This window comes from Streptomyces sp. NPDC051987, from assembly GCF_040680735.1.
In the GTDB taxonomy this organism is placed as follows: domain Bacteria; phylum Actinomycetota; class Actinomycetes; order Streptomycetales; family Streptomycetaceae; genus Streptomyces.
The window spans coordinates 57,672-111,368 of the sequence record NZ_JBFAXI010000020.1 but is presented as its reverse complement, the minus strand read 5'-3'; the positions used below and the strand labels follow the sequence as shown (position 1 = coordinate 111,368).

At 72.0% G+C, this 53,697-nt stretch carries 56 protein-coding genes and 1 pseudogene; 40 read left to right on the top strand and 17 right to left on the bottom strand.

The genetic code is table 11. The features are described 5' to 3' along the window. Positions 1 to 179 precede the first annotated feature (179 nt). Positions 180 to 593 (bottom strand): TIGR03618 family F420-dependent PPOX class oxidoreductase, encoded by a 414-nt coding sequence (locus tag AB0M11_RS14045; RefSeq protein ID WP_365704877.1) that lies wholly within the window; start codon positions 591 to 593, stop codon positions 180 to 182. A 113-nt stretch (positions 594 to 706) separates the two neighbouring features. On the opposite strand from AB0M11_RS14045, the gene clpB reads away from it, so the two are divergent. Both clpB and AB0M11_RS14035 read left to right on the top strand, forming a co-directional pair. After that, on the top strand, positions 707 to 3,340 hold the full coding sequence (gene clpB / locus AB0M11_RS14040; protein ID WP_365704875.1) for an ATP-dependent chaperone ClpB: 2,634 nt from the start codon (positions 707 to 709) through the stop codon (positions 3,338 to 3,340). 102 nt (positions 3,341 to 3,442) lie between these two features. Next, a complete protein-coding gene (locus tag AB0M11_RS14035; RefSeq protein ID WP_365704873.1) occupies positions 3,443 to 3,973 on the top strand; it encodes a YbjN domain-containing protein in 531 nt (176 codons plus the stop codon). A gap of 9 nt (positions 3,974 to 3,982) precedes the next feature. On the opposite strand, the gene AB0M11_RS14030 is transcribed toward AB0M11_RS14035, so the two are convergent. The 4 genes and pseudogenes from AB0M11_RS14030 to AB0M11_RS14015 all read right to left on the bottom strand — a co-directional run. After that, positions 3,983 to 5,041, bottom strand: coding sequence for a hypothetical protein (locus tag AB0M11_RS14030; RefSeq protein ID WP_365704896.1), 1,059 nt, complete (start codon positions 5,039 to 5,041; stop codon positions 3,983 to 3,985). A gap of 417 nt (positions 5,042 to 5,458) precedes the next feature. Then, positions 5,459 to 8,302, bottom strand: a complete 2,844-nt coding sequence (locus AB0M11_RS14025; protein WP_365704871.1) for a PKD domain-containing protein — start codon at positions 8,300 to 8,302, stop codon at positions 5,459 to 5,461. Beyond that, complete coding sequence (locus AB0M11_RS14020; protein ID WP_365704894.1) at positions 8,278 to 8,652, bottom strand: hypothetical protein; 375 nt, start codon at positions 8,650 to 8,652, stop codon at positions 8,278 to 8,280. Before AB0M11_RS14020 ends, AB0M11_RS14025 begins: the two co-directional genes overlap by 25 nt. A gap of 48 nt (positions 8,653 to 8,700) precedes the next feature. Beyond that, positions 8,701 to 8,874, bottom strand: a pseudogene (locus AB0M11_RS14015) (aminotransferase); the annotation flags it as partial. A 24-nt stretch (positions 8,875 to 8,898) separates the two neighbouring features. Between AB0M11_RS14015 and AB0M11_RS14010 the strand changes: the two are divergent. Then, positions 8,899 to 9,078 carry a hypothetical protein gene (locus AB0M11_RS14010; RefSeq protein WP_365704869.1) on the top strand — a complete coding sequence of 60 codons (180 nt, stop codon included), beginning with the start codon at positions 8,899 to 8,901 and terminating at the stop codon, positions 9,076 to 9,078. Between the two features lie 332 nt (positions 9,079 to 9,410). Here the strand turns inward: AB0M11_RS14010 and AB0M11_RS14005 are convergent, their stop codons facing one another. From AB0M11_RS14005 to AB0M11_RS13995, 3 genes are all read right to left on the bottom strand, one after another. Further along, positions 9,411 to 9,800: a hypothetical protein gene (locus tag AB0M11_RS14005; RefSeq protein WP_365704867.1), complete on the bottom strand. Its 390-nt coding sequence runs from the start codon at positions 9,798 to 9,800 to the stop codon at positions 9,411 to 9,413. 80 nt (positions 9,801 to 9,880) lie between these two features. Beyond that, positions 9,881 to 11,071: a pyridoxal phosphate-dependent aminotransferase gene (locus AB0M11_RS14000; protein ID WP_365704865.1), complete on the bottom strand. Its 1,191-nt coding sequence runs from the start codon at positions 11,069 to 11,071 to the stop codon at positions 9,881 to 9,883. A gap of 1,471 nt (positions 11,072 to 12,542) precedes the next feature. After that, positions 12,543 to 13,301 (bottom strand): GntR family transcriptional regulator, encoded by a 759-nt coding sequence (locus AB0M11_RS13995; RefSeq protein WP_365704863.1) that lies wholly within the window; start codon positions 13,299 to 13,301, stop codon positions 12,543 to 12,545. A 189-nt stretch (positions 13,302 to 13,490) separates the two neighbouring features. Between AB0M11_RS13995 and AB0M11_RS13990 the strand changes: the two genes are divergently transcribed. The 22 genes from AB0M11_RS13990 (at position 13,491) to AB0M11_RS13885 (ending at position 29,396) form a co-directional block, all read left to right on the top strand. After that, complete coding sequence (locus AB0M11_RS13990; RefSeq protein ID WP_365704861.1) at positions 13,491 to 13,820, top strand: hypothetical protein; 330 nt, start codon at positions 13,491 to 13,493, stop codon at positions 13,818 to 13,820. Positions 13,821 to 13,822: 2 nt separating this feature from the next. Further along, entirely contained in the window at positions 13,823 to 15,169 is a 1,347-nt protein-coding gene (locus tag AB0M11_RS13985) for an FtsK/SpoIIIE domain-containing protein (protein ID WP_365704859.1), read from the top strand. Between the two features lie 81 nt (positions 15,170 to 15,250). Beyond that, positions 15,251 to 15,472, top strand: coding sequence for a hypothetical protein (locus AB0M11_RS13980; protein WP_365704857.1), 222 nt, complete (start codon positions 15,251 to 15,253; stop codon positions 15,470 to 15,472). 1 nt (position 15,473) lies between these two features. Continuing rightward, complete coding sequence (locus AB0M11_RS13975; RefSeq protein ID WP_365704855.1) at positions 15,474 to 15,650, top strand: hypothetical protein; 177 nt, start codon at positions 15,474 to 15,476, stop codon at positions 15,648 to 15,650. 39 nt (positions 15,651 to 15,689) lie between these two features. Beyond that, on the top strand, positions 15,690 to 16,340 hold the full coding sequence (locus AB0M11_RS13970) for a DUF2637 domain-containing protein (protein ID WP_365704853.1): 651 nt from the start codon (positions 15,690 to 15,692) through the stop codon (positions 16,338 to 16,340). 19 nt (positions 16,341 to 16,359) lie between these two features. After that, entirely contained in the window at positions 16,360 to 16,539 is a 180-nt protein-coding gene (locus tag AB0M11_RS13965) for a hypothetical protein (RefSeq protein ID WP_365704851.1), read from the top strand. 3 nt (positions 16,540 to 16,542) lie between these two features. After that, entirely contained in the window at positions 16,543 to 16,731 is a 189-nt protein-coding gene (locus AB0M11_RS13960) for a mobile element transfer protein (protein ID WP_365704849.1), read from the top strand. Positions 16,732 to 16,745: 14 nt separating this feature from the next. Continuing rightward, the gene (locus AB0M11_RS13955; protein ID WP_365704847.1) at positions 16,746 to 17,063 is read left to right on the top strand and encodes a SpdD protein; all 318 of its coding nucleotides are present in this window, start codon (positions 16,746 to 16,748) and stop codon (positions 17,061 to 17,063) included. Positions 17,064 to 17,157: 94 nt separating this feature from the next. Further along, positions 17,158 to 17,340 (top strand): hypothetical protein, encoded by a 183-nt coding sequence (locus AB0M11_RS13950; protein ID WP_365704845.1) that lies wholly within the window; start codon positions 17,158 to 17,160, stop codon positions 17,338 to 17,340. Between the two features lie 5 nt (positions 17,341 to 17,345). Then, positions 17,346 to 17,516 (top strand): hypothetical protein, encoded by a 171-nt coding sequence (locus tag AB0M11_RS13945; protein WP_365704843.1) that lies wholly within the window; start codon positions 17,346 to 17,348, stop codon positions 17,514 to 17,516. After that, a complete protein-coding gene (locus AB0M11_RS13940) occupies positions 17,513 to 18,214 on the top strand; it encodes a DNA methylase (RefSeq protein WP_365704841.1) in 702 nt (233 codons plus the stop codon). The genes AB0M11_RS13945 and AB0M11_RS13940 overlap by 4 nt, the downstream gene beginning before the upstream one ends. After that, complete coding sequence (gene repSA, locus AB0M11_RS13935; RefSeq protein ID WP_365704839.1) at positions 18,211 to 19,644, top strand: replication initiator protein RepSA; 1,434 nt, start codon at positions 18,211 to 18,213, stop codon at positions 19,642 to 19,644. The genes AB0M11_RS13940 and repSA overlap by 4 nt, the downstream gene beginning before the upstream one ends. Then, complete coding sequence (locus AB0M11_RS13930) at positions 19,641 to 19,838, top strand: helix-turn-helix domain-containing protein (RefSeq protein ID WP_133025314.1); 198 nt, start codon at positions 19,641 to 19,643, stop codon at positions 19,836 to 19,838. Before repSA ends, AB0M11_RS13930 begins: the two co-directional genes overlap by 4 nt. Then, positions 19,838 to 21,100 carry a site-specific integrase gene (locus AB0M11_RS13925; RefSeq protein ID WP_365704837.1) on the top strand — a complete coding sequence of 421 codons (1,263 nt, stop codon included), beginning with the start codon at positions 19,838 to 19,840 and terminating at the stop codon, positions 21,098 to 21,100. The genes AB0M11_RS13930 and AB0M11_RS13925 overlap by 1 nt, the downstream gene beginning before the upstream one ends. A 191-nt stretch (positions 21,101 to 21,291) precedes the next feature. Further along, positions 21,292 to 21,594 carry a hypothetical protein gene (locus AB0M11_RS13920; RefSeq protein WP_365704834.1) on the top strand — a complete coding sequence of 101 codons (303 nt, stop codon included), beginning with the start codon at positions 21,292 to 21,294 and terminating at the stop codon, positions 21,592 to 21,594. Between the two features lie 329 nt (positions 21,595 to 21,923). After that, a complete protein-coding gene (locus tag AB0M11_RS13915) occupies positions 21,924 to 22,451 on the top strand; it encodes a DUF2617 family protein (protein WP_365704832.1) in 528 nt (175 codons plus the stop codon). A gap of 88 nt (positions 22,452 to 22,539) precedes the next feature. Beyond that, positions 22,540 to 24,180 (top strand): polyamine aminopropyltransferase, encoded by a 1,641-nt coding sequence (locus AB0M11_RS13910; protein WP_365704830.1) that lies wholly within the window; start codon positions 22,540 to 22,542, stop codon positions 24,178 to 24,180. 111 nt (positions 24,181 to 24,291) lie between these two features. After that, positions 24,292 to 25,011 carry an SRPBCC domain-containing protein gene (locus tag AB0M11_RS13905; RefSeq protein WP_365704828.1) on the top strand — a complete coding sequence of 240 codons (720 nt, stop codon included), beginning with the start codon at positions 24,292 to 24,294 and terminating at the stop codon, positions 25,009 to 25,011. A gap of 256 nt (positions 25,012 to 25,267) precedes the next feature. Continuing rightward, positions 25,268 to 26,056 carry an aldose 1-epimerase gene (locus AB0M11_RS13900; RefSeq protein WP_365704826.1) on the top strand — a complete coding sequence of 263 codons (789 nt, stop codon included), beginning with the start codon at positions 25,268 to 25,270 and terminating at the stop codon, positions 26,054 to 26,056. Between the two features lie 10 nt (positions 26,057 to 26,066). Beyond that, positions 26,067 to 26,615: an orotate phosphoribosyltransferase gene (gene pyrE, locus AB0M11_RS13895; protein WP_365704824.1), complete on the top strand. Its 549-nt coding sequence runs from the start codon at positions 26,067 to 26,069 to the stop codon at positions 26,613 to 26,615. Positions 26,616 to 26,813: 198 nt separating this feature from the next. Continuing rightward, positions 26,814 to 27,836: a class II fructose-bisphosphate aldolase gene (gene fbaA, locus AB0M11_RS13890; RefSeq protein WP_365704822.1), complete on the top strand. Its 1,023-nt coding sequence runs from the start codon at positions 26,814 to 26,816 to the stop codon at positions 27,834 to 27,836. Positions 27,837 to 27,920: 84 nt separating this feature from the next. Continuing rightward, positions 27,921 to 29,396, top strand: a complete 1,476-nt coding sequence (locus AB0M11_RS13885; protein WP_365704820.1) for an MFS transporter — start codon at positions 27,921 to 27,923, stop codon at positions 29,394 to 29,396. 191 nt (positions 29,397 to 29,587) lie between these two features. Here AB0M11_RS13885 and AB0M11_RS13880 read toward each other — a convergent pair whose 3' ends face one another. Genes AB0M11_RS13880 through AB0M11_RS13870 form a run of 3 tightly spaced genes read right to left on the bottom strand, consistent with a single transcriptional unit; the run spans position 29,588 to position 31,790 of the window. Beyond that, entirely contained in the window at positions 29,588 to 30,265 is a 678-nt protein-coding gene (locus AB0M11_RS13880; RefSeq protein WP_365704818.1) for a hypothetical protein, read from the bottom strand. After that, entirely contained in the window at positions 30,262 to 31,290 is a 1,029-nt protein-coding gene (locus AB0M11_RS13875) for a metallophosphoesterase (RefSeq protein ID WP_365704816.1), read from the bottom strand. Before AB0M11_RS13875 ends, AB0M11_RS13880 begins: the two co-directional genes overlap by 4 nt. Continuing rightward, positions 31,287 to 31,790, bottom strand: a complete 504-nt coding sequence (locus tag AB0M11_RS13870; protein ID WP_365704813.1) for a cupredoxin family copper-binding protein — start codon at positions 31,788 to 31,790, stop codon at positions 31,287 to 31,289. The genes AB0M11_RS13875 and AB0M11_RS13870 overlap by 4 nt, the downstream gene beginning before the upstream one ends. A gap of 138 nt (positions 31,791 to 31,928) precedes the next feature. On the opposite strand from AB0M11_RS13870, the gene AB0M11_RS13865 reads away from it, so the two are divergent. The 4 genes from AB0M11_RS13865 (at position 31,929) to AB0M11_RS13850 (ending at position 34,402) form a co-directional block, all read left to right on the top strand. Continuing rightward, positions 31,929 to 32,531 (top strand): sigma-70 family RNA polymerase sigma factor, encoded by a 603-nt coding sequence (locus AB0M11_RS13865; protein ID WP_365704812.1) that lies wholly within the window; start codon positions 31,929 to 31,931, stop codon positions 32,529 to 32,531. A gap of 25 nt (positions 32,532 to 32,556) precedes the next feature. Then, on the top strand, positions 32,557 to 33,345 hold the full coding sequence (locus tag AB0M11_RS13860; protein ID WP_365704810.1) for a zf-HC2 domain-containing protein: 789 nt from the start codon (positions 32,557 to 32,559) through the stop codon (positions 33,343 to 33,345). Between the two features lie 233 nt (positions 33,346 to 33,578). Beyond that, complete coding sequence (locus tag AB0M11_RS13855) at positions 33,579 to 34,007, top strand: ATP-binding protein (RefSeq protein WP_365704808.1); 429 nt, start codon at positions 33,579 to 33,581, stop codon at positions 34,005 to 34,007. Then, entirely contained in the window at positions 34,004 to 34,402 is a 399-nt protein-coding gene (locus AB0M11_RS13850) for a hypothetical protein (RefSeq protein ID WP_365704806.1), read from the top strand. The genes AB0M11_RS13855 and AB0M11_RS13850 overlap by 4 nt, the downstream gene beginning before the upstream one ends. Before the next feature lie 7 nt (positions 34,403 to 34,409). Here the strand turns inward: AB0M11_RS13850 and AB0M11_RS13845 are convergent, their stop codons facing one another. Then, on the bottom strand, positions 34,410 to 34,829 hold the full coding sequence (locus AB0M11_RS13845; protein ID WP_294005701.1) for a DUF3151 domain-containing protein: 420 nt from the start codon (positions 34,827 to 34,829) through the stop codon (positions 34,410 to 34,412). Positions 34,830 to 35,090: 261 nt separating this feature from the next. On the opposite strand from AB0M11_RS13845, the gene AB0M11_RS13840 reads away from it, so the two are divergent. From AB0M11_RS13840 to AB0M11_RS13815, 6 genes are all read left to right on the top strand, one after another. Beyond that, complete coding sequence (locus AB0M11_RS13840; protein WP_365704804.1) at positions 35,091 to 35,930, top strand: tryptophan 2,3-dioxygenase family protein; 840 nt, start codon at positions 35,091 to 35,093, stop codon at positions 35,928 to 35,930. Next, positions 35,923 to 37,191, top strand: coding sequence for a kynureninase (gene kynU / locus AB0M11_RS13835; RefSeq protein WP_365704802.1), 1,269 nt, complete (start codon positions 35,923 to 35,925; stop codon positions 37,189 to 37,191). Before AB0M11_RS13840 ends, kynU begins: the two co-directional genes overlap by 8 nt. 207 nt (positions 37,192 to 37,398) lie before the next feature. Then, entirely contained in the window at positions 37,399 to 38,289 is an 891-nt protein-coding gene (locus tag AB0M11_RS13830; RefSeq protein WP_365704800.1) for an alpha/beta hydrolase, read from the top strand. A gap of 109 nt (positions 38,290 to 38,398) precedes the next feature. Continuing rightward, positions 38,399 to 39,766, top strand: a complete 1,368-nt coding sequence (locus AB0M11_RS13825; protein ID WP_365704798.1) for a histidine kinase — start codon at positions 38,399 to 38,401, stop codon at positions 39,764 to 39,766. After that, a complete protein-coding gene (locus tag AB0M11_RS13820; RefSeq protein ID WP_365704796.1) occupies positions 39,763 to 40,437 on the top strand; it encodes a response regulator transcription factor in 675 nt (224 codons plus the stop codon). The genes AB0M11_RS13825 and AB0M11_RS13820 overlap by 4 nt, the downstream gene beginning before the upstream one ends. 274 nt (positions 40,438 to 40,711) lie before the next feature. Continuing rightward, positions 40,712 to 41,563: an MHYT domain-containing protein gene (locus AB0M11_RS13815; protein ID WP_365704794.1), complete on the top strand. Its 852-nt coding sequence runs from the start codon at positions 40,712 to 40,714 to the stop codon at positions 41,561 to 41,563. A gap of 31 nt (positions 41,564 to 41,594) precedes the next feature. On the opposite strand, the gene AB0M11_RS13810 is transcribed toward AB0M11_RS13815, so the two are convergent. Then, positions 41,595 to 42,962 (bottom strand): arylsulfotransferase family protein, encoded by a 1,368-nt coding sequence (locus tag AB0M11_RS13810; protein WP_365704792.1) that lies wholly within the window; start codon positions 42,960 to 42,962, stop codon positions 41,595 to 41,597. Positions 42,963 to 43,750: 788 nt separating this feature from the next. Here AB0M11_RS13810 and AB0M11_RS13805 point away from each other — a divergent pair. Beyond that, the gene (locus tag AB0M11_RS13805) at positions 43,751 to 44,956 is read left to right on the top strand and encodes a cytochrome P450 (RefSeq protein ID WP_365704790.1); all 1,206 of its coding nucleotides are present in this window, start codon (positions 43,751 to 43,753) and stop codon (positions 44,954 to 44,956) included. Positions 44,957 to 45,043: 87 nt separating this feature from the next. After that, positions 45,044 to 45,640 carry a Uma2 family endonuclease gene (locus AB0M11_RS13800; protein ID WP_365704788.1) on the top strand — a complete coding sequence of 199 codons (597 nt, stop codon included), beginning with the start codon at positions 45,044 to 45,046 and terminating at the stop codon, positions 45,638 to 45,640. 10 nt (positions 45,641 to 45,650) lie between these two features. On the opposite strand, the gene AB0M11_RS13795 is transcribed toward AB0M11_RS13800, so the two are convergent. Together AB0M11_RS13795 and AB0M11_RS13790 are read right to left on the bottom strand one after the other, a co-directional pair. Then, on the bottom strand, positions 45,651 to 47,231 hold the full coding sequence (locus tag AB0M11_RS13795) for an ABC transporter permease (RefSeq protein WP_365704786.1): 1,581 nt from the start codon (positions 47,229 to 47,231) through the stop codon (positions 45,651 to 45,653). Continuing rightward, positions 47,228 to 48,124 (bottom strand): ABC transporter ATP-binding protein, encoded by an 897-nt coding sequence (locus AB0M11_RS13790; RefSeq protein ID WP_365704783.1) that lies wholly within the window; start codon positions 48,122 to 48,124, stop codon positions 47,228 to 47,230. The genes AB0M11_RS13795 and AB0M11_RS13790 overlap by 4 nt, the downstream gene beginning before the upstream one ends. A gap of 75 nt (positions 48,125 to 48,199) precedes the next feature. Between AB0M11_RS13790 and AB0M11_RS13785 the strand changes: the two genes are divergently transcribed. Then, a complete protein-coding gene (locus tag AB0M11_RS13785) occupies positions 48,200 to 48,700 on the top strand; it encodes a MarR family transcriptional regulator (RefSeq protein WP_365704781.1) in 501 nt (166 codons plus the stop codon). Positions 48,701 to 48,807: 107 nt separating this feature from the next. Here the strand turns inward: AB0M11_RS13785 and AB0M11_RS13780 are convergent, their stop codons facing one another. Further along, positions 48,808 to 50,352, bottom strand: a complete 1,545-nt coding sequence (locus AB0M11_RS13780; RefSeq protein WP_365704779.1) for an APC family permease — start codon at positions 50,350 to 50,352, stop codon at positions 48,808 to 48,810. Positions 50,353 to 50,512: 160 nt separating this feature from the next. Here AB0M11_RS13780 and AB0M11_RS13775 point away from each other — a divergent pair, with 160 nt between their 5' ends. Together AB0M11_RS13775 and eutC are read left to right on the top strand one after the other, a co-directional pair. Beyond that, a complete protein-coding gene (locus AB0M11_RS13775; protein ID WP_365704777.1) occupies positions 50,513 to 51,895 on the top strand; it encodes an ethanolamine ammonia-lyase subunit EutB in 1,383 nt (460 codons plus the stop codon). Next, positions 51,892 to 52,791, top strand: a complete 900-nt coding sequence (gene eutC, locus AB0M11_RS13770; protein ID WP_365704775.1) for an ethanolamine ammonia-lyase subunit EutC — start codon at positions 51,892 to 51,894, stop codon at positions 52,789 to 52,791. Before AB0M11_RS13775 ends, eutC begins: the two co-directional genes overlap by 4 nt. Here the strand turns inward: eutC and AB0M11_RS13765 are convergent. Continuing rightward, positions 52,757 to 53,608, bottom strand: a complete 852-nt coding sequence (locus AB0M11_RS13765) for a diacylglycerol kinase family protein (RefSeq protein ID WP_365704773.1) — start codon at positions 53,606 to 53,608, stop codon at positions 52,757 to 52,759. The two genes, eutC and AB0M11_RS13765, sit on opposite strands and share 35 nt — an antisense overlap. Positions 53,609 to 53,697: the final 89 nt, after the last annotated feature.

Genomic DNA, 53,697 nt, shown 5'->3' with positions numbered 1-53,697 from the left:
CGTGACCTGAACACGGTGACGCCGCTGCAGTTTTCGGGGGACATTTCGCCGTATCGGCCGGTATCGGCCATATCCCACGCTGGCTGAAACCGGCCGCCGGAACGGGTCGGCCACCCGGCTGTCCCGCCCGCCCGCCGCCCCGCCCCTCACTCCGCCCGCCGCTCTCTTCGCCCCTGCCGTCACCCCCGGCCCAGCGCCCGCTCCACCGTGATCTCGACGACCACCCGGGACGGGTTCTCCGCGGGTGTCCGCCCGTACCGCTCGGCGTACCGCCGCTCCGCCTCCGCCACCCGCTCCGGCTCGCCGCTGACCCGTGCCCGCCCCTCCAGCGTCGCCCAGCGCCGGCCCGCCACCTGGCACACCGCCACCCGCGCCCCCTCGGGCCCCGCGGCCAGCACGTGGGACACCTTCACGCTCGACCGGTTGGTGATCACCCGGGCCAGTCCCGCCTCCGGGTCGTAGGTCACTCCCACGGGGACGACGTGCGGGCTGCCGTCGCGGCGCAGGGTGGTGAGGGTGCACAGGTGCCGTTCCTGCCAGAAGCGCAGGTAGGCCTCGTCCGGTGCGGCAGGGTTCACGCGGTAGGTGCTCATGGTCCGGAAGGTAGTCCCCGGAAGGACTCCCGATCGCACCTTGAGTGGAATAGACTCAACTTTGTGTACGTTGACTGAGTCAGCCGTACGACGCCGAGGAGGAGAACGCGAACGTGGACGCCGAGCTGACCAACAGGAGCCGGGACGCGATCAACGCGGCCAGCAGCCGGGCCGTGACCGAGGGGCACGCCGACCTCACCCCTGCCCACCTGCTGCTGGCTCTGCTGGCGGGGCAGGACAACGAGAACATCACCGACCTGCTCTCGGCGGTCGACGCCGACCAGGCCGCCGTACGCCAGGGCGCCGAGCGCGTGCTGGCCGCGCTGCCCAGCGTGACCGGTTCCACGGTCGCGCCCCCGCAGCCGAACCGCGACCTGCTCGCGGTCATCGCCGACGCCGGCGAACGCGCCAAGGACCTCGGCGACGACTACCTCTCCACCGAGCACCTGCTCATCGGCATCGCCGCGAAGGGCGGCGCGGCCGGTGAGGTGCTCGACCGGCAGGGCGCCTCCGCGAAGAAGCTGGCCGAGGCCTTCCAGAAGGCGCGCGGCGGTCGCCGGGTGACCACCGCCGACCCCGAGGGCCAGTACAAGGCGCTGGAGAAGTTCGGCACCGACTTCACCGCCGCCGCCCGGGACGGCAAGCTCGACCCGGTCATCGGCCGGGACACCGAGATCCGCCGGGTCGTGCAGGTCCTCTCCCGCCGCACGAAGAACAACCCCGTCCTCATCGGCGAGCCCGGCGTCGGCAAGACCGCCGTCGTGGAGGGGCTCGCGCAGCGGATCGTGAAGGGGGACGTGCCCGAGTCGCTGAAGGACAAGCGGCTGGTCTCGCTGGACCTGGGGGCCATGGTCGCCGGCGCCAAGTACCGGGGCGAGTTCGAGGAGCGGCTGAAGACCGTCCTCGCCGAGATCAAGGACTCCGACGGGCAGATCATCACCTTCATCGACGAGCTGCACACGGTCGTCGGCGCGGGCGCCGGCGGCGACTCGGCGATGGACGCCGGCAACATGCTCAAGCCGATGCTGGCCCGCGGCGAGCTGCGCATGGTCGGCGCCACCACCCTCGACGAGTACCGCGAGCGCATCGAGAAGGACCCGGCCCTGGAGCGCCGCTTCCAGCAGGTGCTGGTGGCGGAGCCCACGGTCGAGGACACCATCGCCATCCTCCGTGGTCTGAAGGGCCGTTACGAGGCCCACCACAAGGTGCAGATCGCGGACTCGGCACTGGTCGCCTCCGCGACCCTCTCCGACCGCTACATCACCTCCCGCTTCCTCCCCGACAAGGCCATCGACCTCGTCGACGAGGCGGCCTCCCGGCTCCGCATGGAGATCGACTCCTCACCGGTCGAGATCGACGAACTCCAGCGCTCCGTCGACCGGTTGAAGATGGAGGAGCTGGCGCTGGAGAAGGAGACCGACCCGGCCTCCCGGGAGCGTCTGGAGAAGCTGCGCCGCGACCTCGCCGACAAGGAGGAGGACCTGCGCGGCCTCAACGCCCGCTGGGAGCGCGAGAAGCAGTCCCTGAACCGGGTCGGCGAGCTGAAGGAGAAGCTCGACGCCCTGCGCGGCACCGCCGAACGCGCCCAGCGCGACGGCGACTTCGACACCGCCTCCAAGCTGCTCTACGGCGAGATCCCGCAGCTGGAGAAGGAGCTGGAGGCCGCGTCCGAGGCCGAGGAGGAGACGGCCAAGGACACCATGGTCAAGGACGAGGTCGGCTCCGACGACATCGCCGACGTGGTGGCCGCCTGGACCGGCATCCCGGCCGGGCGCCTGCTGGAGGGCGAGACCCAGAAGCTGCTCCGCATGGAGGACGAGCTGGGCCGCCGCCTGATCGGCCAGACCGAGGCCGTACGAGCGGTGTCGGACGCCGTGCGACGGTCCCGCGCCGGGATCGCCGACCCGGACCGCCCCACCGGCTCCTTCCTCTTCCTCGGTCCGACCGGCGTCGGCAAGACGGAGCTGGCGAAGGCGCTCGCCGACTTCCTCTTCGACGACGAGCGGGCGATGGTCCGCATCGACATGTCGGAGTACAGCGAGAAGCACAGCGTGGCCCGGCTGGTCGGCGCCCCGCCCGGCTACGTCGGCTACGAGGAGGGCGGCCAGCTCACCGAGGCGGTCCGCCGCAGGCCCTACACCGTGGTCCTGCTGGACGAGGTGGAGAAGGCCCACCCCGAGGTCTTCGACATCCTCCTCCAGGTGCTGGACGACGGCCGCCTCACCGACGGCCAGGGCCGCACGGTCGACTTCCGCAACACCATCCTGGTGCTGACGTCCAACCTGGGCAGCCAGTACCTGGTCGACCCGGCGCTCAGCCCTCAGGAGAAGAAGGAGCAGGTCCTGGAGACGGTCCGGCGGTCCTTCAAGCCGGAGTTCCTGAACCGCCTGGACGACCTGGTGGTCTTCTCGGCCCTGGAGAAGGACGAGCTGGCCCGGATCGCCCGGCTCCAGATCGACCGCCTCGCCAGGCGCCTCGCCGACCGCCGGCTCTCCCTGGAGATCACCCCCGAGGCCCTGGCCTGGCTCGCCGAGGAGGGCAACGACCCGGCGTACGGCGCCCGCCCGCTGCGCCGCCTGGTCCAGACGGCCATCGGCGACCGCCTCGCCCGGGAGATCCTCTCCGGCGAGGTCAAGGACGGCGACACGGTCCGCGTGGATGCCTTCGGGGAGGGGCTGATCGTAGGACCGGCGACGGCGGAGGAGGCTGTGGAAAACGCCGGTCAGGGGACTGGAAAAACGCTCTGAGCGGAATTCCGCCAACGGGAGATGAACCCGCCGGGGCGGGGGTTGCCACCCCCCTCCCCGGATGGGGGAGGATGGCGGGATCCGCATGAAGGGAAAAACACGGTGACCATCGACCCGTCCTCGATTCCGAACTTCGGGGGCCAGCCCGAGCCGCAGCCCCAAGGACCGGCGGGCCCCGTCGTCCCGGATCAGGATCTCGTGAAGCAGCTCCTCGACCAGATGGAGCTCAAGTACGTCGTCGACGACGAGGGTGACCTCGCGGCGCCGTGGGAGCAGTTCCGTACGTACTTCATGTTCCGCGGCGAGGACGAGCAGGCCGTCTTCTCGGTGCGGACGTTCTACGACCGCCCCCACAAGATCGACGAGAAGCCCGAGCTGCTGGAGTCCATCGACGACTGGAACCGGCGGACCCTGTGGCCCAAGGTCTACACCCACACCCACGACGACGGCACCGTCCGTCTCATCGGTGAGGCCCAGATGCTGATCGGCATGGGTGTCGACATCAACCACTTCGTCTCGTCCACGGTCAGCTGGGTGCGGGCCGCGATCGAGTTCGACAAGTGGCTGGTCGAGCAGCTCGGCCTGGAAGAGGCCGTCAACGAGGCCGAGAACCCCGAAGACGGCGACGAGTAAGCAGCAGACCTAGAGCGGTGTGCGCGCGTACACGACGAGGTACGTGCCGTAGCCGAACGAGAGCCCGGCCAGGGCCGTGACCACCACCGTCGCGTGCCAGGGCCGGGCTCTCGCCGTGCGCACCACCGCCCGCGCCAGCGGCAGGAGCAGCGGGAAGGCCGGGAGCAGGAACCGCGGCTTCGACTCGAAGAACCCCGAGCCGCCCAGCGCGATCAGCAGCAGTACGGCGGTGTAGGCGAGCAGCGGGAGCGGGGCCCGGTCCAGGGCCAGCAGGGCGAACAGGACCACCGCCGCCGCCACGATCACCAGGGCCATCGGGAAGACGAAGCGGTCGCCGCGCAGCAGCAGCCTGCGGACGAACACCAGCGAACCCCGGCCGAAGTCGAAGCGCGACCCCCACAGCCGCTGCACGCCGAAGTAGCCGTCCAGCGCGTCGCCGGTGCGGCGGCCGACCCACAGGACGTAGGCGGTCCAGCCCAGTGGCGCCACCGCCGCGCCCGTCCACAGCCTGTGGGTGGCCCGGCCCCGGGCGCGGTACAGCTCACGGGCCGCGGCGAGCAGCACGGCGGCCGCGACCGCGAAGCCGTTCGGGCGGGACAGTCCGGCCAGCGCGGCCAGGCTGCCGGCCCACCACCAGTTCCCGGCCAGGACGGCGTACAGCGACCAGGCCGCGAAGGCGGTCAGGACGGGCTCCGTGTACGCCATGGACAGCACCACGGAGTGCGGGAGCAGCCCCCAGAGCAGCACCAGGGCGGTGCCCACCGCACGGCCGTGCAGGCGCGCGCCCACGGCGTAGACACCGGCCGCGGCGACGGCCGCCGCGGTCCAGGACACCAGGAGTCCGGCGCCCGCCCCGCTGAGCGGGGTCACGGCCGTCAGGGTCCGGATCAGCGCCGGGTAGAGCGGGAAGAACGCCAGGTCGCTGTGGATGATGTCGGCCCCGAAGTACAGGGTGCGGCCGTAGCCGTGCGCCGCGATCCCCAGGTACCAGGCCGAGTCCCACGACCTCCCCAGCAGGGTCAGCGGATGCCGCCCGCTCGCCCAGGCGACCACCGCCAGCACGGTCATCCCGGTCAGCCGGGCCACCGCGAACAACCCCACGGCGACCCCGCCGGCGGCGACGAAGGACAGCCGGGTCCCGGGCCGCCCCGCGACCGGCTGCTGCGCGACGGACGGGGCGAGGGCGGTGGTGCTGAGGTGGCTCACATTCGCACAGTGCCGAAAGACGCGGAGAGCGGCGAGAAATGAACGCCCGATGGAGGGAGACGCCCAGGGCGTGCCCGACCCGACACGGCCACGCCGTCGATCACCGCCTTCCGGGCGAGGGAGTCGCCGGACGCCGGAGCTCCGACCTCCGGTGTGATCCGCGTCGGCGCCCTCATGCGCCTGGCACCTGACAGGCACGCCCCTGGCCCCTCCACCACCCCGGGGTGACCCGCCGCCCTGAGGGGAGGGGCGGTGGGCGCCGGGTGCGCCGGCGGCGGGTCAGCCGAAGTAGCCCTCGAGGTCGGCGATGACGTCGACCGAGCCGTTGGCGTTGTGGATATGGAGGTAGCCGCCCGAGTCGAGCGGGACCAAGGTCAGGACGGGGCGGGTCTCGCCGGTGGTCAGGTTGAGGTCGGAGACGTCCGGCAGGCTGCCGGCGCCGTAGGCGGTGAGATGGGTGCCGGTGGTCGGCCCGGTGCCGGTGAGGTTGACCAGTACCGCGTCGGCTCCGACCGGCACCCCGTCGACGCCGGCGACCTTCACCGCGAGGGTGCTGTTCGCGGCGAGGCGCTTGACGGGGGCGCCCGTGCCGTGACGGGTGTCCAGGAAACGGGTGGGGGCGGTCGGGACGAACGGGGCACCGGAGAGGGAGGTGCCGTCGCCCGCCGCCGAGTCGCCGGCGAATTCGTTGCTGTAGAGCCCCTGGAGGTCGGCGATCAGGTTGACGTACCCGGCACTGTTGTAGATCTTGACCTTGCCGCCGGTGCACACGGTCGGCACGACCAGGTTGGACACGGTCTGCCCGGCCCGGTAGTTGAGGTTCGACGTGCTCGGCGGCCGGGTGGATCCGCAGAAGACGGTGACCACGCCGCTGCTGGTACCGCCGGTCACGGTGACGTCGAGGACGGCACCGATCGTGGCGAACCCCCGCGCGTACTTCGGAAGGGTGACGGTCGTGATGCTGCCCGGCCCGACCTTGCCCTTGGCGGCGCCCGTGCCGTTCCGGGTGTCCAGCACCCGGGTGGGGGTGATCGTGGCCAGGCTGCTCATGCGCTCGTCGGTCGTACTGGGCGTGGTCGTGGAGTAGCCCTCCACGTCGGCGATGAGGTTCACATAGCCGTGCGCGTTGTAGAGGTCGACGTAGCCGTCCTTGCCCACCCGGACCGTGACCAGGTTGGGGTTGACCTGCCCGGCGAGGAAGTTGAGATCGGACGCGGTCGGGCGGCTGGTGCCGTCCGGGTAGACCGTCACCACGCTGGCGGCGGTGGCACCGGCATCGGTGACGTTCATGGTCACCGCGGTGACGCCGGTGCTCGGAATGCTGTCCACGCCGAGGATCTTCAGCCGGACCACCCCACCGGGGCCGACCTTTCGCTGGGCGGCGCCCGTGCCGTTCCGGGTGTCCAGTACCCGCCACGGACCCCCGGCGACGTAGGCCGTGCCGACCGTGGTCCTGGCCGTCGCGGTCGCGGTGCGTCCGCCGGAGTCGGTGACCTTCTGGGTGACCGTGTAGGTGCCGGCGGCGGCATAGGTGTGCTTGACAGTTCCGGACGAGCCGGTGACGGAGACGGCCGAGGACCCGTCCCCGAAGGTGATCCGGTCGCTGGTGACCGGGTAGGGGACGAAGTAGCTGGTGTCGAAGGTGCACGACGTTCTGTCGGGCGCGGAGGGGTTGGTCCCGCAGGCGATGCCTCCGGTCAGTGCCGGCACCGGGAGGATCGGGAACGAGGCATCCGCGGCGCCGAGTTTCGTGCCGTCGGCCCTGTCCACCACGACGCGGAGCGTGTCGTCGGCGCTGCCGGTCTCCTGCGTGTACGTGTGCGTGACCGAGCCGGTGGTCGACGTGGCGGTGCTGCCGTCACCGAAGTCGAAGGTGTAGCCGAGGTCCAGGGAGTCCGACCAGGGATTGCTCACCACGGCGGTGAACGTGACCGGTACACCGACGTAGATGTCCCTTGCCGGGGTGACCCCGGTCACCGCGAGCGGGTCCTGGAATTCCGTCGCCCCCCGGTCGTAGTGGCCCGCGCCGGAACCTGTGTCGGCCACCAGCGGGTCGTCGACCCGCGCCGCACCGTTGAAGTCGGCGGAGAGTTCACCGGGCGCGTCGGCGTTCGCCGAGTCGATGAGCGGTGAGTGCTCCGGCACCACCCAGGTGAGCGTCAGATCCGTCTGGTCCACATCATGGGCGCCCTGCCCGGTGCCCGTACCGAACGCCTGGCTGGTGCCGTAGGCCGTGCCCGCCCAGTCGTAGTCGGTGCCGGTCGACAGCGGATTGACCGCGTTGTAGTCCGCGGTGACCTGGGCTGCGGAGGCGGCGTCCACCGTGATCTCGGCCGGGGTGCCGGAGTCGGAGCACCTGGTCGTCCCCTGGACGTACGCGACGGTGTTCTCGACCGACCCGGAGCTGCCGTCGGTCAGGCTGACCGCATCGCCGCAGACTGTGGAGACGGTGTCGCCCGCGAGGGCGATGCCGGTCGTGCCCGCGGCCGAGACACCGCCGCCGACCTCGTCCGAAAAGATGTCGTCGGCGAGTGTGATGCGCTGCGCTCCGGCCGCACTGGCGAAGCCCCAGCCGGACGCGAACGGAACCGTGAGCCGGGTGAGTGATATGTCGGAGGAGGTTCCGTCGACAGCGATCGCCGCAGTGGTCGCGGTGCTCCTGACGGCAGCGCGGGTGTAGCTGATGTGCTGGGAGTTCGTCATGACGACCGCGGCGGCACGCGACGCGTAGGCGTCAAGCCCGACGATGCTGACGTACCGGGCCCCGGACAGGGTGATCGCGTCGGTGCCGGCGCCCCCGACGATGCCGCTGGAGCCGTTGCCGGCGCTCGCGACGAAGGTGATCGGCGCGTCGGAGCTGCCGGCCGAGGCGATGGTCACCGGGGCGTAATGCGTGGTGTTGGCGGCGACGTGGACGACATCCCCGGGCACCGCGGCGTCCGCGGCCGGCTGGATCTGGCAGAAGGGTTCCGCCTGGGAACCAGGGCCGGTGTCGCTGCACACGGCAGAGGCATCGTCGACGTACAGAGCGGTGCTCGTATCCGCGTGGGCGGGGCTGATGCCGAGGCCGCCGAGCAGGACGGCGAGGGCAGCGGAAGCTATGAATGGTCTCCTGCGTGGCACAGGCGCGTCTCCCCCCGGCCGCAAGCGTTCGAATCCGGCGCCGACGACCTGATCTGCGGTGACTCCTGATGGAGCCGAGAAGAGAGTAGAACCACGTCCTGGAGGGTGGACGGCCGGGGACGGCTGCTCGCCCGGGGAGGCCCTGACCGCCGGGTCCCCGCCGCGATCGGGCAAGGATCGGGAACGCGGCCCCCACCACGGCCGACCTGCGCGATCGCCGCACGACGCGGGCCGGCAAGGCCGCTGTGGCCGTCCTGCCGTCCTGTCAGCCCTTCGTAGTGGTAGCGGCAGCGTGTGATCAGGACGGCGTCCTCGGTGGCCTTGTAGATCAGCCGGTGCTCGTCGTTGATGCGGGGCGATGACCGGCGTCAGCTGCGCGCTGCGCCGTCAGTCAGGCCGGCCCCCGCCTCCCGGTGGTCGTAGAAGACCGCGTTGGGGATGGCGACGACCCCCGCCCGTTCCGGCAGGGACCGGCAGAAGGCGAACCCGTCGGTCTCGCCGAGGGGGCGGATGTCGGTGGTGACGAAGTACGTGCCGGCGGTGTCGTAGACCTCGAAGCCCGCCTCCGCCAGTACGGCATCCCGATCTACCTGGTCGTGGACCCCTACGCCCAGGAAGTCGTCCTCCACACCGAGCCGACCGCCACCGGTTACATCGCCGCACACACCCACAAGTACGGCACGGGCAAGCTCCCCATCCCCCTGGCCGACGGCCGCGTCTTCACCCTCGACCTCGACGAACTCCCGCGTCCGGAACCCGAGGCGGACGCACGCTGACGAAGGCCCCCGGCGCGGCCAGACCCGCGCCGTCGGCGCACCGCTGCCGTCGGACGTGGTCGTTCCTGGTCGGGGCAGTCGGCTGCGATCGCCTCGCCTTTCGCGACCGGGATCGGCCAGGGGGCGTGCCGTTCTGTGCCGTGAGTCCGTGCGACGAAGTCCGGTTCGCCGCGAGGAGGTTCGAAGCCGCGTTTGCTGCGGGCGACTACCACCACGTACTGCCCAGCGCTTCGCGTATTCCTCGGCCTCGACAACCATGTCCGGACACGACACCTCAGCCCCCGGCGTCGCTGTCGCGGCTGAGGCGCCGCTCGCTCCGGGCGGTTGGCGGCTCAGCGCAGCCACGGGGTGAGTTCGTTCGCGAGTACGGCATACGCAGGGTCGGTGGGGAGCCAGAGAAGTTTGTGCCGAGCCCCGTCACGCATGCGCACGGTGAGCCGGTCGGTGGTGATGCCGCGACGGAGATGGGCGGAGGCGATGCCAGCCAGCGGGATCACTTTGTTGGTCCGGTGCTCCGTCCGGATCTGTGCGGTGGCAGCCGCAGTGACGTCGGCCTCCGGCGACGGCACGACCACCGTCAGCCCCTTACTGTTCGCCAGGGTGGCAGCGAACCCGAGCCGACGGCGGACCAACGCGGACGGGAGCAGCCACAGCTCCCCGTGAATCCAGTCGCTCCACCCGGTCGTGCAACTCCCCGACAGCAGTCGCGCTCGTCCATCCACCGCGCCACTCTACGGCCCGCGTCATCCACGCGCTGCGGCATGAGCCAGGCCCGGACCCCTGCTGGTGCGGCTGTCGGCTGTCACATGGCGAGCGCTTTGAGCCGGGCGGCGGCCTCCTCCAGAACCCCCGTCCGCTTGCAGAACGCGAACCGCACGAACGGCGCCCCCGCCTCCCGGTGGTCGTAGAAGACCGCGTTGGGGATGGCGACGACCCCCGCCCGTTCCGGCAGGGACCGGCAGAAGGCGAACCCGTCGGTCTCGCCGAGGGGGCGGATGTCGGTGGTGACGAAGTACGTGCCGGCGGTGCCGTAGACCTCGAAGCCCGCCTCCGCCAGCCCCGCCGCGAGGATGTCCCGCTTGGTCTGCATGTCCCGGCGGAACGCCTCGAAGTACGCGTCGGGGAGCGCGAGGGCCTCCGCGACCGCGTACTGGAAGGGGCCCGAGGCCACGTAGGTCAGGAACTGCTTCGCCGACCGCACCGCCGTGACCAGCTCCGGCGCCGCCGTCACCCAGCCGACCTTCCAGCCGGTGAAGGAGAAGGTCTTGCCGGCCGAGCCGATGGTGACCGTGCGTCCGCGCATGCCGGGGAGGGTGGCGAGGGGGACGTGTTCCGCCTCGTCGTAGACCAGGTGCTCGTAGACCTCGTCAGTCACCACCAGCAGGTTCCGCTCCACCGCCAGTTCGGCGATCGCGGTCAGCTCGGCGCGGGTGAGGACCGTGCCGGTCGGGTTGTGCGGGGTGTTGACCAGCAGGAGCCGGGTGCGCGGGGTGACGGCGGCGCGCAACTCGTCGAGGTCGAGGCGGAAGGCGCCGCCGTCCGGGCGCAGCGTGACCGGCACCCGGGTGCCGCCGGCCATCGCGATGCAGGCCGCGTAGGAGTCGTAGTACGGCTCCAGGGCGACCACCTCGTCCCCGGGCTCCACCAGCGCCAGCAGGGCCGCCGCGATGGCCTCCGTGGCGCCCGCCGTGACCAGCACCTCGGCGTCCGGGTCGTACGACAGCCCGTACCGGCGCTGCTGGTGGGCGGCGATCGCGGTGCGCAGCTCGGGGACGCCGGGACCCGGCGGGTACTGGTTGCCGCGCCCCTCGCGCAGCGCGCGCACCGCGGCCTCCCTGATCTCCTCGGGACCGTCGGTGTCCGGGAAGCCCTGCCCCAGGTTGATGGCGCCGGTGCGCAGGGCCAGGGCGGACATCTCGGCGAAGATCGTGGTGCCGAACTCGGCCAGCCGACGGTTCAGGAGCGGGCGTGCGCTGGAAGTCATGCCGGCCATCCTGCGCCCAAGCTCTGGAGTTGCTCAACTCACGTCCGGGGGGTGGGACCTGCCGAGATGCCTTCTCTGCTCCCTCTGAGCTGGGGGAGAGCAGTTGTCATCTGTCATCGTCTGCCGACGTTGGCCGCTGCCGGACGGCCCACAGACGGCCCATGAGGGCACGGTCTTCCTCCGCCCTTCCCTCTGGAAGCAATGCGGGCGATGAAGAGCGGTGGCGTGATCCGCTCCTGAAATCTGTCTACGCACAAGGGTAGAAAAGGGATGCTGCGGATGGAGTCGGCCATGCGGTAAGCCGTGTCCACGCGGCTGGCTGCACGAGTTGGGGAGGTGTTCGTACGAGGTCAAACCCTTGAGGTCTGACCTATCCTGTTCTTACCTGCCAGTACCCCATGCCTCCCGAACCACTTGGGCGCCAGAGCCTGTAAAGTAACGCCAACTCGACTGCCCTCCGGCCTAGTTCGTCTCGGCTGGGGACCGAGGCGTCGGAGGTGTCGCTTGACCCTCTTGACAACACCCCGGTGAGGAGTTGAGGGCGATGAGTCGTAATCGCAAGGACCGCAACAAGAGGGAACGTGATCCACACTGGTGGGTCCCGATCCTCATCGCGGCCCTGGCCGCGATTCCGTCAATCGCAGGGTGCGTTGGTCAGATGTCTGCCCGCTAGAGTGGACAACATGCGGCCGGCCGTGTGCTCAGTCAGATGAGCACGTCCGAACCGAGGACGGCCGAGCCCACCTGACATAAGACGCTCCGAGCAGGGCCCGGTGTGGACGGCCATCCATGCCGGGCCTTCGCTCGATAGGCGTGAGCACCTGACACTGCGACATTCTCAACGACGTCGCAAAGTGTCTAGACCCGGATAGTAAGTTTCGGTGACTTCCCGCGCAAGTGACTGGAGCCCAGTCCTCCGCTAGTGAAATGCCAGGTCAGGTGGGGGGCGGCAGATTTTTTACTGCGAAGCGTAAAATGAGATTTAACAAATTCGCAGGTGTCAAATGCGGCACCTCGCGGCCGATCTGATACTCGCGCCAGAGTACCTACCCAGCTCCCATCCCGTCTGCCGTCGGCCCACACACCGTGGAGCGGGCGTGGCTCAGGGCGTCCAGGTGGAGCGCGCCACTGTACGAACGACCTGGACGCCCTGGGCCGCGTCTGCTCGGCTCTGCCTGGGTCGACGGCAGGCGGGATGGGAGCACCCCGCGCACGCCACTGTCCGCCGGCACTCGCGAACGGCGCCCTCGCCATCTCGGAGCCTGAGCGCCCCCGCCGGAGGCTCGTTCTGACCGTGGCCGCTCTCTACGGTGATCGACTCATGATCCGGAATCGTGGCGTGGGCGCGCGTCGGCGCAGCGCGGGCGGAGCGGGCCGAAGGCAGGAGCGGCGCCCGCGGCGGAGCCGGGAGCGCGCCCGGCGGAGCGGAGCGCAGCTGGCTTGATGAGGTAGAGAAACCTGTAACAAGATCCGCGACGGCCTACGCGTCGAAGTCGTACTCCAGGATGTAGGAGGCGGCATCCAAGGTCATCTCGTTGATCTCGACCGGGCGCCCTTCGTCCGCGAACGCGGTCCGGCAGATCAGGATGACGGGTGTGCCGGAGGAGATGCCCAACTGCGACGCCTCATCCTTTGAGGGCATGCGAGAGCGGATCTCCTCGCGGAAGTGCACAGGCTTGTACCCGAGTTCGGCAAGGCGGGCATAGATCCCGCCTGCCCCCGGATCATCGCGCGTGATGGCGGAACCCCCCACCACTGATGTGGGGAGGTAACTGGTCGCCAGCAGCACTGGCTTCCCGTCCAGGACATACCGCCGCCGCCGGACGCAAACCGTCTCCTCGTCGGCGAGGTCAAGCACGCGCCCGATGTTCTCCGGGGCCGCTTCCTCCGACACCGCCACCTGGTCCACTTCGAGCGTCCGGTTCTCGGTGTCGGCCGCCCAGATGGACCGGCCACTACCCCACTGCTCCTCGGATAGCCGCTGGATGCCCCGGCGCCGCAAGGGTCGGAAGGACCGGACGAAAACGCCGGCGCCCTTGCGGGCCTCGGCTACGCCTTCGTCCTTGAGCACGCCCAGCGCTTGGCGCGCCGTCATGCGAGCCACGCCGTGCGCGGCCATAAGCTCGTTCTCTCCCGGAAGCCGATCACCGGGACCGTATTCGCCCGACTGGATCGCCTCGCGCAGGGAGTCTGCGATCCGCTGGTACTTCGGCCGACGGTCGTCGTCGGTGGTGGCCATTCGGAAGCCCTCCTCTCTTCTCTAGACAGCCTAGGCCATGGGCCGGTCGCCCGCTCAGTGCGTGTAACCGCAATCCTTCGCACTCAACATCTCTAGACATCTCCCTTGACGACATCTCTAGAGACGTGCTCTCATTGAGATGTCTAGAGAGGTTGCGCAAGGTGGCCTCCGAGAACGAGGGATAGGCACATGCCGTCTTTCAAGATCGATCTTTCGACCGCTGTGGTGTTCGTGGCGACCGCGCCGGAGCCCAAGATGGTCAACAAGAAGACCGGTGAGCGGGCCGTGGACCGGGAGACCAACGCGAGCCTGTCGACCGTGGGGCTGCTGGTCTCGGACGAGGGTGAGGGCAACCTCTACCAGGTGACCGTCCCGGAGACCGGTCTTGCGGAGGGTCTGGCGCCGGGCATGCCGGTGCGGGTCGTCGGCCTCAAGGCTCGCGACTGGGAGAACACGTTCAACGGCGAGAAGCGGCACGGGATCTCGTTCCGCGCGGTCGCGATCACCTCGGTGGTCTGACCATGACCGACGTCACGCCCTTGCTCGAAGTCGGTGGCTTAGCTGCCGGTGCCGGCGGGATCGGCTACGCGAAGGTCCGCGCGCCGCGCGTGTATTGGTCGCTGGTGGGTCTGCCGGTCACCTGGGGCCGGTTCACCTGGACCTACCGGGACACGATGGAGGTGTGCGGGCTGACGGTGAAGCCGTCCGGCTTCCGCGCCTTCGTCCGCCGCAACCTGGCCCGTGCCGAGGTCCGGCCGGCTCCGCCGAAGGTTCGCCGGGTCCGCGGGACGTCGACCGGCCTGCTGGTCACGCTCCGGCTCCCGGCCGGCCTGGAGCCTGCGGACATCGCGGCTGCGACCGAGCGTCTGCGTCACGCCTGGGGCGTGCACTCGGTCACCGTGGCGGAGACCAAGCCCGGATTCGTTGACCTGCGGATGACCGGCTACGACGTGCTCCGCCGGGTTCGGATGCCGCGCACGGCGAAGCCCCGTGACCTGGTCGTCCCGGTCGCGCTGCGGGAGGACGGCACGGTCTTCGAGCGGAACTATCGGCAGCAGCCCATGGCCCTGACCCTGGGCGCGAACCAGTCCGGCAAGTCCATGTTCCAGCGCAACCTCATCAAGGGCCTGGCCCAGCTCCCGGTGGGGCTGGTGGGTATCGACTGCAAGCGCGGTGTAGAGCAGTCCCGTTACGCCCCGCGCCTCTCGGCTCTGGCCACCGACCGGCAGACCGCCGGCCGCCTGGTGGATGCGTTGGTGCAGGAGATGGAAGACCGCTTCGACCTGCTCGCCCTCTACGGCGTCTCCGACCTGTGGGAACTCCCCGACGACGTCCGGCCGGTGCCGCTGGTCGTGCTCATCGACGAGGTGGCGGAACTGTTCCTGGTGACCTCCAAGAAAGAGGAAGCCGACCGCGACCACACCGTCATGCAACTCGTGCGCCTGGGGCAGATGGCCCGTGCGATCGGCATCTACCTGGAGGTGTGCGGGCAGCGCTTCGGCTCCGACCTCGGCCGGGGCGCGACCGCCCTGCGCGCCCAGCTCACCGGCCGCGTGGTCCACCGGGTCAACGACAAGCAGACAGCGGAGATGGGCCTGGGCGACGTCGCCCCCGATGCCGTGGTCTCCGTGACCGGCATCCGGGCCGATCGTCCCGGTGTCGCGGTGGCCGGCGACGCCTCCGGCTACTGGTCCCGCATCCGCACCCCCGAGGTCACCCCGGCCGAAGCAACCGCGGTCTGTCGCCAGTACGCGCACCTGACCCCGAACCTGCCGTTCCTGGCCCCGTTCCGCCCGGTCGGCCAGATCGTGATCCCGCCGATGCCGACGGAACCGCCGCTGGTGGAGCCCGCGCCGGTCGGCGAGTAATCCCCGCATAACTCCGGTCGGCGCGACCGCTTCGCGCCAGGTCCCTACCCGCGCCATGCCGAAAACCGGAAGGGAACACCCATGAACCCCGACCAGGAACGCGAGCACCGCCGGGCCGTCATCGCCGACGACGTCAACCGGCTGGGCTTCCTGTACCAGGCCTTCCTCGACCACCTGAACGGCCACCCCGAGCGGGACGCCTTCACGGCCGTGATGGCCGGAGCGCTCGCCGCTGAGTTCTCCCTGACCGACGCCGGCGCCTACCCGCCGCCCGGTCACAGCTACCCCCGCCTGGACGCCTGACGTGGCCGCGCCGACGACCACCCCGCCCCCGGAGCCGAAGCCCGCGCCGTGCCCGGTCTGCGACGGCTCCGGGGTGGTCTCCCGCCCGGTCCGGGTCGGCCGCAAACACCGCGTGGTCGGCGACCAGACCGGGATGTGCCTGAACTGCTTCGGCTCCGGCGAAGCACCCACCGACTAGCCCCCTGACCTGCTCCAACACGTTGAAGGAGGTGAAGACATGAAGCTCTCGATCCGTCCCGACGCCGTACTGGTTCAGGCCGTGATTGCGGGGGCGTTGTCCTTCGCCCACCTGCACGACCTCGCCCAAGCCGCCGGGCAGACCGGATGGAAGGCCTGGGCCTACCCCGTCTCCGTCGACCTGCTGCTCGTCGCCGCCTGGCGCCGGCTGCGGGCGCAGCGCTCCCGGCTGGCCTGGTGCTGGTTCGTGGTTGCCCTGGTCGCATCCCTCGGCGCGAACATCGCCACGGCCGGTTTCCTCGACATGAACCACCCGCCCGCCCTGCTCCGCCTCGGCGTCGCCGGCTGGCCCGCGCTGGCCTTCCTCGGCGGCACTCTCCTCGCTCACCAGCACACCGACCACACCCCCGACCCAGCCCCTGCTCCCGAGCAGGAGCCAGCTCCTCGTCCGGTGGTCGCGGTCGACCGCCCAGAGACACCGGAACCGGCCCCGGAGATCGCCGAGCCGGAGCCTGTCCCGGCGCTGCCCAAGGCTGCTCCCGGCGTACCTCCGGCGCTGATCGACCATGCCCGGAAGGTCGCCACCGACCACCGCGCCCGCACCGGAGCCGACATCGACGCGGCCACCCTGCGCGCCCGCCTCGGTCTCCCGGAAGACCTCGCACTCGCCATCGTCGCCCAACTCACCTGACAGCAAAGGAGGTTCAACCATGCGCACGTTCAACCGCCCGTCCGACTACCTCGACGCGGCCCGCGAAATGGCCGACTCCGGCCGTCCCACCCTGGCCCGGATGCTGGCCGAGGAAGCCGCCGACCGCACCCCGGACCCGAAGGAAGCCGCCCGCATCCTGGCCGACTTCCCCGGCCCCAGCCTCCGGCAGGAGGACTGACCGATGCGCCCGAACCGCTTCTACGACGTCATCCGGATCGGGCCGGTCAAGGTCGCCACCTTCAACAACGGCCGTGGCCAGACCAAGCACATCGCCGCCTGCACCGCCCCCAAATGCGGCGTCTCCAACGAGTACTTCGACCGAGCGGCCGCCGAACTCGCCGCCCGCACCCACACCTGCACCCGCACCTGAAGGGAGATCCGCTGATGTTCACCCCGAAGTACCCCACCCCGGACACCGCGCCGGCCCCGGCGCCCACCGCGCCCCAGACCACCGCCCCGGCGCCCGTCGTCCCGGCCGCGCCCGCCCCGGCTCCGGTCGCCCCCGCGGCCCCGGCCCGGCCGACGGTTCAGCTCACCCCCGGCTCCGCGCTCGCCCTCGCCGCCGGCGGTGGCGCCGTGGTCCTGGTCGTCGGCGCGGTCCTGGTCTCCATGCTCCTCGCCGTCGCCATCACCGCCGTCTCCGTGGCCTTGGTGGCGGTCGTCCTCAAGTCGCTGCTCAAGGACCTCAACAACCAGCGTTAACGGCCCCCGGAGCGGCCTCGGTCGCCAAACTTCCGCCGCTCCGGGCGCCTCAACCCACTTCCTGATCCAACGGACCCGAAAGGGAAGCCCCATCATGCCCCGGAACACCCCCAGCCCGCGCGCCTGCCGTGACTGCGACGGCTTCGCCCGCGCCGCCATCACCACCGGCACCCGCAACCCCGACGGCACCCGCACCACCCTCACCGTCGACTGCCCGGCCTGCCACGGCACCGGCACCACCGCCCCCACCCCGGCGCTTGCCCGGATCGGACGGTGACCGGCATGCCTCTCCTCGACTGGCGCTCCCCGGAGCACTTCGACCACTCCGGCGACCAGCCCTGCGTGATCTGCACCAAGCCAACTCCGCTGCGCTCCGAGCGGGGCAAGCCCGTCCACAAGGTCTGCGCCGAAGAGTGGATCGACACCCACGCCCGGAGGGACGACGACCAGTGACCGCCGCCTCCCGCCGCCGTGTCCTCGACCTGTTCTCCTGCGCCGGCGGGGCCGGCAAAGGCTACGAGAGCGCCGGGTTCGCGGTCGACGGCTGCGACGTCGCCGACCGGCCGAACTACCCCTTCCCCTACCACCGCGGGGACGCCCTCGAATACCTCGCCCGCCTGATCACCACCGGTGAGATCGAGCGGTACACCCTCGTGCACGCCTCCCCGCCCTGCCAGGCCAAGGCCGCGCTGACCGTGGGTACGAACCGGTCCCAGGGCTGGGGCGGCGTCCACGAAGACCTCGTGGCGCCCACCCGCGTGCTCCTGGACGCCTCCGGGCTGCCGTACGTGATCGAGCAGCCCAACGGCAAGGCGGAGATCCGCAAGGACCTGACCCTGTGCGGGGAGATGTTCGGGCTCGGCGTGCTGCGCCACCGCAACTTCGAGCTGGGCGGCTGGGGCGTCGTCCGGCCGGGTCACCCGCGGCACCGGGGCTACGTGCGGGGCTGGCGCCACGGCGTCTACCGCGACGGCCCGTATGTGGCCGCGTACGGGGAGGGCGGCGGCAAGGCCACCGTGGCGGAGATGCAGGCCGCGATGGGGATCACGTGGACCGACGTCCACGAGGAACTCACCGAGGCCATCCCGCCCGCCTACACCCGCTGGATCGGCCACGCCTTCCTGACCGCACGGCAGGAGGTGTTCGCGTGACCGACACCGCCACCATGGCGGGCCTGGAGGACCCGGCCACCCTCACCGATCTGCTGAGGCTGGCCGGGTCCCCTGGCTTCGACCGCATCCAGGACCAGATCCGCCGTACTGGCGGCTGCTCCGACCCGATCCACCTGCAAGGCTCCACCGTCACCCGCGACCGTGCGACCGGGCAGATCCTGCACCGCTACGACACCGACAACGAGCCGGGGGGCCGGCTGCGGATCGCGTGCGGCAACCGTCGCGCGTCCCGCTGCCCCGCCTGCGCCTGGACCTACGCCGGAGACACCTACCACCTCATCCGCGCCGGCCTCGTCGGCGACCCCGCCAAAGGCACCCCCGAGACCATCCGCGATCACCCCCGGGTCTTCGCCACCCTCACCGCCCCCTCGTTCGGTCCGGTCCACAACCGGCCCGGCAACCGGCCCTGCCGCTGCGGCACCCGCCACAGCGAGGACGCGCCCGAACTCGGCACCCCGCTCGACCCCGCGACGTATGACTACGCGGGCGCGGTGCTGTGGAACAACCACGCTTCCGAACTGTGGCGGTACTTCACGATCTACCTGCGCCGCGAGATCGCGCGCCGCGCCGGCCTGACCCAGAAAGCCGCCCACGAACAGTCCCGCGTAGCCTTCGGCAAGGTCGCCGAATACCAGAAGCGCGGCGCCGTCCACTTCCACGCCGTGATCCGCTTTGACGGACCCGAAGGACCCGACTCTCCACCGCCGGCCTGGGCCACCCCCGACCTCCTTACCGACGCGATCCACGCTGCCGCCGGCCGCGCACAGGTCGACGTCGACCCCGCCCGCTACCAGCCTGACCCCGACCAGCCGGCGTTGACCCAACCCGCCCGCACCTTGAAGTGGGGCACCCAGGTCGACGTACGCCCGATCCGCGCCTTCGGACAGGGTGAGGACATCACGGAAGCTGCCGTGGCCTCCTACGTCGCCAAGTACGCCACCAAGGCAGCCGAGACCACCGGCACCGTCGACCGCCGGATCGGCAACAAGGAAGCGCTCGTACTGCTCGGCGTCCCGGACCACCCGCGCCGGCTGATCGAAGCCTGCCTTGATCTGCACGCGCTGTACCCGGATCGCAAGCTTCGGGACTGGGCTCACATGCTCGGCTTCCGTGGCCACTTCTCCACCAAGTCCCGCCGCTACTCCACCACCCTCGGGGCACTGCGCCAGGTTCGTGCCGACTACCGCGCCGCCCAGCAACGGCGCTCCCTCGGCCTGCCCGACCCCGGCGACGAGACCGAGGCGTCGACGCTCACGCTCGCGCACTGGGCGTACGCCGGTCACGGCCACACCCCCGGCGAATCCTGGCTCGCCGCATCGATCGCGAAGGAGATCCGACTGAACCGAGAGACCGCACGCGAAGCGCTCGCTGACCTACCCGACCCAGACGGCTGGGAGGTGAGCGCATGAAGCTCGCACTGCCGGAGCAGTACCTGACCCCGGAAGACCTCGTGACGCTGCTGCGCCTGCCCAGTGTCGAGACGGTCTACCAGTGGCGCCGCAAGGGCATTGGTCCCCGAGGCTTCCGCGTCGGCCGATACCTGCGCTTCGACCCCGACGACGTACGGGCCTGGGTCGCATCCCTCATGGAAGGGGCTGCCTGATGGCCGGTCACGTCCAAGACCGCTGGTACAAGACCGAGACCGGGCCGAACGGGAAGCCGGTCAAGGCCAAGTCCGAGCGCTACGGCACCGGCATGCGGTACCGGGCCCGGTACGTCGGCCCCGACGGCTCCGAGAAGTCCAAGAGCTTCCCCGACGGCAAGAAGCGGCTCGCTGAGAAGTGGCTGAGCGCCATCGAGACGGACATGACGCGCGGTCAGTACACCGACCCTCAGTCCGTTCGGATCACGTTCCAGCAGTACGCGGAGAAGTGGTTGGACACGAAGACCTCCAGCCCGATGACCCGCAAGGAACTCGGCCGGCGCCTGCGGCTGCACGTCTACCCGGCGCTCGGCTCCCGGCCGATCGGGACGTTCCGGCCCGAGCACATCCGCGAACTCGTCGCGGGGCTCGAAGCGAAGCCCGGCGTGAGCGCTGCCTACGCCCGGAACATCTTCGCGGACGTTCAGTCGGTCCTGTCTGCCGCTGTTGACGACACCCTCCTGGCACGCAACCCGTGCAGCGCTCGGACCGTGCGCCGGCCGAAGGCTGACCCGTCACGGGTGGTCCCTTGGGCGCCTGCACAGGTGTTCGCCGTTCGAGCCGCGCTCCTGGAGCGGTATCGGGCGATGGTCGACGTGGGCGCCGGCTGTGGTCTGCGCCAGGGGGAGGTGTTCGGCCTGGCGGAGGACGCCATCGACGCTGACGGGCGCACGCTGCACGTGGTCCGGCAGATCAAGCACGTGGAAGGGCACCCGGTGTTCGCTCTCCCCAAGGGAGGCAAGAAGCGTGACGTGCCGTTGCCCGATCACGTGGCCGAAATGCTCCGCGCGCACATGGACGCCTACAAGCCCGTAGAGATCACGCTGCCGTGGGACGTACCAGAGGGGCCGAAGGTGTCCGCCCGGCTGATCTTCACGGCTGAGCAGGGCGGCATGGTGTGGCGGAGCAACTTCAACGGCAAGGAGTGGAAGCCCGCTCTTGCGGTCGCCGGCCTCATCCCCGAGGCGGACCGGAACGGCAAGTACGACTCGGCGCGCGAGCACGGGATGCACGCCCTGAGGCACTTCTACGCCTCGGCGCTGCTGGACGCGGGGGAGAACATCAAGGCCGTCAGCGAGTACATGGGGCATGCTGACCCGGCGATGACGCTGCGGGTGTACGCGCACCTGATGCCCGACAGTCGCGAGCGGGCCCGGCGGGCCATCGACACGCTGTTTCAGCAACGCTCCCAGGAAGATCACGGCCCACACGCGGCCCAGTGAGTCTCCGACGGCCCCTGATCTGCCAATCCGTGCAGGTCAGGGGCCTTTTTCGCGCCGGTACCCTCAGAAGTTGCTCAACTCTGCTTTGGCCGGTGAGGCGGCCGGGCATCCCCCGGGCACGTCGCGTTCGCGTGGCGGCCGGGGCGCCCACGGGGGGTCGCCCTCGGGGGGAACGGAGAGAAGGTGACGTCATGGGCACCGTCTTCATCGTGGTGGTGGCCGCGATCATCTGTGTCGCGATCGTCGCTTCGGCGGCCCGCAGGGGCGGCCGGGCCAAGGGGGCGTACGGCAGGGGCGGGTCCTCGTCCTACGACAGCTCGGGCAGCTGGTGGGCCGGGGACTCGGGGTCGTCGTCCTCGCACGGCGGCCACCACGGCGGCCACCACGGCGGCGGCCACTCCTGTGGTGGCGGGCACTCCTCGTGCGGCGGCGGGTCGTCCTGCGGGGGCGGGTCGTCGTGCGGCGGGGGCGGCTGCGGCGGCGGGGGGAACTGAGCCGTCCGGCGGGGGCGGAGGGCCGGGCGTCCGGGCGGAGAGCGGGTGAGCTCCGGCCGGACGCCCCGGCGTGCGCCGGGAGGTGTGGGGCGCACGATGTGGTTGAACAGGTGAGCTGTGGAGCCCTCTGAGGGATGGAAACCCCACGAAGTTGGGTAAAAACGCTGTGGCAGCGCCACAGTTCATGATTCCCTCTAAACCACCAAAGCAGCGCCTCGGACGTCCTGACGACACCCTCTCCGGCTGGGCCGGCCGGTCCGATCTCCCGGTGTCGACCGAGGTGCGCCGGACCACCCTCCTCCCCTTTTGCGTGTTAGCGGAGCCGATCCATGCTCACGACCCTGAACACCACCTACACCGATACGCGCGCGGCCGACCTCGCCTGGGCCCTGGGACGCGAGCCGCTGCCCGCCCTGGCCACCCTCGATCTGGAACTGAGCGGGGCGAAGCTGCAGTTGAGACTGCTCGGCGCGTCCCACCAGGTGCTCCTGGAGGAGGAGCGGGGCGGCTGTTCGGAGACGGTGGCGTGCATCCCGGGGTCCAGCACCCCCCTGCCGCTCGGGGTCGCCAAGCGCGTCGGCGAGTGGGAGTACGAGTTCGCGGCCCGGGTCGAGGTGCTGTCACCCGGCTCCTTCGCGGGCCGCGCCCAGGAGTTGCTGGCCCTCGTCGCCGAGCATCCGCACGGCCTCGCCGGGGTCTTCCCGGGCAGCCCGCACGCGTTCACGGCGATGCTCGCCCAGCGGCACGAGGGCCAGGTGCACTGGCGTACCTGGCACGCGTACCCGCAGGACGGGCAACTGGTGGCCACCAGGACCCGGGTCGGCGTGCGGGTTCCGGTGCGCCAGCCCGTGGCCTGATGACATAAACCCACAGTGCGTCAAACGGCCCGGAGTTCCACACGTGTGGGTGACGAAGCGTACCGAGTGAGTGACGTAACGTCGCAGAGTGATCGATCCGCACGCACCCGCCCCGCCCGGCGCACCGCCGCCCTGGGGCGCCCCCGCGCCGCTGCCCGTGCGGCCGGGGACGGGCCGCTTCCTGGTCCTGGTGTGCGTGTTCGTCTGCGCGGCCTGCGGATTGGTGTACGAACTCGAACTCGTCGCGCTCGCCTCGTACCTGATCGGTGACTCGGTCACCCAGGCCTCCGTCGTGCTGTCCGTGATGGTCTTCGCGATGGGCGTCGGCTCACTCGCCGCGAAACGGCTGCGCTGGCACGCTGCGGCCGGGTTCGCCGCGGTGGAGGCCGCGCTGGCGCTGGTCGGCGGCTGCAGCGCCATGGCGCTGTACGCGGTCTTCGCCTGGACCGGCGGCTGGGGCGGCCTGTGGGCCCTCGGCCCGCGCTGCCTGCTGGTCGCCTTCTCCCTCACCATCGGCCTGCTCATCGGCGCCGAGGTGCCGCTGCTGATGGAGCTCATCCAGCGCATCCGCCGCCAGGACGCGGGCGGCGCGGTGGCCGACCTGTTCGCGGCCGACTACGTGGGCGCGCTGGTCGGCGGCCTCGCCTTCCCGTTCCTCCTGCTGCCCTTCCTCGGCCAGCTGACGGGCACCCTGCTCACCGGCACCGTCAACGTCGTCGCCGGGGGCGCCCTGGTCCTCGGCCTGTTCCGCCGCGACCTGTCCTGCCGGACCCGCTGCACCCTCCTCGTCGTCAACGTCGCCGTCCTCGGCGTCCTCGGCTCCGCCGCCGCCCTCGTCGGCGACTTCGAACGGGCCGCACGGCACGCCGTCTACGGCGCCGACGTCCGGGTCGCCCTGCAGACCGACGTCCAGGAGATCGTCCTCACCGGCGGCACCCGCGGCCGCCCCCTCGACCTCTTCCTGGACGGCCGGCTGCGGGTCGGCGGCCGTGACGAACGCCGGTACCACGAAGCCCTCGTCCACCCCGCGATGACCGGCCCGCACGCGCGCGTGCTGATCCTCGGCGGCGGCGACGGCATGGCCGCGCGCGAGGTGCTGCGCCACCACGGTGTCGACAGCGTCGACATCGTCGAACTCGACGCGGGCCTGGTGCGCCTCGCCCGCCACGACCCCGCCCTCGCCGCGCTCAACGGCCACGTCTACGACGACCCGCACGTCCACGTGTTCATCGCCGACGCCTTCCACTGGCTGCGCGAGGCGCCCCGCTCGGGCTACGGCGGTTACGACGTCGTCATCGCCGACCTGCCCGATCCCGGCATCACCGCCAGCACCAAGCTGTACTCCCAGGAGTTCTACGGCCTCGCCCGCCGCGCCCTCGCCCCCGGCGGCCGTCTGGTCGTCCACGCGGGGCCGGTGCAGGCCCGCCCGCACGTCTTCTGGACGGTCGTCGCGACGATACGGGCGGCGGGCCTCGCCGCCGCCCCCTACCGGGTCCTCGGCCAGGACGCCGGCTTCACCCCGGGCCCCGACCGCTCGGCGGGCGAGTCCGGGGCCCCGCACGACTGGGGCTTCGTGCTGGCGGCGGCGGGTTCCCGCGGCCCGCCGCTGCGGCTCCCGGCCGACGGTCCGCGGCTGCGGACGCTGACGCAGGGGGCGCTGTTGAGAGACGCGCTGCGGGCTCCGGCGGCCGGGCCGCCGCCGTCGACGCTGGTGCATCCGCGGTACTGAGAAGCCGGCTCGGCGCACGGCGGCCGTCAACGGGGCGCGCGCGGGGCGCGCGCGGTTCGCCGTGCGTCGGAGGGGGTGTGCCGGACCGGCTCGTGGGTAGGCTCAGTCGGCATGGAGCACCTGGTGTACGTCCCGGCCCCGGCCTCGCGGCTCAGGGAGGCGCTGGCCGACCCCGCGCGGGTCGCTCGGGCGGTCCCCGGCCTCCAGCAGGACGCGGGCGCCGCGCCCGGCACCGGCCGCCTCAAGGTCCGGATCGGCAGCCACTCGATCACCTACCGGGGTGCCCTGCGGGTCAGCGCCCACGACGACGGTTCGTACGCGGTCGACGGCGACGCCACCGAGGCCCGCGGCACCGGCACGGTGAAGCTGGCGCTCACCTTCCGCCTCGCCGACACGGACGAGGGGTGCGCGGTCTCCGTGACCGGTACGGCCTCCGCGGACGGGCGGGTGGCGGAGCTGCCGGCGGAGGCGGTGGAGTCGGCGGCGGCGAGGCTGTTGAGCCGGTTCGTGGAGGGGCTGGGGGAGGCGGCGGTGGACCGGCCGGAACCGGCCCCGATCCCGGAGACGGAGGTCCCGCCGCCGACCCTGGCGCCGGAGCCGGAGCCGGAGCCGCTCCCGGAGATCTTCGCGGAGGCGGCGCACGCCCGCCGGACGATGATCGGCCGCAGTGCGGAGGAGGTGGACCACGCGCCGCCGCGGGGCCGGTACGCACCGGTCCCGGCGCCCCAGACGGTCGCGGGCGCGTCGGCACTGAGGTGGGCCGCACCGGCGGCGGCCCTGGCACTGGCGTCAGCCATCGTGGTCACGAGGGCCCTGCGCCGCCGCCGCTGAGCTGGGCCGGGGGCAGCGACGCCGACGCCGAGTCGGACCGGGGCCCGGACACTCACCGGCGCTCACCGGGCACCGCCCGCGCCCACCCGTGCCGCCCCAGCGGCACGACTGCCCGCGGCTTGAGGGAAACAGTCGGGCAGCGCTCCGTCAGGGGCGCGGGGCTGTGTCGACATGCGGGTCCGCCGCGTGGGCGCGAGCGCCCCCCCATCCACCCGCACCCGACCTCCGACGCCCCCACCCCCGCTACTGTCGTCCCGTGAGTAACGAAGACATCACGCTGACCGCAGGCGACGTCACCCTCCGCCTGCGCCCCGGCAACGGCGGCCGGATCGCCGGTCTCGACGTCGGGGCCCTCGAACTCCTCCGCCAGGGCGACCGCTTCGGCTGCTTCCCGATGGTGCCGTGGTGCGGCCGGATCCGGGACGGCCGTTTCCTCGACGGCGCCACCGTCGTCCAGATGCCCCTCAACTCCCCGCCGCACGCCATCCACGGCACCGCCCGCGACGGCGCCTGGCGCACCGCGCGCGTCTCCGCGAGCGAGGCCGTGATCACCCGCGAACTCGGCGCCCCCTGGCCGCACCCCGCCCGCGTCACCCACGCCGTCGAGCTCGCCGAGGACTCGCTGACCCTGACGATGTCCGTGGAGACGTACGACGACTCCTTCCCGGCGCAGATCGGCTGGCACCCCTGGTTCAACCGGAACCTCGGCGGCCAGGACGTCCAGGTCGACTTCGCCCCCGCCTGGCAGGAGGAGCGCGGCGAGGACCACCTGCCCACCGGCAACCGCATCAAGCCCGAGCCCGGCCCCTGGGACGACTGTTTCGGCATGCCCGACGGCGTCGAGGTCACCCTCACCTGGCCGGGGCAGCTGGAGCTGAAGGTCGCCAGCCGCGAACAGTGGGTCGTGGTCTACGACGAACAGGAGGCGGCGGTGTGCGTGGAGCCGCAGACCGGTCCGCCGAACGGGCTGAACACGCTGCCGAGGCTGGTCACCCCCCTGGAGCCGCTCGAAGCCGCCACCACCTGGACCTGGCGTCGCCTCTAAGCTTGCTGCCATGACGGACGTACGCGGTGAGCTGCTGCAACAGATCAAGGACAAGGCCGTGGTGCACGGCAGGGTGACCCTGTCGTCGGGGCTGGAGGCCGACTACTACGTCGACCTCCGCCGCGTCACCCTCGACGGCGAGGCCGCCCCGCTGGTCGGCCAGGTGCTGCTGGACCTGACCGCGGACCTGGAGTACGACGCCGTCGGCGGGCTCACCATGGGCGCCGACCCGGTCGCCGGCGCCATGCTGCACGCGGCCGCGGCGCGGGGCCGTCGCCTGGACGCCTTCGTCGTGCGCAAGGCGGCCAAGGCGCACGGCATGCAGCGCCGGGTGGAGGGCCCGGAGATCAGCGGCCGGCGCGTCCTGGTCGTGGAGGACACCTCCACCACCGGCGGCTCCCCCCTCACCGCCGTCGAGGCCGTGCGCGAGGCCGGCGCCGAGGTCGTCGCCGTCGCCACCATCGTGGACCGCGCCACCGGCGCCGCCGAGAAGATCCAGGAGGGCGCCGGGGTGCCGTACCTGTTCGCCTTCTCGAAGGACGAACTCGGGCTGGACTGAACCCGGTCGGCGACGAGGAACGGCGACGGGGGCCGACAGCCGGTTGACGACCGGGATTGACCCGGACTTGACCGGTGCCCGGAGCATGCGTTCATGTCTGGAAAGATGGGGACGACGATGACGTCGCCCCCACACAGGTCTAGGTCAGGGCCGTAGAGAAACCGCAGTACCCGACCCGCACACCCAAGGAGCGGACAGATGCCCATCGCAACCCCCGAGGTCTACAACGAGATGCTCGACCGGGCGAAGGCAGGCAAGTTCGCCTACCCGGCCATCAACGTCACCTCGACCCAGACCCTGCACGCGGCGCTGCGCGGCTTCGCGGAGGCGGAGAGCGACGGCATCGTCCAGATCTCGACCGGCGGTGCCGAGTTCCTGGGCGGCCAGTACAAGAAGGACATGGTCTCCGGCTCGGTGGCGCTCGCCGAGTTCGCGCACATCGTCGCCGAGAAGTACCCGGTGAACGTCGCGCTGCACACGGACCACTGCCCGAAGGACAAGCTCGACGGGTACGTCCGTCCGCTGCTCGCGATCTCCGAGGAGCGGGTGAAGAACGGCCGCAACCCCCTCTTCCAGTCGCACATGTGGGACGGCTCCGCCGAGACCCTCGCCGACAACCTGGCCATCGCCCAGGAGCTGCTGGAGCAGGCCCGCCGCGCCAACATCATCCTCGAGGTCGAGATCACCCCGACCGGCGGCGAGGAGGACGGCGTCTCCCACGAGATCAACGACTCCCTCTACACCACGGTCGACGACGCGATCCGTACCGCCGAGGCGCTCGGCCTCGGTGAGAAGGGCCGCTACCTGCTCGCCGCCTCCTTCGGCAACGTGCACGGCGTCTACAAGCCGGGCAACGTCGTGCTCCGCCCCGACCTGCTGAAGGAGCTGAGCGACGGCGTGGCCGCCAAGTTCGGCAAGCAGTCGCCGTTCGACTTCGTCTTCCACGGCGGCTCCGGCTCCACCGAGCAGGAGATCCTGACCGCGCTGGAGAACGGCGTGGTGAAGATGAACCTGGACACGGACACCCAGTACGCCTTCACCCGTCCGGTCGCCGATCACATGTTCAAGAACTACGACGGCGTCCTGAAGGTCGACGGCGAGGTCGGCTCCAAGAAGACCTACGACCCGCGCACCTGGGGCAAGCTGGCCGAGGCGTCGATGGCCGCCCGGGTCGTCGAGGCCACGCAGAACCTGCGCTCCGCGGGCAACAAGATCAAGTAGGCCCGGTCACGCTCCGGACCCGGCGGTTGTCCACACAGGTCGAGCACCTGTCGACAGCGCCGGGTCCGCTGTATATCTGGACCCATGCCCGACGTCCGGCTGGCCTCCTCCCAGGGCAAGTGGATCCTGCTCACCACCGTCCTCGGCTCCAGCATGGCGATGCTGGACTCGACGGTGGTCAACGTCGCGTTGCCCCGCATCGGCGAGGACCTGGGCGCGAGCCTGTCCGCGCTCCAGTGGACGGTCAACGCGTACATGCTGACGCTGGCCGGTCTGATCCTGCTCGGCGGCTCGCTGGGTGACCGGTACGGCCGCCGGAAGGTCTTCGTGATCGGCGTCGTCTGGTTCGCGGCCGCGTCCCTGATGTGCGGCCTGGCCCCGACCGACGCCGTACTGATCGCCGCCCGCGCCCTCCAGGGCATCGGCGGCGCCCTGCTCACCCCGGGCTCGCTCGCCCTCATCCAGGCCTCCTTCCACCCCGACGACCGGGCCCGCGCGGTCGGCCTGTGGTCCGGCTTCGGCGGCATCGGCGCGGCCGTCGGCCCCTTCCTGGGCGGCTGGCTGGTGGACGGCCCCGGCTGGCGCTGGGTCTTCCTCCTCAACGTCCCGCTGGCCCTGCTCTGCGTCCCCGTCGCCCTGCGCCATGTCCCCGAGTCGGATGGGGGCACCTCCCGCGCGAGCGAAGCCGAGCGTGGGGGAGGGCGTGCCCACGGCCGCTTCGACGTCCTCGGCGCGGTGCTCGGCGCCCTGGCCCTCGGTCTGGTGACGTTCGCCCTGATCGAGGCCGGGGCCGCGGGCCTGCTCGCGGCGGCGGGCGTCGCGGCCGGCGTGGCGTTCGTGTACGTCGAGAAGCGCCGCCGGGACCCGATGCTCCCGCTGGACATCTTCGGCTCCCGCCAGTTCACGGCCCTCAACGTCGTCACCCTGTGCGTGTACGGCGCCTTCGGCGGCTACTTCTTTCTCACCGCGCTCCAACTCCAGGTGGTGGCGGGCTACTCGGCCCTGGCCGCCGGCACGGCCCTGCTCCCCACCACCGCCCTGATGCTGCTCTTCTCGGCCCGCTCGGGCGCCCTCGCCGACCGCATCGGCCCCCGCATCCCGCTCACCGTGGGCCCCCTGCTCTGTGCCGCCGCGATGCTCCTGATGCTGCGCGTCGGCGAGCACGCGGACTACCTGACCGACGTCCTTCCGGCGGTCCTGGTCCAGGGGGTCGGCATGGTCACCCTGGTGGCCCCGCTCACCGCCTCCGTCCTCGCCTCCGTGGACACGGCCCGCGCGGGCATCGCCAGCGGCATCAACAACGCGGCGGCCCGCGCCGCCGGCCTGATCGCGGTGGCGGCGCTGCCGCTGCTGGCGGGGATGGGCCCGGAGGCCTACCGCTCGCCCACGGCCTTCGACGCGGCGTTCGACCGGGCCATGCCCATCTGCGCGGGCGTCCTGGTGGTCGGCGCGGCGCTGGCCTTCGCCCTGGTACGCCGCCCGGCTCCCGGCTGCGTGCGCCCGGAGTGCCGCCGCCACGGCAACGTCACCACGCCCCCGCTGGAGGCGAGGGGCCACTGAAGGCGTCGGCGGGCCCTCGGAGGGGCGCCGGGGTGTCGACGGGCCTCCCGGAGGGTGCCGGGGTGCCGACGGCCTCCCGGAGGAGGGCCGGGTGTCGACGGCCTCCTGGAAGACGCCGGGCCTCGGCAGGCCCCCCGGAGGGGCGCCGGGTGCCGGCGGGTCCCTGGGGGAGTACCGCCGGGCGCCGGCGGTCACTGTCGGCGGTGGAGCAGGGCGGTCCGCAGGTCGGGCTCCGTGATCCGGTCGGCGGCGCGGTGGAGCGTCCAGCGGTGCGTCTCGCCGCCCTCCATGGGCATGACCTCGACGACGGTCTCCAGCGGTGGGCAGCCGGGTGCGTCACAGCGGAGCTGGCGGATCACCACGGCGGTGTCGTCGTCCAGGCCGAGCAGGACGCGCACGGTGTCCCGCAGTTCGCGCAGCCGCGGGCTCGGCCAGGCGCTACCCGGGCGTGGTTCCGGGCGCCCGGGAGGTGCCTCCGGCCGGCTGTTCGCGGCCAGGGCCGGCTGCCAGGCCGCGAGGAACAGCAGGGTGCCGGTTTCGGCGAGGAGGCTCAGGGCGGCCTCCGGCGCGGGCTGCAGACCGTGTTCGGAGAACCCGAACACGCCGACCGTGCGCGAGGCCGCGAAGCCGCCGAGGGCGCCGAGCGCGACGCCGGCCGCGGCGGCCCGCACCGGCAGGGGCGGCGTCCCCGCCGCCAGCAGGGCGGCGAGGGCGAAGGCCGCACTGGCCTGGAGGAGGAACAGCGGGCCGATGACGGGGACGAAGCGGTACCCGTGGACATACAGCAGGGCGTGGACGTATCCGCCGGCGGCGAGGGAGCCGGCCGTCGCCCACCTCAGGGCGGGGAGGAGGAGTCGTCGGCCGTTCATGCCAGCCTCCGGTCCTTGACGGCCAGCTCGCGGTCGCCCCGGCGGTAGCCGACGCTGCGGATGCCGAGCGCGTCCTTGAGCTGCCGTGCGGGGACGACCTGCGGGGTGGGGGCGGGGGCCCGGCCCGGCTTCGGCAGGGGGTAGGCGGTGGTGGTGGCGGAGTGGAAGGTGATGGTGCCCTCGGTCTTGGTGAAGAGCTGGTGGACGTGCCCGTTGAGGCAGGTGACGGAGGAGAAGCGGCGCAGCAGGGCGATGACCTTGAGGGCGTCGTCGGTGCTCCAGCCCCACTTCGGGTACATGGCGAACAGCGGGATGTGGCTGAAGACCACGACCGGGGTGTCCGAGCGCAGGCCGGCGAGGTCCTTGCGGACGAAGTCGATCTGGTCGTTGCCGAGGTGGCCGAGCTTCTCCAGGCTCAGGGTGTTGACCAGGGCGATGAAGTGCACGCCGTGGGTGTCGAAGCTGTACCAGCCGTCGCCGAGCGTGCCCGCGCCGAAGGCGCGCCGGTAGGCGCGGCCCGCGTCGCCGATGGAGTCGTGCTCACCGGGCACGGTGAAGACCCGGTCCGTCCTCAGCCTGGACATCATCTGCTTGACCTGGTCGAACTGTCCCGCCGTGGACAGGTGGGTCAGGTCGCCGCTGTGCATGACGAAGTCGGGCCGGAAGCCGAGCGAGTTGACCTGGTTCACCGCTTCGGTGAAGGAGCCGGCCACGTCCGTGTTGGCCGGGCCCTGGAACCCGATGTGGCTGTCGGAGACCTGCACGAACCGCAGCGTGCCGCTTCCCGCCGCGGCGCGACCGGCGGCACTGGTGGCTCCGGTGGCTCCGGTGGCTCCGGTGGCGGCCTCGGCGGTGGAGCCGCGGGACTCGGCGATCTGGCTGATGACCTCTCCACCGGCCACGGTCAGCACCACCGCGCCGCCGAACCACCCGGCGTGCCGCATCAGTTGGCGACGGGTCATGCCGTGCTCCCGGTCGCGCGCTCCGTCGTGACGGTCGTCGTCGTAGGCGTCGTGGTCGGTCATCGGGTCACCTCGACAGTGGCGGTCATGAAGGGATGGATGGTGCAGAGGTAGGCGTAGGTGCCGGGCCGGGTGAACGTGTAGCTGTAGGCGGCACGGGTGGCCAGGGCGGCGGATCGCAGCGGGCCGCCGGATCCTTCGCTGGTGACGGTGTGGGCGTCGGTGTCCTGGTTGGTCCAGGTCACCGTCGTGCCCACCGGCACCTTCAGCGTGGCCGGCACGAAGGCGAAGTTCTTGATCGCGACGGTGTGCCCGGCCACCGGAGTGCCCCGGCTCGGGTGACCCGTCGGCATCGGCATGCTCATGCCGGGCATCGGGGACGCGCCGGGGTGACCGGATACGGCGGCACCGGCCGCGTCGGCCGAGGAGTGCGGCGAGGGGCCGCACGAGGTGAGGAGTCCCAGCGTGCCGACGGTGGCGAGGGCGGCGAGGGCCAGCCCGGCCGCGGTGCGTGGGTGTCGGCCCGGCGTCCGGGTCTTCGGGGAGCGGTGTGTCTCGGTCACGTCTGATCCGTCCTTTGCCGTGTGGGGGTTCTTGTCCGGCTCCACGGACGGCGACGGCCGTACGGTTCGGCATATATGGGCTTTTCTGGGATTTCCTGGTTGCAGGACAAAGGCGTGCATGTGAGCGATCATCGACATATGCCCCGGAGTTTCCGAAAGCGTGAGCAAAGGGTTGATCCGGATCGCTCCGCGCGCCGTGTCTCCGGTAGAGGAACGCTGACGACCGCGGATGAGGAGCTGCTGCGCACTCTGTACGCGGAGCACGCGGGGCCCCTGTTCCACTACGTGCTGCGACTGACCTCAGGAGACCGGCAATGGGCGGAGGACGTGGTGCAGGAGACGCTGCTGCGGGCGTGGCAGCACCCCGCCGCCTTCGAGCCCGAACGCGGCCCGGCCAGGGCGTGGCTGTGCACGGTCGCCCGGCACGTGGTCATCGACGCCCACCGGGCCCGGCGGGCCAGGCCGGCCGAGGCCGGTGGCGAGGCGCTGGAGCGGGTGGCCGAGCAGGCCCCGGGCGAGGATGAGATCGAGCAGGCGCTGCAGAGCTGGGCGGTGGCCGACGCCCTGCGGGCGCTGTCCCCGGACCACCGCGCGGTGCTGCTGGAGACCTACTACCGGGGGCGGACCATGGCCCAGGCCGCGGAGGTGCTGGGCATCCCGCTGGGCACCGTGAAGTCGCGGACGTACTACGCCCTGCACGCGCTGCGGCTGGCGCTCCAGGAGCGGGGGATCGAGCCATGACCGGGAAGGGCGGGAGGTGGCGACCGTGACCGCGGAGCACGATGACCTCCGGCTGGCGCTGGGCGGATACGTCCTGGGCACACTGCCCTCGGCGGAGCGGGAACGGGTCCGTGCGCACCTCGCGGAGTGCGACGAGTGCCGGGCCGAGCACGTCCGGCTGGCGGGGCTGCCCGCGCTGCTGGCGACGGTGACCGCGGCCGAGGCCGAAGCCGTGGGCCGGACGGTTCCGGCGGCCGACGGCGAGCTGGTCGACCGGCTGGTGGCCCAGGCGGCCGGGAGCGCGCGGCCCTCCTCGCCCGCACCGTCCGCGGCGGCGGCACCAGCGCGGGCGGGTGTGGTGGAGAGCCTGCTGCAGCGGGCCGCGGACCGGCGGCGCAGGAGCCGGCGGCGGCTTCAACTGGCCGGTGCCGCCGCCTCCGTGACGTTCCTCGCGGCGGCGGTCGGCGGCACCTGGCTGGCGACGGTCGGATCCGTGACCAGTCAGGCGACGCCCCCCGGGGCGACCGCGCCGACCGCCTGGCGCACGTTCTCCGGAAGCGATCCCGCCACCGGTGTCACCGCCTCGGTGCGCGTCTACCCCTCCGCGTGGGGGAGTGTCCTGCAGGTCCACGCCAAGGGGGCGCCGGCCGGGATCACCTGCCGGCTCCAGGCCGTCGGTCCCGGTGGCACCAGGGCGGACGGCGCCACCTGGCGGGCCGGCGCATACCCGCCCGGCACCACGGTCCCGGGCGCGGTCGCGATGTCCCCGGGGGACATCCAGCACTTCGAGATCCTCACGGGCGACGGCCAGAAGCTGGTGACCGTCCGGGCGTGAGGCGCCGCAGGGCGAGTCCCGACCGGCCGGCTCCGTAGGTGAGTTGCCGTCATCCGCAACGCGATCCGCGAGGATGCCGACAAAAGGTGCGAACATCTCGAACCATCGGGCAGGTGCCGTCCGTGGAACTGAATGAGCGCACCCCCACAGGACCGGTACACCGACCCCTGCACTGTCGGCGGTCTCCCCGCCCGGTACCGGTCTCCGCACCTCCACGGAAGAGCCAGAAGACCATGTTCGTGACCGAATCGCCCGGCCTCGATGCACTGCCCGGCCGGCCTTGCCGCTACCAGGCGTTGCTGACCCTGCCCGCGCAGGAGGCGCACGTCTCCGCCGCCCGGCACTTCGCGGCCGATCTGCTGCGGACCTGGAGCGTGCCCGCGAGCCAGCGGGACTCCGCGGTCCTCATCGTCGACGAACTCGCCGCCAACGCCGCCCAGTACGGCCGCGAGCACATGACCCTGTCGCTCGCCCTCGACCACGGCACCCTGCACATCGTGGTCACCGACTCCGGCACCAGGGTGACGCGCCGCCGCCGCGACACGGCTCCCGACGAACACGGCCGCGGCACCGGCATCGTCCAGTACCTCGCCCAGTCGACCGAGGTCCACCAGACCCGCGGCGGCCGCGAGGTCCGCGCCTGCCTCAGGTGTTCCGCATGACCTGCCCTCGCGCCTACGCGGACGCCCCCGAGCTGCGCCGCGAGATGCACCGGCTGCTCGCGCTCGGGGCCGAACGCGACGGCCGCCTGGCCGGGCCGGTCACCGGCTCCCCGGCCGGATCCTCGGCCGACCCGACGGCCGCCGAACGGGCCTGGCTGCTGCGCAGGGCGGCCCTCATGGACCGGATGGCCCTGGGGGGCGGCTCCGGCCCCGCCGCGGCCGCCGCTGAGGCCGCCGAGCGGCTCGTCCGGTACGACCGCCGCCATCCCGACCTGGTGGCCGGCCCGTACCGTCCCGACCCGGTCACCCTCGCCCGCAGGCGCCTGCTGTACGTCCGCCAGGAGTACGCCGCCTGGACGGCTGCCGGGTGCCCCGGAAGCCGACCCGCCCCCTGAAACCCTGCTATCCGTGCAGCTCGGCGTACGCCTCCGCGCTGCTGTCCTTCAGGAACTGCCAGCAGCGCTCGTTCTCGTCCTTCTCGCCGATCTCGCCGGCGGCGCGGGCGAGCGCGGCGAGGCAGCGCAGGAAGCCCCGGTTGGCCCGGTGCTCCCAGGGCACGGGACCGTGTCCCTTCCACCCGGCGCGGCGCAGGGCGTCCAGCCCGCGGTGGTAGCCGGTGCGCGCGTAGGCGTACGACTCGACGACCGCGCCGCGCTCGAACGCCTCGTCGGCGAGGAGCGCCCAGGCCAGCGAGAAGGTCGGGAACTTCGCCGCCACCTCGACGGGAGCCAGCGACTCCTCGCCCAGCAGGCGGTACGCCTCTTCGTTCTCCGGCAGGTACGTCGGCTCCGGGCCGCCGAGCAGGTTCGTGTGCGTCGTCATGGCGCAAGTCTGCCACCCGCGGCCGGTGACCCGGCCAGAACACCGCCTGCGCCCGGAATCCCCCGTCCCCGGTTCCGGCGGCGTGGAGCGCTCGGCCGGCTGGGTGGTGCGGGTCGCCGGTGCGGCCGGTGTGGCCCGTGCGGCGGCGGGCGGGTCTTGCCGTGTGCGGGGTACGTTGCGGAAGATGCGGGTGGGGACCGGGGCCCCCGTGTCGGCATCGGCAGGGGCGGACCGCTACCCGGAGTACAACAGGAGACAGCGATGTCCCAAGAGGCTCTCGAGACCAACGAGCCCGAGACCCCGCATCTCGACTTCGCCGGCACGACGCCGTACGAGGACTACGTCAGGGCCGACGTGCTCACCCACCTCCAGCACACCCTCTCCGACGATCCCGGAGAGATGGTCTTCCTGGTCACCACCCAGGTGATGGAGCTGTGGTTCACCGTCATCGTGCACGAGTGGGAGACGGCCGCGGCGGCGCTGCGCGGTGACGACGTGCCCACCGCGATCGCCGCGCTGAAGCGTTCCACCCGCGAGCTGGAGGCGCTGAACGCCTCCTGGAAGCCGCTCGGCCAGCTCACCCCCGCCCAGTTCAACTCCTACCGCTCCGCTCTCGGCGAGGGCTCCGGCTTCCAGTCGGCGATGTACCGGCGGATGGAGTTCCTGCTCGGCGAGAAGTCCGCGTCCATGCTCGTCCCGCACCGCGGGGCGCCGCGGGTGCACGCGGAACTGGAGAAGGCGCTGCACGAGCCGAGTCTGTACGACGAGGTGGTGCGGCTGCTCGCGCGCCGCGGCCACGCCGTCCCGGACGCGGTGCTGCGGCGTGACGTCTCCGAGCGTTACGAGTCCGACGACGCCGTCGAGGCCGCCTGGACCGCCGTCTACTCCGGTGACGGCGACGCCGACCTCGCCCGGCTCGGCGAGGCACTGACCGACGTGGCCGAGCTGGTCTGGCGCTGGCGCAACGACCACCTGGTCGCCACCCGCCGCGCCATGGGCGCCAAGCCCGGCACCGGCGGCTCGGCCGGGGTCGCCTGGCTGGAGAAGCGCGCCCGCCGATACGTGTTCCCGGAGCTGTGGACGGCGAGGTCCCATGTCTGAGCCGAGCCTGAGGGCCCAGCAGCTGGACGCCGAGGACGACCTGGCCTGGGTCCGCGAGCGCTTCGTCCTCGACGAGGGCGTCTATCTCGACGGCAATTCCCTGGGCGCGCTGCCCGCGCACGTCCCCGGCCGCGTCGAGGACGTCGTCCGGCGGCAGTGGGGCGAGCTGCGGATCCGGTCCTGGGACGAGAGCGGCTGGTGGACGGCGCCGGAACGGATCGGCGACCGGATCGCCCCGCTGGTCGGCGCGGCGGCCGGGCAGATCGTGGTCGGCGACTCGACGAGTGTCAACGTCTTCAAGGCACTCGTGGGCGCGGTACGGCTGGCGGGGGAGGGCCGCGACGAGATCCTGGTCGACGCGACGACCTTCCCCACGGACGGCTACATCGCCGAGTCGGCGGCCCGGCTGACCGGTTGCGCGCTGCGCCCGCTCACCCCCGCCGAGGTCCCGGCGGCGCTGGGCCGGCGTACCGCCGCGGTGCTGCTCAACCACGTCGACTACCGCACCGGACGCCTGCACGACCTGCCGTCCCTGACCGCCGCGGTCCACGCGGCCGGGGCGGTGTCCGTCTGGGACCTGTGCCACAGCGCGGGCGCGCTGCCGGTGGGCCTCGACGAGCACGGGGTCGACCTGGCGGTCGGCTGCACCTACAAGTACCTGAACGGCGGCCCGGGTTCACCGGCGTACCTGTACGTCCGCCGCGAGCTGCAGGACCGCTTCGACTCCCCGCTCCCCGGCTGGAACTCCCATGCGGAGCCCTTCGGGATGCGCTCGGCGTACGAGCCGGCGGCCGGGGCGGTACGCGGCCGGGTGGGCACCCCGGACATCCTCTCCATGCTCGCGCTGGAGGCGGCACTGGAGGCCTGGGAGGGGGTGTCGGTGGCCGCCGTACGCGCCAAGTCCCTCGCCCTGACGGACTTCTTCCTGGAGTGCGTCGAGGCGTACGTCCCGGCGGGCCGCGTCACGTGCGTGACCCCGGTGGCGCACGAGGAGCGCGGCAGCCAGATCGCGCTGCGCTGCGCCGACGCCGGGGAGGTGATGAAGCGGCTGATCGAACGAGGTGTGGTCGGCGACTTCCGGCACCCTGACGTGCTCCGCTTCGGCTTCACCCCGCTGTACGTCGGTTTCGCGGACGCTGAGCGGGCGGCGCGGGTGCTGGGGGAGGTGCTGGAGGAAGTGCGGAAGGGGGTTCCAGGACCGGCACCGGAAGCGGTGCCGGGAGAGGCTGTGGGAGAGGCGACGGGCACCGCTGTCGTCTAGCGACATGACGACATAGTCATCCCCGGGCAGGGACCGGGACGGTACAGATCCGAGCAATCCTCACCGTGCGTGACAACCGCGTGTCCCCGCACGTCACCGGCCTGGTACCGTCCCGGCCAACGGCGAATTCCCCACCTGGTCCGCCACCATGTCCCCCAGGGCCCGAAAGCCTGGGAGGGGCCCCCATCGTCGCTGAGAGGTTGGAGCATGCCGGACGACGACGCAGCAGCCCGGGCCGCCGCCGAGGAGGGGTCGGCCTTCTCGCACCCGCACGTCGCGCCCGACGCCACGGCCGCGTACGGCGACCACCCCGACCAGGTGATCGACTTCTACGCACCGCGTACCGACGAGCCGTCGGCCCCGTCGGCCCCGGTTCCGCTGGTCGTGGTCCTGCACGGCGGCGCGTGGCGCGCGCCGTACGACCGCGGCCACATCACTCCGTTCGCCGACTACCTGGCCCGGCGCGGTTTCGCGGTGGCCAATGTCGAGTACCGGCGCGGCGCGACGCTCCCCGCCCAGGGCGGTACGGCCCCGGTGGCGGGCCGCTGGCCGGACACCTTCGACGACGTGGCGGCGGCGCTGGACGCCCTGCCGACCCTGGTCCGGGAGGCGGTGCCGCGGGCCGACCTGCGCCGTACGGTGCTCACCGGACACTCGGCGGGCGGTCACCTGGCGCTGTGGGCGGCGGCCCGGCACGTCCTGCCGGCGGACGCCGCGTGGCGTACCTCGGGACCGGCGCCGCTGCGGGGCGTGGTGGCCCTGGCCCCGATCGCCGACTTCGCGATGGCCGAGAAGCTGGACGTCTGTGGCAACGCGGCGCTGCAACTCCTGGGCGGGGAAGAGAAGTTCACCGAGCGGCAGCGGTACGCCGACCCGGCGCTGCTGCTCCCGACCGGCATCGCGACCACCCTGGTCCAGGGCCGCACGGACGTGGTCGTCCCGCAGGCGGTCGCCGAGTCCTACGCGGACGCGGCGGCCAAGGCGGGCGAGGTGGTGGGGCTGACGCTCCTGGAGGACGTCGGTCACTTCCCGCTCATCGACCCGGCGGCGGACGCGTGCGCGGTGGTGGCCGAGGAGATCGCCCAACTGGCCTGGTGAGAACCGCCCCTGAGGTCTCCTCAGCCACCCGTAGTACCTGAGAGGGATGCCCGAGGACCCGCCTCACTGGTGACGACGGCCACCCCCGCCTGCGCCTACGGTCGGGTACGTGACCGAGACGATCCCTTCGCAGCCGACGCCGCCGCAGCCGCCGGACGGCGCGTTCGAACCGTACAAGCCGCGCAGCCCGGAGCTCCGGGCGGTGCTGGACGCCCTGGGCAGGTTGCGGCAGGACCTGTTCCAGGGCGCCTTCGCCTACCGGCCGTTGCCGCCGCTGAGCACCGAGCGTCCGTCCGCCCGTCTGCTGCCCGGCCGGCTGCGCGCGTACGCGGCCTGGTCCCCGCATGCCGCGGTGGTCGCGGCCGGCGTGCTGGCGCTGCTGATGACCCTCGGGGACCGGCAGTCGGAGGGGTCCGTCGTGGCCCTGCTGTCCGGGCTGCTCGTGCTGGCGTCGGTGCTGCTCACGCTGGCGCGTCCGGTCGCCGCCTTCTGGCTGTCCCTCGCGGCGACCTGGCTCGGTACCGTGCTGGGCAGCGCCTGGGAGGAGTGGCCGTGGGCGCCGGGCACCTTCCTCTCCCACCTGACGGTGCTCACGGTCGTCGCGATCCGTACCCGTCCCCGCACGGCGGGCTGGATGTGGGCGATCACCGCGTTCTACGGCTTCCTGAGCGTCTCGGCCCTGGGCGGGGGCCACTTCGGCAACGACGTCGGCTCGATGCTGGTCGTCTCCGCGATAGTCCTGCTGGCGGTCACCGTCCGGCAGACCCGCCGGGAGGCCGAGCAGACGGTGACCGCGCAGCAGACGCAGACGGCACACGAGCGTTCCCGGCGCACGCTCCTGGAGGAGCGCACGACGATCGCCCGCGAACTGCACGACGTGGTCGCCCACCACATGTCCGTCGTCGCCATCCAGGCGGAGGCCGCCCCCTACCGGGTGGAGAACCCGCCGCCGGAGCTGGAGAAGGCGTTCGTCACCATCCGGGAGAACGCGGTGGCGGCGCTCACCGAACTGCGCCGTGTGCTGGGCGTGGTGCGCGCCCAGGACTACGAGGTGCCGGAGGCCCCGCAGCCCACCCTCGCCGACCTGGACGGGCTGCTGGACAACGTGCGGGAGGCGGGGCTGCCCGTCGACAAGGGGGTGACCGGCGCGGTGCGTGAACTCCCGCAGGGCGTCGAGCTGTCGGCGTACCGGATCGTCCAGGAGGCGCTCAGCAACACCCTGCGCCACGCGCCGGGAGCGAGCGCCCGCGTCGAGATCGGCTACGTCATCGGCGGCCTGGGCCTGCGCATAGTCAACAGCCCGCCGCCGCGGCCCGCCCTCGTCGAACCGTCCCCGGGCGCCGGTCACGGCATCACCGGGATGCGGGAGCGGGTCTCCATGCTGAACGGCCAGATGACCGCGGCCCCCACCGCCGAGGGCGGCTACGAGGTGACGGTCTTCCTCCCCGTCGCCACCACCGGCGAGGGTGACGCATGACCGACCCCACCATCCGCGTACTGATCGCCGACGACCAGATGATGGTGCGCGAGGGCTTCTCGGTCCTGCTGAACGCGATGCCGGACATCGCGGTCGTCGGTGAGGCGGTCAACGGCCGTGAGGCGGTGGACCGGGTCCGTGAACTCGCCCCCGACGTGGTCCTGATGGACATCCGCATGCCCGAGCTGAACGGCATCGAGGCGACGCGCGAGATCGTCGCCGCCGGCACCCCGTCGAAGGTCCTCGTCCTGACCACCTTCGACCTGGACGAATACGTCTACCAGGCCCTGCGCGCGGGAGCCTCCGGCTTCCTCCTCAAGGACGCCTCGGCCCGCCAGCTCGCGGACGGCGTCCGGGTGGTGGCCGCCGGCGAGGCGTTGCTGGCGCCGTCGGTCACCAGACGTCTGATCACGGAGTTCTCCAAACTCTCCGACACCCCGCGCCTGATGCCGACGGCGTACGCGGCCTACGGCGACCTCACCGACCGCGAGACGGAGGTCCTGGTCCTCATCGCCCAGGGCCTGTCCAACGCGGAGATGGCGGAACGCCTCGTGGTGGCGGAGTCGACCATCAAGACCCACGTCAGCCGGATCCTGGTGAAGCTGGGCCTCAGGGACCGCACCCAGGCGGCGGTGTTCGCGTACGAGGCACGGCTGGTGACGCCGAAGTAGCGGGCCGGCGGGGCGTCGGCGGGGCGTCGGCGGGGTGCCGCACACGCCACCCGCACTGGCGAGGCGTTGTTGCGATTCGATCGCGGGCGGTACAGGTGTGGACACAGTGCGCTCAAGTTGTGTTTGAATGGTGAAGAGAATCGGCCAGGTGGCCGATTCTCGTCATCACCGTCCCCGTGACCCCCTGCTGAGCGACTCCCGCTTTCCCCGGCGGGAGCCGTCGCCGTCCCCTTCTGTGCCCCCGTCCCCGTTTCGCGTGAGGAAAGTTGCCGCGATGACCGCTGACGTGTCCGAGTTCCACTATGGCCTGGTCACCCCGATAGCCGCCTACCTCATGGCGTGCCTGGGTGCCGTGCTGGCGCTGCGCTGCACGACCCGCTCGATCGGCCGCGGGCGGGGGGAGAAACGTTTCGGCTGGCTCGCCCTCGGGGCGGTCTCCCTCGGCTGCGGCATCTGGACGATGCACTTCATCGCGATGATCGGCTTCAGCGTGGACGGCGCCCTGGTCAGCTACGACGCCGGCCGGACGGTGCTGAGCCTGGTCGTGTGCATCGCGGTGGTGGCCGGCGGTGTCTTCCTCGTCGGCTACCGGGGCTCGGGCCCCGTCACCCTGGGCACCGCGGGCGTCCTCACCGGTCTCGGCGTGGCGGCGATGCACTACCTCGGCATGACCGCGATGGACACCGGCGGCACCGTGCACTACGACACCGCGCTCGTCGTCCTCTCCGTGCTGATCGCCGTGGTCGCCGCGACCGCCGCGCTCTGGGCCGCCGTCTCGATCAGCGCGGTCTGGGCGACCGTCGGCGCCAGCCTGGTGATGGGCGCGGCCGTGTCGACCATGCACTACACCGGCATGTCCGCGGTGAGCGTGCACGTCGTCCAGGCGCAGGCGGGCGGCCAGTCCTCGACGAGCCTGCTCGCCTTCCTCCTGGTCATGCTGGCCGGCCCGGTGGCGGCGCTGATCCTGGCCGCGGCGGTCGTCATGTTCGACCCGGAGGTGGTGGGCGGCCGACGCGACCAGACCGCCGCGGAGGCCCCGGCCCCCGCCTTCCCCCTGCCCCAGCAGCAGCCCTGGCCCACCACCGACCGCCCGCACCCTCTGACGGACCGGCGCTACACGTCCTGACCCGTTCGGCCGAGCCGCGGCCCTCGCACGGTCACGACCCGCGCACGGTCACGACGCGGGACCTCCCGAGCACCCTGCCCCGCGCGTCCAGGGCATCCACCCGGAAATACGGTCCGCGGGCCTTCGTGGCGACAGCTGTCTCGAACCCGGTACGCGGGGCGTGCCGGACCACGACCGACAGGGAGCGGGGATCGGGCCCGGCGAGCAGCCGCCATGCCCTGGTCTGCGTCGAACCGTTCCAGGAGGCGTGGACGACGCTCCCTCCGCCACCGGCCCGTGCCACGGCGGCCGGGGGGTAGTACGGGGTGCCGGTCCACTCCTCCCGGAACGCCCGGTACGAGATGTCGGAGCCCGGCATCCGCGCGTCGTAGAGCAGGTTCCGTGCGGCGGTGCTCTGGGTGTTCCCCGCACCCGCGTACTCGGAGTAGTACGGGCTCTGCCCCCACCCGATGAACGCGTCGCCATTGGGAAGCGCCTGGGTGTTTCCCTGGGTCGGTGACTCCAGCGGCGGCTGGTGGTAGTAGGTCCTGTCCACGGCCGCTCTCCGGCGGCGGAAGTCGAGGTTCAGGACCAGGCCGTGCGAGACCTGTTCGGGAGCGCCGTCGGGCAGGTCGCAGCAGCCGTCGTCGAACATGCTGATCCGGTCTCCCGGCCGGTAGCGGGCGTCGTGCTGCCAGTAGAAGTCCGCGCCGGGGCCGAAGGTGAAGTCGCTCTTCTTGCCGCCGATCTGATAGCGGATCCGCCCGGTCGCCTTGGCGATGTCGTACACCGCCCACATGTTCCGGGCCGAGACCAGCAGCCGGCCGTCAGGGCCCTCGTCGACGGAGTTGATGTGGAAGGCGTCCCACACGCCGTCGGACGACGACGCGCTGGAGACCGGTTCCTCGGAGTCCGCGGGATCGAGGTGGTCCAGCGCGTTCCACGAGAAGAGCAGCCTGCCCGTGGCGAGGTCGACCTCCTGGACCTCGCTGTTCTCGATGGAGCCGTTCCTCGGACCTCCGTAGGGCGTGAGGTCCACGGGCACGGGCCTGGACGCGATGAACAGCGCGGTACCCCTGCGGGTCAGGGTGAACTCGTGTTCGTCCGGGTAGTAGCCGTGCCGCGCGAAGACCGTGTTCAGCAGGCGGTAGTGCCTGTCGTAGATGTAGTAGCACCCACCCGGTTCCGGGGCGCCCGCCGGCAGGTTCGTGTACCAGGGCGGCAGGGCGAGGCTGCCCTGCCACCACGTCAGTACCGGTTGCCCCCGGCCGCCGCGGGCGTCGTAGTACCTCTGCACCTTGAAGTCGGCGTTCTGCAGGTTCGTCGAGGGAAGCGGGCGGAACCAGACCGGATCGCCGGAGTTGTCGTTGATCAGCGCCCCGGTCTGGCCGATCATCTGTTCCGCGCTGAACGGGGCCACGAAGACGCCTCCGCGAGCCGTCCCCGGTCTGTTCGCGGTCACGGTCACCCGCATGGGGTGGAGGTCCGGCCTGGAGACGAAGCTCCACACCTCACTGCCCGAGAGGACGGGCGGCGGAGTGCTCTGCGAGGGCGGGAAGGGCTTTGTCGCGCACAGACCGGACGAGGGTCCGTCCGGACTCGCCGCAGCCGGGGGCACGCAGCTCGCGACCACACACCCGGCGGCGAGGACGCAGGCCGCGACGGCACGGCCGATCCGACGTCGTGAGCGGCGGGGCCGCGGGCGCAGCGTTGCCATTGCCGACCTCCGGAACGATCAGAACGAGGAGCTTCCCGGGGGACGGTAGGCGAGCAGGGAGTCCCGGCCTGCGCGAAAGCCCTTCAAGTGGACCGTTCGGCGGACGCGCTCTCACCCGGACAGGCGGCTGATCCGCACGCCGCCGCCAGGTCAGCCGGCGTCCGGCACGAGCAGGTCCTCCGCCTCGCGCGCGGGCACCGCCCGCTGCGCCCAGCTCTCCAGTTGTGCCAGGTCGGTACGGGCCCCCACGTCTGCCAGCCCCCCACGGGTCCGAGCGGGCACGGACGAGGGTGAGTCCGCTGCCGCCCTGCTCTTCGTCACCGTCGTCGGACATCTTCAACTCGCCCGGAAAGACCGGGGCTCGGGGTCCGCGTCCCACTCGCCGACCCGCGGCGCCCCGCCCGACCGCCGCACCCGCGGGGCCGTCGCCGCGGTGGTGAGGGGTGAGACGGCCCTGGTCAGAAGGGGGGCCGGCGGTCTACCGTCCGTGCATGGCAGCCTTCGACCCGTGGGATCCGGACTTCCTGGCCGATCCGTACCCCTCCTACGCCGAGCTCCGTGCCCGGGGCCGGGTGCAGTACTTCGAGCCCACGAACCAGTGGCTGGTTCCGCACCACGCCGACGTCTCGGCGCTGCTGCGGGACCGGCGGCTGGGGCGGACGTACCAGCACCGGTTCACGCACGAGGAGTTCGGGCGGACCGCGCCCCCGCCGGAGCACGAGCCGTTCCACACGCTCAACGACCACGGCATGCTGGACCTCGAACCGCCGGACCACACCCGCATCCGCCGCCTGGTGTCGAAGGCGTTCACCCCGCGTACGGTCGAGCGGCTCAGGCCGTACGTGGCGCGGCTCGCCGGCGAGCTGGTCGACGGGCTGGTGGCGAAGGGCGGCGGCGACCTGCTCAAGGATGTCGCCGAGCCCCTCCCCGTCGCCGTCATCGCCGAGATGCTGGGCATCCCGGAGGCGGACCGCGCTCCGCTGCGGCCCTGGTCGGCCGACATCTGCGGGATGTACGAGCTGAACCCGTCGGAGGCGACGGCCGCTCGGGCGGTGCGGGCGTCCGTCGAGTTCTCCGACTACCTGCGGGAGCTGATCGCCGAGCGGCGCGAGGAACCCGGCGACGACCTGATCTCGGGGCTCATCGAGGCGCACGACGAGGGCGACCGGCTCACCGAGCAGGAGATGATCGCCACCGCCGTCCTCCTGCTGAACGCAGGCCACGAGGCCACCGTCAACGCCACGGTCAACGGCTGGTACGCCCTCTTCCGCAACCCCGCCCAGCTCGCCGCCCTGCGCGCCGACCACTCCCTGGTCCCGACCGCGATCGAGGAGCTGATGCGCTACGACACCCCGCTCCAGCTCTTCGAACGCTGGGTGCTGGACGAGATCGAGATCGACGGGACGACGATCCCGCGCGGTGCGGAGATCGCCATGCTCTTCGGCTCCGCCAATCACGACCCGGCGGTGTTCCAGGACCCCCACCGCCTGGACCTCGCCCGCCGCGACAACCCGCACATCTCCTTCAGCGCCGGCATCCACTACTGCATCGGCGCCCCGCTGGCCCGGATCGAGCTGGCCGCGTCCATGACGGCCCTGCTGCAGCGGGCGCCGGCCCTGACCCTGGCGGCGGAGCCGCGACGGAAGCCGAACTTCGTGATCCGGGGGCTGGAGGGGTTGAGCGTGGAGGTGGGGTGATCACCCGTTCGGATGATCGAGTGGTGATCACGGCCGGTGGGCATCGACGGCTCGGCAAGCTGGTGCGTGCCTGCGAAGGGGGGCACCATGACGGTCATGGCGCAGCACACGTCTCAGATGTCCGTGGAGGAGTTCGAGGAGCTTGCTGCCCACGTGGCCAAAAGGTTCGACGCCGTCAGGTTGGAGTTCATCAACGGACGGGTCGGGATCAAGGGCATGACGGACGGCAACCACAGCGAAGTCATCCGGTGGCTGCAAGAGTGCTTCCTCCTGGCAGGTTCGGGCCTGTGGCTGTACGGGGGCGGTGAGCTGGGTCTGCGGATCGAGAAGTACCGCAAGGGCCGGGCGTTGCCGGACGCCGTTCTCGCGCCGCGGGGAACCTTCGCCGGGAAGGGGGACTGGACCGACACGCAGGGTGTGGTGATGACCGTCGAGGTCACGTCGTACGACGCGGACACTCACCGCCGGGATCGGGAGGAGAAGCCCGCCGGGTACGCCGACGCCAAGATCCCCTTCTACCTGCTGATCGACCGCGACGACTGCTCGGTCACCCTGTACAGCGATCCGGCCCCGAGTGAGGGCTACCGCAGTGCGGTGAAAAAGGCCTTCGGCGCGAAGCTTTCCTTGCCCGAGCCTCTCGGTATCGAACTCGATACCGAGGAGCTCAAGCAGTACGTCGACTGAGCGGCTGCTGTCAGCCGATCATGTCCCGGCGTCTCAGTCCCGCCAGCCCCGCCCCCGCCAGCACCACCGCCAGCCCGGTCAGGGTCGCCACCGGCCCCCACTCCATCCCGCCGCCCGGCAGCTTCGGGAGGTGGCCGAAGGGGGAGAGGTCCAGGACGGGGCGGGGGGCGTTCAGGGCCGGGCCGACCCAGCCGATCAGAAGGGCAGCCACCGCCACGCCCCAGGAGGCGGGGGCGCAGAAGCGAGGCGCGACGCCGTACAGCAGCACCGCCACCCCGCCGACCACCCACACTGCCGGGAGCTGCACCAGGCAGGCGCCGATGATCGGGCCCACCTCCTTGCCGTAGCCGACCGCGAAGCCCGCCGCGGCCAGCAGCATGATCAGGGCCGCGCCGACGAACGCGATCGTCAGATGGCCGGCCGCCCAGCGCAGGCGGCTCACCGGGGCGGCCAGCAGGGGCTCGGCGCGGCCCGAGGTCTCCTCGGCGTTCAGCCGGAGGACCGACGTCACGACGTACAGCGCGGCGATCAGGCCCAGCATGCCGACCATCGAGGCGAGGAACGCGTCCGTCAGCCCGCTCTGGCCGCCCATGCGTTCGAAGATCTGGCGGGCGTTCTTGTTGTCGCCCACCAGGTCGGCCGCGCCCTCCGTCAGGCCCCCGTAGACCACGCCGGCCAGGAAGAAGCCGAGCGACCAGCCGAGCACAACGCCCCGCTGGAGCCGCCAGGCCAGGGCGGCGGCGGAGCCGAGGCGGCCGGTGGCCGGGCCGGGGCGGGCGGGGAAGAAGCTCATGCCGAGGTCGCGGCGGGCCGCCAGCGCGTACGCCGCGAGTCCCTGTCCCAGCACCGCCGCCGCGAACAGCAGGAGCACCCACCAGCGTTCGGCGGCGAAGGGGCGCAGGTTCTCCAGCCAGCCCAGCGGGGAGAGCCACGTCCACACCGACCCGCCGTCGGCCGTCGCGGAGTCGCCCGCCGCGCGGAGCACGAAGGCCGCGCCCAGGACGGCGGCCGTGAGGCCCCGCGCCAGGCGGGCGCTCTCGGTGAGCTGGGCGACGATCGCGGCCGTCGTCGCGAAGACCATGCCGGTCGCGGCCAGGCCGAGGCCGAAGGAGAGCGCGCCGGCGGCGCCCTGACCCGCCAGGCCCGCGGTGACGAGCAGGGCCACCACGCCGTTGGCCACGGCCGCCGCCAGCAGGGCCGCGGTCAGTGCGGCCCGGCGGCCCACCGCACCGGACGCCACGAGTTCCGCGCGGCCGCTCTCCTCCTCGTCGCGGGTGTGCCGTACGACGACGAGCAGGCTGGTCGCGGCCGCGAGGAGCCCGGCGTACACGCCCACCCGCCAGGCCGTCAGGGCGCCGAGCGAGGTGTCGTGGAGCGGGCCGATCAGCGCGCGGAAGGCGGCGTTGGTCCGCACCTGGCGGAGCAGGTCGGCGCGTTCGGCGTGCGTGCCGTACAGGGTCCGCAGCGTGCCCGGCATGGAGAGGACCATCAGCGCGTTCACCGCGATCCACACCGGGGTCGTCACCCGGTCGCGGCGGAGCGCGAAGCGCAGCAGGGTGCCGGTGCCGGTGAGGCCGGAGAGGGGCGTCATCGGACGGCCGCCTCGTCCTGGTAGTGGCGCAGGAAGAGCTCCTCCAGGGTCGGCGGCGTGGAGGTGAGGGAGCGGACGCCGGTCTCCGACAGCGCGCGGAGTACGGCGGTGAGCTGGTCGCCGTCCACCTGGAGACGGATCCGGCGGCCCTGGACGTCCAGGTCGTGGACGCCGGGCAGGTGCGCCAACCCGTCGGGCGGACCGGCGAGTTCGGCGGTCACGCTGGTACGGGTGAGGTGGCGCAGGTCGGCCAGGGAACCGGACTCGACGGTCCGGCCGGCCCGGATGATGCTGACGCGGTCGCAGAGTTCCTCGACCTCGCTCAGGATGTGCGAGGAGAGGAGGACCGTACGGCCGCGGTCGCGCTCCTCCTCCACGCAGCGCTGGAAGACCTCCTCCATCAGGGGGTCGAGCCCGGAGGTCGGTTCGTCGAGGATCAGCAGGTCGACGTCGGAGGCGAAGGCGGCCACCAGGGCGACCTTCTGCCGGTTGCCCTTCGAGTACGTGCGGCCCTTTTTCGTCGGGTCGAGTTCGAAGCGGTCGAGCAGGTCGGCCCGGCGGCGGGCGTCGAGGCCCCCGCGGAGGCGGCCGTAGAGGTCGATGACCTCGCCTCCGGAGAGGTTGCGCCAGAGGGTCACGTCGCCGGGGACGTAGGCGATCCGGCGGTGCACCTCCACGGCGTCCGCCCAGGGGTCGCGGTCGAGGATCCGCGCGGTCCCCGAGTCGGCGCGCAGCAGGCCCAGCAGCACCCGGATCGCGGTCGACTTCCCGGCGCCGTTGGGACCGAGGAACCCGTGCACCTCGCCTGCCTCGACGGCCAGGTCGAGGCCGTCCAGGGCGTGGGTGCGGCCGAAGGACTTGTGCAGCCCGGCGACCGTGATGGCCTTCGTCATGGCGCCGAACGTACGCTTCTTTCAGAAATTTGTGAAGATACGGAAGTCCCTGAAAGCTCCGCTAGGGTGGAACCCATGACGGATACAGCCGGCGGCCGGGACGCGGAGGCCGTGTCGAAGTTCGTCGAGTCCTTCGCGGCGCAGCTCGTCGAGGCCGGGATGCAGCGCATGCCCGCGCGGGTCTTCGCCGCCCTGCTCTCCTCCGACGAGGGCGCGCTGACCTCCGCCGAGCTGGGCGAGCTGCTGCGGATCAGCCCCGCGGCGGTGTCCGGGGCGGTGCGGTACCTGACGCTGACGCACATGGTGTCGCGCGAGCGGGAGCCCGGGTCGCGGCGGGAGCGGTACCGGGTGCACGGCGACCAGTGGTACGAGGCCCTCACCAACCGGGAAGCCGTGATCAAGCGCTGGGAGTCCGCCCTGCGGGAGGGCGTCGCCGGCCTCGGCCCCGACACCCCGGCGGGGCGGCGGATGGCCGAGACACTGGCGTTCTTCGAGTTCGTGGACGAGGAGATCGTGAAGATGATGGAGCGCTGGCGGGAGCGCCGGGAGAAGCAGTTCGGCGACGAGCGCCGATAGGGGCGCGGGGAACCGCGCGCTCGGCCACGACGCTCCCGCGGGTACGCACTCACCTGCGGGCCGGTGGTGGGCTGGTCGCGCAGTTCCCCGCGCCCCTTACGGGGCGCTCAGCGCTCCCTCGTCTCCTCCAGTACCGTCCGCCCCAGCAGCGCGTACCGTTCCGGCGACCGGCGCTTGAGGTACTGCGCGTAGCCGACGCCCGTCGCCGCGACCAGCGCCACCAGCCAGGGCGTCGCCTTCAGCAGCAGCGAGCCGGACTCGGAGCCCGCCGCCGCGCCCATGTTGGAGACCAGCAGGGCGACCACGCCGAGCATCGCGACGCCGCCGACGAGCGGGGCGGTGAAGGTCCGGAACCAGTGGCGGCTCTCGGGGTGGTTGCGGCGGAAGTAGACCAGCACCGCGAACGAGCAGACCGCCTGCACGACCAGGATCGCCATGGTGCCGAGGATGGCCAGGAGCACGTACAGGGCGTTGTACGGGTCCTTGCCCGCGATCCAGAACGCGGCGATCAGGACCGCGGAGATCACCGTCTGGACCAGGCCCGCGACGTGCGGGGAGCCGTGCCGGGCGTGGGTGCGGCCGATGGTGTGCTGCAGCTTCGGCAGCACGCCCTCCCGGCCCAGCGCGTACATGTAGCGGGCGGCGCAGTTGTGGAAGGCCATGCCGCAGGCGAGCGAGCCGGTGATCATCAGCCACTGCATGAGGACGACCGCCCAGTGGCCGACGTAGTGCTCGGTCGGGTCGAAGAAGAGCGCGAGCGGGTTCGCGGAGGAGGCGGCCTTGACGGCCTCCGCCTCGCCGTTGCCGGTGATGGCCATCCAGGAGACGAAGACGTAGAAGACGCCGACGCCGAGGACCGAGATCATCGTCGCCTTGGGGATGATCCTCTTCGGGTCGCGGGACTCCTCGCCGTACATCGCCGTGGACTCGAAGCCGACCCAGGACCAGAAGGCGAAGAAGAGGCCGAGGCCGGCCGAGGTGCCCTTGAAGGCGTTGACGGGGTTGACCGGGCCGAAGGTGAAGCCGTGCGGGCCGCCGCCGTGCAGGGCGACCGAGATCGCCATCGCCGCGAGGACGGTCACCTCGGTGCCGAGCAGGACGACGAGGAGCTTCTCGGCGACGCTGACGCCGAACCAGGTGCCGGTCGCGTTGACGGCGAGCATCAGGATCGCGAACGCCCACCACGGGACGTCCAGCCCGGTCTGGTCCTTGAGCGTCGTGTTGGCGAAGACCGAGAAGATGCCGATCAGCGCCGGTTCGAAGACGACGTACGCGAAGGTGGCGAGCAGCCCCGAGGCCAGGCCCGCGGTGCGGCCCAGGCCGTAGGAGATGAAGCCGTAGAAGGCGCCCGTCGAGGTGATGTGCTTCGCCATCGAGGTGAAGCCGACGGAAAAGATTGCCAGGACGACCATTGCGACGAGGTAGCTCGCCGGGGCGCCGATGCCGTTGCCCGACGACACCATGAAGGGCACGTTGCCGGTCATCGCGGTGATCGGCGCGGCGGTCGCGACGGCCATGAAGACCACGCCGAGCAACCCGATCGCGTTCGGCTTCAGCCGGTGGACCGTGCCGTCTGCGCCGGTCCCTCCGGATGTCCCGGCCGTCTTCCCGCCGTCTCTCGTCGCCGGGGCGACTCCCTCGTCCACTGCCATCCGGATGGCCCCTCTCCTGCTCTTCACTGGCTGTACTGGACCGGAACTCTGTAGGCCGTATGAGTCGTCCGAGGGTCTCGGGGCGTTAAATGTTTGTCAACTAGACCTTTAGAAATCTGGCGCAACCTGTCGGCAACACCCGGCTCGTACGGTCGCCGCCATGACCACGTACACGGCCACCCTCGGCGGCGAACGCCACCGCTTCGGCTCCCTGGCCCGCCTGCTCGCGGCCGCGAGCCCCGAACGTTCCGGCGACCGGCTGGCCGGCCTCGCCGCCGCGAGCGCCCGGGAGCGGGTCGCGGCGCGCTGGGCACTCGCCGAGGTGCCGCTCGCGACCTTCCTGACCGAGCCGGTGATCCCGTACGAGGACGACGACGTGACCCGGCTGATCCTGGACACCCACGACGCGGCCGCCTTCGCCCCCGTCGCCGCCCTGACGGTCGGCGAGTTCCGGGAGTGGCTGCTGGCGGCGGACACCGGGGCGCTGGCCGCGGTGGCGCCGGGGCTCACGCCGGAGATGGCCGCCGCCGTCTCCAAGCTGATGGGGAACGCGGACCTGGTGGCCGTCGCCCGCAAGGTGCGGGTGGTCACCGCGTTCCGCTCGACGATCGGGCTGCCCGGCCGGCTGGCCACCCGGCTCCAGCCCAACCACCCGACCGACGACCCGGCCGGGGTCGCGGCCGCGCTCCTGGACGGCCTCCTCCTCGGCTCCGGCGACGCGGTGATCGGCATCAACCCGGCGACCGACAGCCCGAAGGCGGTACGGGACCTGCTGGACCTCCTGGACGGCGTGATCAGCCGCTACGCCATCCCCACCCAGTCCTGCGTGCTCTGCCACGTCACCACGAGCGTGGACCTGATGGCGCGCGGCGCCCCGGTCGACCTCGTCTTCCAGTCCGTCGCCGGGACGCAGGCCGCGAACGCGTCCTTCGGGGTCACCCTCGGCCTGCTCGACGAGGCGTACGAGGCGGCGCTCGCGCTCGGCCGCGGCACCGTCGGCGACAACGTCATGTACTTCGAGACCGGGCAGGGCAGCGCGCTCTCGGCGGACGCGCACCACGGGGTGGACCAGCAGACGGTGGAGGCGCGCGCGTACGCGGTCGCCCGCCGCTACCGCCCGCTCCTGGTCAACACCGTCGTCGGCTTCATCGGCCCCGAGTACCTCTACGACGGCCGGCAGATCCTCCGGGCCGCCCTGGAGGACCACTTCTGCGGCAAGCTCCTCGGCCTGCCTATGGGCCTGGACATCTGCTACACGAACCACGCCGACGCCGACGACGACGACGTCGCCACCATGCTGACCATGCTCGCCGTCGCGGGCGCCTCCTTCGTGATCTGCACCCCGGGCGGCGACGACATCATGCTCAACTACCAGTCCGCCTCCTACCACGACGCGCTCTACCTGCGCGAAGTGCTCGGCCTGCGCCCGGCACCGGAGTTCGAGACGTGGCTGAGGTCGACCGGGCTGCTCGACGGGACCGGCGCCCTGCGCGAGGCCGACGGCCACCCGCTGACCGCGATCGGAAGGGAACTGGCCGCATGACCGAGCTGACGGAGCTGACCGGGGTGGCCGGCATGACCGAGGTGGCCGACATGACCGGGGTGGCCGGTACGGCGGACGCGGGCGGGGCGGACGCGGGCGGGGCGGACGCGGTGGTCCGCACGGCCGGCGCGCCCCCCGGTGGCCTCGACGAGCTGTGGCCGCTGCTGCGCCGTCACACCCAGGCCCGGATCGGCCTCGGCCGCTCCGGCTCCGCCCTGCCCACCCGGCACCGCCTGGACCTCCAGGCCGCGCACGCGGCCGCGCGGGACGCGGTGCACTCGCCGTTCGAGCCGGACACGGTCGCGGCGGGCCTGGCGGGCCTGCCGACGGTACGGGTGCGCAGCGCGGCCGGTGACCGGCTGACGTATCTGCAGCGGCCGGACCTGGGGCGCCGCCTCGACCCCGTGGACCGCGCCCACCTCCCGGTCGGCGACTGGGACGTCGTCTTCGTCGTCGCCGACGGGCTGTCCAGCCGGGCCGTGCACGCGCACGCGGCGGCGGTGCTGCGGGCCACGGCGGCCCGCCTCGCCGGCTGGCGCGTCGCCCCGGTCGTCCTGGCCGAGCAGGCCCGCGTGGCCCTCGGCGACGACATCGCCCACACCATGGGCACGGCCCTGGTGGTCGTCCTCATCGGCGAACGGCCCGGCATGTCGGCGGCGGACTCCCTGGGCGCGTACCTCACGTACCGGCCGGTTCCGGGCGTGACGACGGACGCGGACCGCAACTGCCTGTCCAACATCCGCCCGCCGCGCGGCCTCGCCTACGAGACGGCGGCCCAGAAGCTGGCGGCCCTGCTGGTGAGGGGGCGGGAGCTGGGACGGACGGGGGTGGAGCTGAAGGACGAGAGCGATCACCTGGAGGCTAGTGCCTGTCCTGAGACGCCCCCGGCACCGTGAGCCCCCAGGCCCCCTCCACCACCCGCCAGGTCCGGCGGCGTACCGGCCCGGCCACCCCGCCGTCGGCCCGGTAGCGGAAGTCGGCGCCGACCACCGTGACCGTCCGCCCCGCGGCCCGTACCGGGGTCGCCTCCGCGCCCACCGACAGGGGCCGCACCTCGACCTCGGCCAGCCCGCCGGGGCCGCCCGGGGTCACCGAGACGCCCTCCACCGGCTGGTCCAGGTCCACCACCGTCCGCCCGTCGACCTCCACCCGCAGCCGCGCCGGCGGGCCGGGCACCGCCGGGACCGGGCGGGCGGCCGACAGGGACCGTACGAGGTGCTGGTAGGGCCGCAGCCAGCCGCGCGCCGCCACCGGCTCCGCGGCCCGTGCCTCGGCCGCCACCGGCGGGATCCGCAGCGCGCCCAGCACCACCCCGTCGCTGTCGTCGACGAGGAGGTCCATCCGGCGCTCCACCCCGTCCAGGACCGCCCGCGCCGCCGCCACCGCGCCGTCCGGCACCCCCAGCGTGTGCGCGACGCTCAGCGCGCCCCCCACCGGGACCACGGACAGCACGCATCCGGCCAGCTCCCGACGCCGGTGCAGCAGGGTCACCGCGCGGACCAGGGCGCCGTCGTCGCCGACGACCACCGGCCGCCGCGAGCCCCGGCGGGCCAGCACCCGGGCGAATTCCTCGGGGCCGTCCGGCATGCACACCTTCGCGGCCGCACCCGCGCTGAGCACGTCTTTCGCGATCCGGACTGATTCGCCGTCCGTTTCCCGTGCCGCCGGATCGATGATCACCAGCAGCTGATCGGACGTCGCGAAAGTCGCCACCTCGGTCCTGCCTCGCTTCCTCGGGTAGCATCACTGTGCAAGAGCCCCTTGCGCTATTGCGCCAGGGGCTTCGTCTATTCCGGGGCATC

Coding starts and splice junctions, on each gene's coding strand:
- AB0M11_RS14045 (WP_365704877.1), bottom strand. CDS start 593: ATGAGCACCTACCGCGTGAACCCTGCCGCACCGGACGAGGCCTACCTG.
- AB0M11_RS14030 (WP_365704896.1), bottom strand. CDS start 5,041: ATGACCGTGCTGGCGGTGGTCGCCTGGGCGAGCGGGCGGCATCCGCTG.
- AB0M11_RS14000 (WP_365704865.1), bottom strand. CDS start 11,071: ATGGCCGGCATGACTTCCAGCGCACGCCCGCTCCTGAACCGTCGGCTG.
- AB0M11_RS13995 (WP_365704863.1), bottom strand. CDS start 13,301: ATGGCCACCACCGACGACGACCGTCGGCCGAAGTACCAGCGGATCGCA.
- AB0M11_RS13990 (WP_365704861.1), top strand. CDS start 13,491: ATGCCGTCTTTCAAGATCGATCTTTCGACCGCTGTGGTGTTCGTGGCG.
- AB0M11_RS13985 (WP_365704859.1), top strand. CDS start 13,823: ATGACCGACGTCACGCCCTTGCTCGAAGTCGGTGGCTTAGCTGCCGGT.
- AB0M11_RS13980 (WP_365704857.1), top strand. CDS start 15,251: ATGAACCCCGACCAGGAACGCGAGCACCGCCGGGCCGTCATCGCCGAC.
- AB0M11_RS13970 (WP_365704853.1), top strand. CDS start 15,690: ATGAAGCTCTCGATCCGTCCCGACGCCGTACTGGTTCAGGCCGTGATT.
- AB0M11_RS13965 (WP_365704851.1), top strand. CDS start 16,360: ATGCGCACGTTCAACCGCCCGTCCGACTACCTCGACGCGGCCCGCGAA.
- AB0M11_RS13960 (WP_365704849.1), top strand. CDS start 16,543: ATGCGCCCGAACCGCTTCTACGACGTCATCCGGATCGGGCCGGTCAAG.
- AB0M11_RS13955 (WP_365704847.1), top strand. CDS start 16,746: ATGTTCACCCCGAAGTACCCCACCCCGGACACCGCGCCGGCCCCGGCG.
- AB0M11_RS13950 (WP_365704845.1), top strand. CDS start 17,158: ATGCCCCGGAACACCCCCAGCCCGCGCGCCTGCCGTGACTGCGACGGC.
- AB0M11_RS13945 (WP_365704843.1), top strand. CDS start 17,346: ATGCCTCTCCTCGACTGGCGCTCCCCGGAGCACTTCGACCACTCCGGC.
- AB0M11_RS13930 (WP_133025314.1), top strand. CDS start 19,641: ATGAAGCTCGCACTGCCGGAGCAGTACCTGACCCCGGAAGACCTCGTG.
- AB0M11_RS13925 (WP_365704837.1), top strand. CDS start 19,838: ATGGCCGGTCACGTCCAAGACCGCTGGTACAAGACCGAGACCGGGCCG.
- AB0M11_RS13920 (WP_365704834.1), top strand. CDS start 21,292: ATGGGCACCGTCTTCATCGTGGTGGTGGCCGCGATCATCTGTGTCGCG.
- AB0M11_RS13915 (WP_365704832.1), top strand. CDS start 21,924: ATGCTCACGACCCTGAACACCACCTACACCGATACGCGCGCGGCCGAC.
- AB0M11_RS13905 (WP_365704828.1), top strand. CDS start 24,292: ATGGAGCACCTGGTGTACGTCCCGGCCCCGGCCTCGCGGCTCAGGGAG.
- pyrE (WP_365704824.1), top strand. CDS start 26,067: ATGACGGACGTACGCGGTGAGCTGCTGCAACAGATCAAGGACAAGGCC.
- fbaA (WP_365704822.1), top strand. CDS start 26,814: ATGCCCATCGCAACCCCCGAGGTCTACAACGAGATGCTCGACCGGGCG.
- AB0M11_RS13885 (WP_365704820.1), top strand. CDS start 27,921: ATGCCCGACGTCCGGCTGGCCTCCTCCCAGGGCAAGTGGATCCTGCTC.
- AB0M11_RS13880 (WP_365704818.1), bottom strand. CDS start 30,265: ATGAACGGCCGACGACTCCTCCTCCCCGCCCTGAGGTGGGCGACGGCC.
- AB0M11_RS13875 (WP_365704816.1), bottom strand. CDS start 31,290: ATGACCGACCACGACGCCTACGACGACGACCGTCACGACGGAGCGCGC.
- AB0M11_RS13865 (WP_365704812.1), top strand. CDS start 31,929: ATGCCCCGGAGTTTCCGAAAGCGTGAGCAAAGGGTTGATCCGGATCGC.
- AB0M11_RS13855 (WP_365704808.1), top strand. CDS start 33,579: ATGTTCGTGACCGAATCGCCCGGCCTCGATGCACTGCCCGGCCGGCCT.
- AB0M11_RS13850 (WP_365704806.1), top strand. CDS start 34,004: ATGACCTGCCCTCGCGCCTACGCGGACGCCCCCGAGCTGCGCCGCGAG.
- AB0M11_RS13845 (WP_294005701.1), bottom strand. CDS start 34,829: ATGACGACGCACACGAACCTGCTCGGCGGCCCGGAGCCGACGTACCTG.
- AB0M11_RS13840 (WP_365704804.1), top strand. CDS start 35,091: ATGTCCCAAGAGGCTCTCGAGACCAACGAGCCCGAGACCCCGCATCTC.
- kynU (WP_365704802.1), top strand. CDS start 35,923: ATGTCTGAGCCGAGCCTGAGGGCCCAGCAGCTGGACGCCGAGGACGAC.
- AB0M11_RS13830 (WP_365704800.1), top strand. CDS start 37,399: ATGCCGGACGACGACGCAGCAGCCCGGGCCGCCGCCGAGGAGGGGTCG.
- AB0M11_RS13820 (WP_365704796.1), top strand. CDS start 39,763: ATGACCGACCCCACCATCCGCGTACTGATCGCCGACGACCAGATGATG.
- AB0M11_RS13815 (WP_365704794.1), top strand. CDS start 40,712: ATGACCGCTGACGTGTCCGAGTTCCACTATGGCCTGGTCACCCCGATA.
- AB0M11_RS13805 (WP_365704790.1), top strand. CDS start 43,751: ATGGCAGCCTTCGACCCGTGGGATCCGGACTTCCTGGCCGATCCGTAC.
- AB0M11_RS13800 (WP_365704788.1), top strand. CDS start 45,044: ATGACGGTCATGGCGCAGCACACGTCTCAGATGTCCGTGGAGGAGTTC.
- AB0M11_RS13795 (WP_365704786.1), bottom strand. CDS start 47,231: ATGACGCCCCTCTCCGGCCTCACCGGCACCGGCACCCTGCTGCGCTTC.
- AB0M11_RS13790 (WP_365704783.1), bottom strand. CDS start 48,124: ATGACGAAGGCCATCACGGTCGCCGGGCTGCACAAGTCCTTCGGCCGC.
- AB0M11_RS13785 (WP_365704781.1), top strand. CDS start 48,200: ATGACGGATACAGCCGGCGGCCGGGACGCGGAGGCCGTGTCGAAGTTC.
- AB0M11_RS13780 (WP_365704779.1), bottom strand. CDS start 50,352: ATGGCAGTGGACGAGGGAGTCGCCCCGGCGACGAGAGACGGCGGGAAG.
- AB0M11_RS13775 (WP_365704777.1), top strand. CDS start 50,513: ATGACCACGTACACGGCCACCCTCGGCGGCGAACGCCACCGCTTCGGC.
- eutC (WP_365704775.1), top strand. CDS start 51,892: ATGACCGAGCTGACGGAGCTGACCGGGGTGGCCGGCATGACCGAGGTG.